General features: G+C 62.9%; 48 protein-coding genes and 1 tRNA gene. 24 read left to right on the top strand and 25 right to left on the bottom strand.

Annotation, left to right across the window (positions count from 1 at the left end):
* The first annotated feature begins 512 nt into the window (after positions 1-512).
* Positions 513-815, top strand: coding sequence for a hypothetical protein (locus ABDZ81_RS12785; RefSeq protein WP_343774381.1), 303 nt, complete (start codon positions 513-515; stop codon positions 813-815).
* Between the two features lies 1 nt (position 816).
* Complete coding sequence (locus ABDZ81_RS12780; protein WP_343774380.1) at positions 817-1,788, top strand: Kiwa anti-phage protein KwaB-like domain-containing protein; 972 nt, start codon at positions 817-819, stop codon at positions 1,786-1,788.
* 187 nt (positions 1,789-1,975) lie between these two features.
* On the opposite strand, the gene ABDZ81_RS12775 is transcribed toward ABDZ81_RS12780, so the two are convergent.
* Complete coding sequence (locus ABDZ81_RS12775) at positions 1,976-2,734, bottom strand: GIY-YIG nuclease family protein (RefSeq protein ID WP_343774379.1); 759 nt, start codon at positions 2,732-2,734, stop codon at positions 1,976-1,978.
* A 672-nt stretch (positions 2,735-3,406) separates the two neighbouring features.
* On the opposite strand from ABDZ81_RS12775, the gene ABDZ81_RS12770 reads away from it, so the two are divergent.
* Genes ABDZ81_RS12770 through ABDZ81_RS12750 form a run of 5 tightly spaced genes read left to right on the top strand, consistent with a single transcriptional unit; the run spans position 3,407 to position 7,566 of the window.
* Positions 3,407-4,216 (top strand): hypothetical protein, encoded by an 810-nt coding sequence (locus ABDZ81_RS12770; protein WP_343774378.1) that lies wholly within the window; start codon positions 3,407-3,409, stop codon positions 4,214-4,216.
* Complete coding sequence (locus ABDZ81_RS12765) at positions 4,213-5,064, top strand: hypothetical protein (RefSeq protein WP_343774377.1); 852 nt, start codon at positions 4,213-4,215, stop codon at positions 5,062-5,064. The genes ABDZ81_RS12770 and ABDZ81_RS12765 overlap by 4 nt, the downstream gene beginning before the upstream one ends.
* A complete protein-coding gene (locus tag ABDZ81_RS12760; protein ID WP_343774376.1) occupies positions 5,057-5,875 on the top strand; it encodes a hypothetical protein in 819 nt (272 codons plus the stop codon). Before ABDZ81_RS12765 ends, ABDZ81_RS12760 begins: the two co-directional genes overlap by 8 nt.
* Positions 5,868-6,728, top strand: coding sequence for a hypothetical protein (locus tag ABDZ81_RS12755; protein WP_343774375.1), 861 nt, complete (start codon positions 5,868-5,870; stop codon positions 6,726-6,728). The genes ABDZ81_RS12760 and ABDZ81_RS12755 overlap by 8 nt, the downstream gene beginning before the upstream one ends.
* Entirely contained in the window at positions 6,721-7,566 is an 846-nt protein-coding gene (locus ABDZ81_RS12750) for a hypothetical protein (RefSeq protein WP_343774374.1), read from the top strand. Before ABDZ81_RS12755 ends, ABDZ81_RS12750 begins: the two co-directional genes overlap by 8 nt.
* Positions 7,567-7,872: 306 nt before the next feature.
* Here ABDZ81_RS12750 and ABDZ81_RS12745 read toward each other — a convergent pair whose 3' ends face one another.
* A complete protein-coding gene (locus tag ABDZ81_RS12745) occupies positions 7,873-8,751 on the bottom strand; it encodes a hypothetical protein (RefSeq protein ID WP_343774373.1) in 879 nt (292 codons plus the stop codon).
* A 288-nt stretch (positions 8,752-9,039) separates the two neighbouring features.
* Positions 9,040-9,840, bottom strand: a complete 801-nt coding sequence (locus ABDZ81_RS12740) for a hypothetical protein (RefSeq protein WP_343774372.1) — start codon at positions 9,838-9,840, stop codon at positions 9,040-9,042.
* A 1,298-nt stretch (positions 9,841-11,138) separates the two neighbouring features.
* On the opposite strand from ABDZ81_RS12740, the gene ABDZ81_RS12735 reads away from it, so the two are divergent.
* Both ABDZ81_RS12735 and ABDZ81_RS12730 read left to right on the top strand, forming a co-directional pair.
* Positions 11,139-11,723: a zinc ribbon domain-containing protein gene (locus ABDZ81_RS12735; protein ID WP_343774371.1), complete on the top strand. Its 585-nt coding sequence runs from the start codon at positions 11,139-11,141 to the stop codon at positions 11,721-11,723.
* 499 nt (positions 11,724-12,222) lie between these two features.
* Positions 12,223-16,056, top strand: a complete 3,834-nt coding sequence (locus ABDZ81_RS12730) for an Eco57I restriction-modification methylase domain-containing protein (RefSeq protein WP_343774370.1) — start codon at positions 12,223-12,225, stop codon at positions 16,054-16,056.
* A 582-nt stretch (positions 16,057-16,638) separates the two neighbouring features.
* Here the strand turns inward: ABDZ81_RS12730 and ABDZ81_RS12725 are convergent.
* Both ABDZ81_RS12725 and ABDZ81_RS12720 read right to left on the bottom strand, forming a co-directional pair.
* Positions 16,639-16,713, bottom strand: a tRNA-Val gene (locus ABDZ81_RS12725).
* Between the two features lie 53 nt (positions 16,714-16,766).
* Entirely contained in the window at positions 16,767-17,021 is a 255-nt protein-coding gene (locus ABDZ81_RS12720) for a DUF7553 family protein (RefSeq protein WP_343774369.1), read from the bottom strand.
* Positions 17,022-17,444: 423 nt separating this feature from the next.
* Between ABDZ81_RS12720 and ABDZ81_RS12715 the strand changes: the two genes are divergently transcribed.
* The gene (locus tag ABDZ81_RS12715) at positions 17,445-18,401 is read left to right on the top strand and encodes an MBL fold metallo-hydrolase (RefSeq protein WP_343774368.1); all 957 of its coding nucleotides are present in this window, start codon (positions 17,445-17,447) and stop codon (positions 18,399-18,401) included.
* Complete coding sequence (locus tag ABDZ81_RS12710; RefSeq protein WP_343774367.1) at positions 18,398-20,131, top strand: adenine deaminase C-terminal domain-containing protein; 1,734 nt, start codon at positions 18,398-18,400, stop codon at positions 20,129-20,131. The genes ABDZ81_RS12715 and ABDZ81_RS12710 overlap by 4 nt, the downstream gene beginning before the upstream one ends.
* Here the strand turns inward: ABDZ81_RS12710 and ABDZ81_RS12705 are convergent.
* Positions 20,128-20,661 carry a cob(I)yrinic acid a,c-diamide adenosyltransferase gene (locus ABDZ81_RS12705; RefSeq protein ID WP_343774366.1) on the bottom strand — a complete coding sequence of 178 codons (534 nt, stop codon included), beginning with the start codon at positions 20,659-20,661 and terminating at the stop codon, positions 20,128-20,130. The genes ABDZ81_RS12710 and ABDZ81_RS12705 overlap by 4 nt on opposite strands.
* Before the next feature lie 66 nt (positions 20,662-20,727).
* Entirely contained in the window at positions 20,728-21,912 is a 1,185-nt protein-coding gene (locus tag ABDZ81_RS12700; RefSeq protein ID WP_343774365.1) for an ABC transporter substrate-binding protein, read from the bottom strand.
* 239 nt (positions 21,913-22,151) lie between these two features.
* Between ABDZ81_RS12700 and ABDZ81_RS12695 the strand changes: the two genes are divergently transcribed.
* Together ABDZ81_RS12695 and ABDZ81_RS12690 are read left to right on the top strand one after the other, a co-directional pair.
* The gene (locus tag ABDZ81_RS12695; RefSeq protein WP_343774364.1) at positions 22,152-22,316 is read left to right on the top strand and encodes a DUF7838 family putative zinc beta-ribbon protein; all 165 of its coding nucleotides are present in this window, start codon (positions 22,152-22,154) and stop codon (positions 22,314-22,316) included.
* A gap of 68 nt (positions 22,317-22,384) precedes the next feature.
* On the top strand, positions 22,385-23,716 hold the full coding sequence (locus tag ABDZ81_RS12690) for a sulfatase family protein (RefSeq protein ID WP_343774386.1): 1,332 nt from the start codon (positions 22,385-22,387) through the stop codon (positions 23,714-23,716).
* Positions 23,717-23,759: 43 nt separating this feature from the next.
* On the opposite strand, the gene nikR is transcribed toward ABDZ81_RS12690, so the two are convergent.
* The 3 genes from nikR to gcvPA all read right to left on the bottom strand — a co-directional run bounded on the left by nikR (position 23,760) and on the right by gcvPA (position 27,196).
* Positions 23,760-24,191 (bottom strand): nickel-responsive transcriptional regulator NikR, encoded by a 432-nt coding sequence (gene nikR, locus ABDZ81_RS12685; protein WP_343774363.1) that lies wholly within the window; start codon positions 24,189-24,191, stop codon positions 23,760-23,762.
* A gap of 114 nt (positions 24,192-24,305) precedes the next feature.
* On the bottom strand, positions 24,306-25,793 hold the full coding sequence (gcvPB, locus tag ABDZ81_RS12680; RefSeq protein ID WP_343774362.1) for an aminomethyl-transferring glycine dehydrogenase subunit GcvPB: 1,488 nt from the start codon (positions 25,791-25,793) through the stop codon (positions 24,306-24,308).
* Positions 25,790-27,196: an aminomethyl-transferring glycine dehydrogenase subunit GcvPA gene (gene gcvPA / locus ABDZ81_RS12675; protein ID WP_343774361.1), complete on the bottom strand. Its 1,407-nt coding sequence runs from the start codon at positions 27,194-27,196 to the stop codon at positions 25,790-25,792. Before gcvPA ends, gcvPB begins: the two co-directional genes overlap by 4 nt.
* Before the next feature lie 117 nt (positions 27,197-27,313).
* On the opposite strand from gcvPA, the gene ABDZ81_RS12670 reads away from it, so the two are divergent.
* The 3 genes from ABDZ81_RS12670 to ABDZ81_RS12660 all read left to right on the top strand — a co-directional run bounded on the left by ABDZ81_RS12670 (position 27,314) and on the right by ABDZ81_RS12660 (position 30,963).
* Complete coding sequence (locus ABDZ81_RS12670) at positions 27,314-27,598, top strand: DUF7967 family protein (protein ID WP_343774360.1); 285 nt, start codon at positions 27,314-27,316, stop codon at positions 27,596-27,598.
* Between the two features lie 84 nt (positions 27,599-27,682).
* Positions 27,683-28,435, top strand: coding sequence for a helix-turn-helix domain-containing protein (locus tag ABDZ81_RS12665; protein ID WP_343774359.1), 753 nt, complete (start codon positions 27,683-27,685; stop codon positions 28,433-28,435).
* A gap of 89 nt (positions 28,436-28,524) precedes the next feature.
* Positions 28,525-30,963 (top strand): heavy metal translocating P-type ATPase, encoded by a 2,439-nt coding sequence (locus ABDZ81_RS12660; RefSeq protein WP_343774358.1) that lies wholly within the window; start codon positions 28,525-28,527, stop codon positions 30,961-30,963.
* A 45-nt stretch (positions 30,964-31,008) separates the two neighbouring features.
* Here ABDZ81_RS12660 and ABDZ81_RS12655 read toward each other — a convergent pair whose 3' ends face one another.
* The 3 genes from ABDZ81_RS12655 to ABDZ81_RS12645 all read right to left on the bottom strand — a co-directional run bounded on the left by ABDZ81_RS12655 (position 31,009) and on the right by ABDZ81_RS12645 (position 33,909).
* Complete coding sequence (locus ABDZ81_RS12655) at positions 31,009-32,034, bottom strand: DUF7972 family membrane protein (protein ID WP_343774357.1); 1,026 nt, start codon at positions 32,032-32,034, stop codon at positions 31,009-31,011.
* Complete coding sequence (gene sp36 / locus ABDZ81_RS12650; RefSeq protein ID WP_343774356.1) at positions 32,031-32,249, bottom strand: Sp36 family protein; 219 nt, start codon at positions 32,247-32,249, stop codon at positions 32,031-32,033. The genes ABDZ81_RS12655 and sp36 overlap by 4 nt, the downstream gene beginning before the upstream one ends.
* Positions 32,250-32,349: 100 nt before the next feature.
* Positions 32,350-33,909 carry a replication factor C large subunit gene (locus ABDZ81_RS12645; protein ID WP_343774355.1) on the bottom strand — a complete coding sequence of 520 codons (1,560 nt, stop codon included), beginning with the start codon at positions 33,907-33,909 and terminating at the stop codon, positions 32,350-32,352.
* A gap of 166 nt (positions 33,910-34,075) precedes the next feature.
* On the opposite strand from ABDZ81_RS12645, the gene ABDZ81_RS12640 reads away from it, so the two are divergent.
* Positions 34,076-35,197: a YihY/virulence factor BrkB family protein gene (locus ABDZ81_RS12640; RefSeq protein ID WP_343774354.1), complete on the top strand. Its 1,122-nt coding sequence runs from the start codon at positions 34,076-34,078 to the stop codon at positions 35,195-35,197.
* A gap of 21 nt (positions 35,198-35,218) precedes the next feature.
* Here ABDZ81_RS12640 and ABDZ81_RS12635 read toward each other — a convergent pair whose 3' ends face one another.
* From ABDZ81_RS12635 to ABDZ81_RS12625, 3 genes are all read right to left on the bottom strand, one after another.
* Positions 35,219-36,637, bottom strand: a complete 1,419-nt coding sequence (locus tag ABDZ81_RS12635) for a hemolysin family protein (protein WP_343774353.1) — start codon at positions 36,635-36,637, stop codon at positions 35,219-35,221.
* 102 nt (positions 36,638-36,739) lie between these two features.
* A complete protein-coding gene (locus ABDZ81_RS12630; RefSeq protein ID WP_343774352.1) occupies positions 36,740-37,417 on the bottom strand; it encodes a class I SAM-dependent methyltransferase in 678 nt (225 codons plus the stop codon).
* Between the two features lie 25 nt (positions 37,418-37,442).
* Positions 37,443-37,904 (bottom strand): universal stress protein, encoded by a 462-nt coding sequence (locus ABDZ81_RS12625; protein ID WP_343774351.1) that lies wholly within the window; start codon positions 37,902-37,904, stop codon positions 37,443-37,445.
* Between the two features lie 154 nt (positions 37,905-38,058).
* On the opposite strand from ABDZ81_RS12625, the gene ABDZ81_RS12620 reads away from it, so the two are divergent.
* Positions 38,059-39,060: an arsenic resistance protein gene (locus ABDZ81_RS12620; protein WP_343774350.1), complete on the top strand. Its 1,002-nt coding sequence runs from the start codon at positions 38,059-38,061 to the stop codon at positions 39,058-39,060.
* 37 nt (positions 39,061-39,097) lie between these two features.
* On the opposite strand, the gene ABDZ81_RS12615 is transcribed toward ABDZ81_RS12620, so the two are convergent.
* The gene (locus tag ABDZ81_RS12615) at positions 39,098-39,748 is read right to left on the bottom strand and encodes a metal-dependent hydrolase (RefSeq protein WP_343774349.1); all 651 of its coding nucleotides are present in this window, start codon (positions 39,746-39,748) and stop codon (positions 39,098-39,100) included.
* 737 nt (positions 39,749-40,485) lie between these two features.
* Between ABDZ81_RS12615 and ABDZ81_RS12610 the strand changes: the two genes are divergently transcribed.
* Positions 40,486-41,199, top strand: coding sequence for a helix-turn-helix domain-containing protein (locus ABDZ81_RS12610; RefSeq protein ID WP_343774348.1), 714 nt, complete (start codon positions 40,486-40,488; stop codon positions 41,197-41,199).
* A 116-nt stretch (positions 41,200-41,315) separates the two neighbouring features.
* On the opposite strand, the gene ABDZ81_RS12605 is transcribed toward ABDZ81_RS12610, so the two are convergent.
* The 5 genes from ABDZ81_RS12605 to ABDZ81_RS12585 all read right to left on the bottom strand — a co-directional run bounded on the left by ABDZ81_RS12605 (position 41,316) and on the right by ABDZ81_RS12585 (position 48,614).
* Positions 41,316-42,026, bottom strand: a complete 711-nt coding sequence (locus tag ABDZ81_RS12605) for a hypothetical protein (RefSeq protein ID WP_343774347.1) — start codon at positions 42,024-42,026, stop codon at positions 41,316-41,318.
* An 88-nt stretch (positions 42,027-42,114) separates the two neighbouring features.
* Positions 42,115-43,452 (bottom strand): hydroxymethylglutaryl-CoA synthase, encoded by a 1,338-nt coding sequence (gene hmgB / locus ABDZ81_RS12600; RefSeq protein ID WP_343774346.1) that lies wholly within the window; start codon positions 43,450-43,452, stop codon positions 42,115-42,117.
* 63 nt (positions 43,453-43,515) lie between these two features.
* Positions 43,516-46,839, bottom strand: coding sequence for a carboxypeptidase regulatory-like domain-containing protein (locus ABDZ81_RS12595; protein ID WP_343774345.1), 3,324 nt, complete (start codon positions 46,837-46,839; stop codon positions 43,516-43,518).
* A gap of 139 nt (positions 46,840-46,978) precedes the next feature.
* Complete coding sequence (locus ABDZ81_RS12590; RefSeq protein ID WP_343774344.1) at positions 46,979-47,575, bottom strand: DUF2150 family protein; 597 nt, start codon at positions 47,573-47,575, stop codon at positions 46,979-46,981.
* Positions 47,576-47,738: 163 nt separating this feature from the next.
* On the bottom strand, positions 47,739-48,614 hold the full coding sequence (locus tag ABDZ81_RS12585) for a TatD family hydrolase (protein WP_343774343.1): 876 nt from the start codon (positions 48,612-48,614) through the stop codon (positions 47,739-47,741).
* Positions 48,615-48,764: 150 nt separating this feature from the next.
* Here ABDZ81_RS12585 and ABDZ81_RS12580 point away from each other — a divergent pair, with 150 nt between their 5' ends.
* A complete protein-coding gene (locus ABDZ81_RS12580; RefSeq protein WP_343774342.1) occupies positions 48,765-49,103 on the top strand; it encodes a DsrE family protein in 339 nt (112 codons plus the stop codon).
* A 55-nt stretch (positions 49,104-49,158) separates the two neighbouring features.
* Here the strand turns inward: ABDZ81_RS12580 and ABDZ81_RS12575 are convergent, their stop codons facing one another.
* Entirely contained in the window at positions 49,159-49,719 is a 561-nt protein-coding gene (locus tag ABDZ81_RS12575; RefSeq protein WP_343774341.1) for an NYN domain-containing protein, read from the bottom strand.
* A 139-nt stretch (positions 49,720-49,858) separates the two neighbouring features.
* Between ABDZ81_RS12575 and gcvT the strand changes: the two genes are divergently transcribed.
* The 3 genes from gcvT (at position 49,859) to ABDZ81_RS12560 (ending at position 53,302) form a co-directional block, all read left to right on the top strand.
* Complete coding sequence (gene gcvT / locus ABDZ81_RS12570; protein WP_343774340.1) at positions 49,859-50,965, top strand: glycine cleavage system aminomethyltransferase GcvT; 1,107 nt, start codon at positions 49,859-49,861, stop codon at positions 50,963-50,965.
* Positions 50,962-51,345 carry a glycine cleavage system protein GcvH gene (gcvH, locus tag ABDZ81_RS12565; protein ID WP_343774339.1) on the top strand — a complete coding sequence of 128 codons (384 nt, stop codon included), beginning with the start codon at positions 50,962-50,964 and terminating at the stop codon, positions 51,343-51,345. The genes gcvT and gcvH overlap by 4 nt, the downstream gene beginning before the upstream one ends.
* A gap of 163 nt (positions 51,346-51,508) precedes the next feature.
* Positions 51,509-53,302, top strand: a complete 1,794-nt coding sequence (locus tag ABDZ81_RS12560) for a histidine kinase N-terminal 7TM domain-containing protein (RefSeq protein WP_343774337.1) — start codon at positions 51,509-51,511, stop codon at positions 53,300-53,302.
* A gap of 6 nt (positions 53,303-53,308) precedes the next feature.
* Here the strand turns inward: ABDZ81_RS12560 and bioD are convergent, their stop codons facing one another.
* Both bioD and ABDZ81_RS12550 read right to left on the bottom strand, forming a co-directional pair.
* On the bottom strand, positions 53,309-53,992 hold the full coding sequence (gene bioD / locus ABDZ81_RS12555) for a dethiobiotin synthase (RefSeq protein WP_343774336.1): 684 nt from the start codon (positions 53,990-53,992) through the stop codon (positions 53,309-53,311).
* A gap of 31 nt (positions 53,993-54,023) precedes the next feature.
* Positions 54,024-55,280: an aminotransferase class I/II-fold pyridoxal phosphate-dependent enzyme gene (locus ABDZ81_RS12550; protein ID WP_343774335.1), complete on the bottom strand. Its 1,257-nt coding sequence runs from the start codon at positions 55,278-55,280 to the stop codon at positions 54,024-54,026.
* Positions 55,281-55,563: 283 nt separating this feature from the next.
* Here ABDZ81_RS12550 and ABDZ81_RS12545 point away from each other — a divergent pair, with 283 nt between their 5' ends.
* On the top strand, positions 55,564-57,051 hold the full coding sequence (locus ABDZ81_RS12545; RefSeq protein WP_343774334.1) for an outer membrane protein assembly factor BamB family protein: 1,488 nt from the start codon (positions 55,564-55,566) through the stop codon (positions 57,049-57,051).
* Positions 57,052-57,062: the final 11 nt, after the last annotated feature.

Genomic DNA, 57,062 nt, shown 5'->3' with positions numbered 1-57,062 from the left:
TCGCCAGAAACATCGGTTGACCAGTTCTGTTGAACTTCTATTTTCATATGCCTATTATCGCGAGATCCTGTTCAACTCCCTGAATCATAACCCAGAGTCTCAGCCCACTACTCCTGCTCAAAGATTCTCGCTCGAGTCGGTACAAGCCTGACGTACAGTATTCCATACAGTTATTTGACTACACGGGAACAACCATACACGAGTACGTAGCCATGCGAGAGTTTCGACGACCAATCAAACTCATCCTCTTCCTCAGTTCCTATGTTCCCTTGTTCATCATTATGGGATTGAAATTCTGGGATATGGGACCCATGCTAATTGATCCCTATTATCTATATCGCTTAGAAATTCACCTTGGACTCTCCTACCTGACTGCAGTCGTTCTCATTCTTTGTATTGTATTGACGAGCCTAGTATATCGTATCATCGGCGTCCATTCCGACCGAGCAACGACTCAACGTTCGGTTGATAAATACCAAAAACGAAACGAATTGTTGTCAACTTACCTACTGGTGTATGTCTTCGTATTTGCGGGGCTTGACTTCACCCAACCACTTGATATCGGAATATTCCTCGTGTTTTTCTGCATTCTAGGGGTCCTCCAAATCAACTCTGGACACCTCCATGTTAATCCAATGCTTGGTCTTCGGGGGTACCAAGTATATGAGCTCACCAGCGATGAGAGGGTTATCTTAGTAATCTCTGATGGGTCAATAGAGGAAAAAGTAATGACACCTGAGTCAAAAGACAGTACAGACGCCAGAGACAAACTCGAAGTTGTTCCACTCGACACTACGACAGCGTTAGCACCATAACATGTCGCTCAACCTGAATCCGATCGAGAAACTCAAAGAGGCCCGCGAATACGCCGAAGGGAATACAGAAGCTGAGTTCCTCCTTGTCCGTGAAAGAAATGGTTCCCCACAAGTCGGGAAACTTCCAATTGGAAAAACAGTCCAACAAGAAATTGCGGATAACTTCGCTCAGGATCTGACGACCCACATCGACAATCTTAGAGAAGGCGACACTCGAACTCGTCCTCTTGATGTGGCGAATACCATTTCAGAAGAATCAATCATTCAATGTGCACCAGTAAGTGATCTCCCGAACTCTGAATTGTTCCAGATTTTGGTTTCGAGAGACCACCATGGTTCCACAACATATACCGAAGATCCGAAGCCAGATTTCCAACTTATCCGTATCAGCGAACCGGATGGGAAAATCCTAGCTGGGGTTCAGTCATATAGCGGAGTCGAATTAGTTGACACTACAAAAAAGCTATCACTTCAATACAGCGGAAAAGAATACGAGCGGTTCAAAGGAGATATGCTCGTGATCAAACCCGGTGTCAACGCTGTTTATTATGACGGCTGGCTATTCGTTATCAGCCCAAAGAGCTTCGAGAGCATGTTCAATATGCGGGAGGAGTATGAGAAGCGGGCAAAAGAAGCAATCGACGGTTTCGAAGATGCCGGAATTCGATTTGCAGATAAAGAAAAGACCACAAATTGGCTATTAGGTCACATCAATATGTTACGGGGGATGTACGAGATTTATGACGCCGAGATCCACCAGCAAGCTACGCCCTCTCAAATTGAAACGATGATTAAAAACTACGAGCTCAACGAGCGTTTCTCGCTAAGCTATGTTCGCCAGAACGGTGAAATTGAACTGGATGTTGCTGAGTATGTCCATACTTGGAAGTTGTTGAAATTATTGAGCGGGAAGTATGCTGAGGACAATATCATGGGAACACAGTGGGAAATTGATAGTGGCCAACGTTTGTAAATCAGGGAGGTCACCTTATCATCTTGTGAGTTGAACAGCTAACTGAAGCTAAGAGCTGAAACTGAGCTTGGCGCTTCGGTAGAAACATCTCTCAAGAACTATGTCAGAGAACAAAAACATTATTTACGGGTAATTTCAGGAGATTCGGTTGAACCGCCTCTATTTGTCCAGAGGGGAGGAATTATGACTAATTCCAGTAGGCGTACCTCTCAATGTTTTCTGGAAGAATTCCATCTTCATATCTTTCCTTATGGAACTTGGTGATTTTTGAAGCCATCTCATCCTCTTTCTCGCTAGTTTTTCTATTAACTTGTGAAAGATAGCTATTGATAGCTGCGAAAGAATATCTATTAGATGTGGAACGGTTTACTTCCCTTTTCCATCTGTTCACATCACTGTATGTGACTGTATTGGAATTTTGTATCTTGCTCGCCATCTCTCTATATTCTTCAATAAGATTCCGCCGATCATGCGTTGTACTTTTTAATTCTGTATGTAGCTCTGACTCAAGTCCTTCTAGTAGGGTTTCAGCATCTACATCAATACTGTACCAACGGATCTTCGATAGGTGAGCACCATCAGTTTCCTCCAGAAAGACGGTTTTTCGCGATGGCTGGAAGTGCTGTTTTATCCTTTGTTTGAGTCCAGACGTTGTACTTCCTACATAATATACCTCTTTAGCTTCAGCAGCAAGCTCAATATACAAGGGGTATGATCGTTGCCCATTTTCGTCAACTACCTTCCAATGCTGGGTTCCTGGATGCTCCTTATCTCCTTTAGGAACCAGGAACTGGTCCGATACTGGATACAAACACGTGAGATCGTCCGATGACTTTGTGGTTAAATATTTCTGGTCAATCTTTGGGCGAGTATCTACAAAGTCACATTGGAGTGCATAAACCACAAAGTCATATGACGGGTTTTCTATCCCTGTCAGATGTGGCATTTGAATCCCCCATGAACACTACGGGTTCTCTACTGTTAAAATTCGCTAAAATACGATTCAAAAAGATTTTCGTTAATCAGGTGCATATTTCCAAATGAGGTAACTCTCCAAAGTAGATCTATTACGTGTGTGAACCACGGTTTAGATAATTATATTTTAGTTTTAGATCAATGATGAGTCAACTGGGGTTCCCGAATCCGTTGATTCCCACGGGGGTGGGGGAATTCGATCGCTCTATCAGTAGTAGACGAAGGGGAGTCAGCATACTGATCGCCATCTGGTGATTCCTCAGTAACTCATTAATAGGAATGAGAAGATCAGCAAAGTTCAATCTCAATCAGAACTCCTCAGACGAAACGCTGGTTTAGTTCTAGCATGAACGATGCCTTTGTGGCATTCCTCTGCACTATAGTATACCCTATTAGCAAATAGAGGGTACAGGACCTGTATCGCCATCCTCGAAACGAATATCGTCCTAGTCTCAACCGGCCGAATTAGCGCCGATTACAGTAATTAGAGCCGTGTCACTGGAGGGTCAGACAGATCTCCGCCTTACTTTTCACGAGGCACCCTGGGCACGCATAATCAAATGCCCTCATAACATGCACCACCACCGCATAGAGCTAACTCTAATAGCATAATTTTATATAGAGTGGCACAGTACACGGTTGTATGAGATCTAAGCTTGAGGAAAAGGCAAACAAGTTCATCACACAGCAGGAGAAGCTGCGAGAAAAGCAGGAGAATCTGAGCGAGCTCCAGACCGACGTGTTCGGAGCAGATTCTGAAGAAACTGAAGAGAAGGCTCGAGAGTTTTTCTCAGATGTGGGCGGTTTGGAACAGAAGTCTAGCAAAACTCAGGAGATCGACGAACTGAGAGATGAATTGGAGGAGCTCAAAGATGCGTTAGAAACTACGCGTGAGGAACTCCAGGAACTCCTAGTTGAGGTCCAATTCCCACTGAACGAAACGGTGAATGTGAGCGATGACGTGGTTGAATTTCCTTATTCTGCTGAAATTCCTCAGTCAGTCATTGACGCAATAGAAGCCGTGTTACAAGTAGATCTCAGCGAGGACGGGGTTGTAATTGATACCGATGCAATCCGGGTCAAAACAACGGACGTTGACGAAGCAATGGATCAAGCTATGAATCGAATTGATGAGCTCCGATCGAAAGCGAACACGATGGTTGATGTCGAACAATATGTAAATGAAATCAATGGCCGTGATGAGAAGTTAGCAAAGACGCTGTACGTTCTCTATCAGACTGAGAACGCGCTCACGAAGAAAGAACTTGAGAAGCGTATTGGTGTTGAGACCGGCGAGTTACGCGGTCAGCTCTATTATGTTCTTGAGAACGACCCCTATTTGAAAAAATCTGACCAGAAGTTCTCGTTAAGCGACACCGGTGAACGGGTTACAGAAGCGTATATTGACCGACATGGACGCCCTGAGGGTCTCCCAGACGAGGTGAAAGCATGAATGGGGAAAATAGTGAGAAATCGATCAAGGAACTGTCTGAAGAATATCTGTCTGCAGTAGAGACAAAAGTAGATCAAGAAGAACTGGCAGACGCTAAAAGTCACTTGACGGAACTTCAAGATAGACATGATCGATTCAAGCAAGAATACGGAGAGTCGGATCCAGCAACTCAAGAACTGGAAGAGCGGGTGAGTGAAGCAAAAAAGAGAGTTAATGACCTTGAGAAGGCCCAACAGATCCCAGAGGAGTTCGAAGAGCAAATCTTGGAACGGGCCACACGGTTCATGCTTACTGAAGAGTGGTTGAATCCCCGTGTGATCGAAGCGTTAAATCAGGCGCTCATTGGAGAGCGAGATTCAGCGCTGCTGATTGAGGAGACAGAGGTCTCTGATCAAGATGACGTAAGTGAACTTGATGAGCTCACTCGGTTCGATTTCATTGACGTCGTCCGGAAGCTCGCGATGGATAAATTAGGTGAGACAGACGACGTGAAGGAGATCTGGGATTCAATTGCTGATACAACTAAAGAGGAACCGTTTAAAATCGTTGCTAGTCTCGGGAGTGCAACGCCGGATGAAGTGCTTGAAAGAATTGAGGATGATGACGTTAAGCGTGAAACCATTCGCGGTCGGTTGAAAAATACCGCTTCTCGAATGGAGATTAACCCCTACTTCCGTGAGAATGGAGTATATGGGCTATCAACTGTTGGGAGATACATTACAGAGGAATACGCAGAGACTTCCGACGAAACCGATTGTGAGACGTCTGAATCTACTGGAGGGAAAGGGGATGGTCAAACAACGCTTGGGCAAAAATCGGTGACTAAAAGAGGTGGTTCCGATGACTGATGAGGTTCCTGGCGATTTGATCGAACTATCTGAAACGTATCTGGATCTCTTCGGTGGTAGTGATGTTGATGAGGTAGAGGTAGAAGAGGATCTGGAATATTGGCAAGAACAAGTCAACGAGTTTGAAGAGGGAACTCCCATGTATGAGATGGCAGTTGGTGAACGGGACAAACTCAAAGAACGCTTTGAAGAATTGTCCACTCAGGAAGAGCGCCATGAGCAATTCCGTACTGAATTACTAACCCGCAGTAGTACAGAATTTGCCCCTCAAAACGACTGGCTCCATGAGTCAGTGATATCTGCATTGTCGCTTGCACTTACTGGAAAGAAGAGTGAGAAGATACTGATCGGAGATCACTCTTTACCAGACGACGCTGATACGCTGTCTAAGAAAGAGATGGTAGCTATCGCGAAGAATATTCACGCTGTCTCCAAACACGCAATAGATTCAAGTGATATCATTGAAGAACTATGGGAAAAGATGAGTACAAATGAACGGGCTCCTATAACAGAAATTCTTGCTCAGGAGGGTTCGTTGATAAGTTCTGGTGATATCAGTGATCAACTTGATAAGGATGCGACGGACAATCCTGGCGCTAATCTCCGCTACGTGCTGAACTCGTCTGAATACTACCCCTATTACAGAGAAGCGGGCGCTTGGACTCTTTCTCTCGTTGGCGAATACGTTTGGCAGAAGTATGGAGACGTCTCTGAAGAGGAAAACGATGAAAACGCTGAATCCGGGGAGAGTGATAAACAAGCTAGCTTAGATAGTCTAAAGAATTCTACCGGAGGTGCTTCCAATGAGTAGAACACGACACGACCCCGGAACCCTTGCCCAAGAGTATTTAGACGCCGTACAATCAGAAATTGATGAAGAACGTCGGCGAGAACTGGATAATAAGCTGGAGGCACTACAGGATCGCCGAAAGCAGTACGTTGACCAGCATGGTGAAGATAGTAGATTCGTCCAACGCGTAGATCAGAAAGTCGAAGATATTGAGCTCGAACTTGATGAACTCGACGAGTCCGCTCAGCAGACCGATGAATACCGGAGACAGTTCCTAGAAGCTGCCGTTGACAGTTTTGAGTTCAATAGTGAATGGCTTTCCACGAATACGCTGGAAGGACTTGCACACGCACTATATGGGGGCTCAGACGCATATCTAGTTCTTCAGCAAAACCGTATTGAAAGTCCAGACGATCTGGTAGAACTCGATGAAATCACCAAACTTGACATGGAGCATACGCTTCTAGTTCTCATCGAAGATCGTCTCGGGCAGACGGATACTGTGAGTTCCCGTTGGGAGCGATTTGCTGATTCAAAATACCACATTCCCTTCCTGGTTGTCGCTCGGGACGGTAGCGCATCACCAGAGGATGTAGTCCCAGAACTAGGTGGTGATGCAGATCGGAAAGATGCGAAAAATTGGTTAGAGAGTCCAATTTACGACTGGGAAGACCTCATTCCCTATTACCGCGCTGGTGACGGAGAATTCGCTCTTTCAACTACCGGAAAGTATCTATATCGCCACTATGCTGAGGATCTTGATGATCTCACGGGTGCTAATAAAGAGAGGCAAAACGAGACAGATAGTGACGATGGTGGACAAACCAGTTTAGATGACTTAAATGGGGAGAGTAGGGGTGATTCGGATGAGTGAGGAAAGATCCGACACCAGCCAAGAAGAGATTACGGATCTCCCAGAAGTTATAACTGAATTATCAAATGAGTACGTTGACTTAGTCATCCAAGCGGACAGCAGTTCTGGATCAGCGGAAGAGGAGATTGAGGACCTGAGAGACGAACTTGAATATTGGGAAGACGAGTTAGATGACCTCAAAGAGGAAGATGAGCTCTACTCAATCGCGATCGAAGAGAGAAACAGTCTTGAGCAACGGATTGATGAACACGATCAGAAAGAAAAGCGTCGAGAACAAGTTCGACGCCAGCTTATCGAACGGATTGCCTCTGACTTCGTGGCAAGAGAGGAATGGATTGAACCCCCAGTTATAAAGGCAGTCACTTGTGAACTTCTTGGAGAGGTTCGAGAGGAGATTTTAGTCGATGAACATCAGGTTCCAACAGATGAGTTAGACAATAAGATACTATTCAGTATTTCAAAGAATATTCGGGCCGTTGCTGGAGATAAGCTCGGTAGAGATGATCGAATTTCTAATCTCTGGGAAAGTATCGAAGGGACCCGCCAGTATCCTATTGTAGAGGTATTGTCGGATTCGACTGAGGCGTTAGGACCGAGTGATATTGCTAAGGCGATTCAAGATGAGGATCGAGATCGGAGACATATCGGAGATGCAATCGGGAAGATGAGAGATAAGCAATATCACCCATATTCTAAGGTGGATGGCGGTTACACATTGTCGTTCATAGGGGAATACGTCTGGCAGGAGTATGGACCTGATAATGATGTTGAGTTAGACGAAGAGCAAACAGGGACTGAGAAGAACCCCTCTGCTGATTCTGACCTGACCAATTTTTGATCTTCAGGGGTTCTGGATTACCAAGAGTCTAATTAGTTTCCCCGATTATTGATTCCCACGGGGGTGGGGGGGGTAGATCGCTCCATCAGTAGTAGACGAGGTATGGGTAGTATCCTTATCCCCGAGCTGCAGATCCTGCAGCAAGACATCTCTTGAGAGTTCAAACTCCATTAGAACTCTTCGGACGAAACGCGGGTTCAATTCTGGAAAGAACTATTCCTCTTCTGGCCATCCGTTTCACTATAATATACCCTATTCGCAAATAGTGGTTAGAGGGCATCTGTCGCCCTTTTCCAGAAACCCCAATTACTTTGTTTGGCTTGGATCGAGATAATGCCCGTCATGGGAAGGCCACCGATTGTCCTCAGTTGAGCTCAACGTATTCCGTCGATAGGAGTCCTTGTCCCATTTGGGATAGGATTTAGACCAATCGGAGAGATCTGGCCGGCGAGTCCGAATCCCATAGAGTCCGGACTCCTCGAACGTCTTAATGACCAACTCTCTATTGTCACAATAGTACCAGAGCCTCGAGACCAATGCGTTATCAGCCTCACTAACGGTATCATAGCCTGCTACCTCCCCATTCCAAAGAGAGCGGAAGTCATCACTAAGCGCGCATCCAGTCGCCCAAACTTGGTCGACCGTAGGTGTCCCTTCTACGCTAACCCATACTCCTGGGATTTCCTCCTTGTTCGTCCCTCCGCACCACTGTTCTGCCGACTTCTTCCCAATACTGGTGATTCCAGAAGAAGAAGCTGTTTGAGCCGAGTTCTGTTCTGTGCTTGGAGGTGCCGTCTTCTGGTTCCCAGCTGTGGACGGAGATAGATACTCCTCAAGGAGGTCTGATACGGTCTGATCAGCCTGATCGAGGGAACTAAACCGCTGATCGGCGGTTGGAGGTGCGAAGAGGTCCCCTGTTACCGTGGTGTAATGGTTCTCTGTGTACACCTCAAGGTGGGGATCTTCATCGAGATTGCCGACTGGATCCAGTCCCAGCTTGTTCTTGTGGTTGTAATCATCAAGCAGGTCTGGAATTCCGTCGCCTACCTCGAGGAGCTGCTTTAAACCAGTTCCTGACGGCGACACCTCCGTATATGTCCCCAATCTCTGCACCCACTCTTGGACCGCTTCTGGGACGCTCCCATCGCCGACTGCCGGGTCGCAAACGTCGTCCCAGTCGATCATCATCAAGGAGTCATCGGTAGATAGCATGAACCCTAATACCAAGGGATCGTCTGGGTTGGCTCGTGCTCTGAGTTCCGCATCACGACCCGGTTCTTTAAGCAGCTGTAGGGCTTCCTCAAACTCCAAACCGTCGTCAGTTGCCGTAGGATCGCTTGGCTTCAACGGAGGCTTCTCTCCAGGGAGAATCTTCGCTATCAGCCACTGGTCACGAGTTCGGAGCTCCGGGGGGAGAAGTTCCACTGACGTCGGAAAGATGTGCTCTCCCCCCCCTCGTGGGAATTATTCCAGTTAGTTCGCATGACGTTCACCTCCGTACTCCTCTTCGACATAGTCGAGTAGCAGACGGAAGTTGCGCCCGGTTGCTCCGATAACGTCCAGGTCATCAGCAATCTCTGTTATTAGAGGCCACCACTCCCTCTCTTTGAGCTCCGCGAACTCAGAGAGGCCAAGAAACTCAGTTAAGGAAAGAACGCTGAATCCAATTATCCCATCATAGAGTCCTCGGTTTCCTCCGAGACTATTGAGATTCTCCGTCACGATCATAGATCGCACCCGAGCGCGAACAGGACCCGGGAGCTCCATGGCTTGTAGAACTGCTTCTGTGAGGCAGAGGTAATCCCGTCCCTGATCATTATCGTACTCGCCAACTCTGTGGTCCTCTGCATAATAGCAGGACTCACGACCGAGATCCCATTTGCCAGGACGGATATCCAGATCATGATGGAGGTACCACATACGTCGGTACAGTCGTTGCCGTTGGCTCGAAACCGCCCTATCTACCTTGTCAGCCATAATTGTTGTCTCAGAAGACGTTACCATCGCATCCGAACGAAGAACCGCTGGAGCACCATCTGGACCGTTTGACGAACGGTTCTCGAGGGGAGTTGACAACGGAAGGTCTCCCCCACCAGGGGAAGTGATAGTAGAATACCGATAGTGCTGTTCTTCGTTATCAACTTCCTTCTCATGAAACCCAGCAGCTTGGGGATCTCTCTTGAGAGTCGGCCCTGTCGTCTCTCTCTTGACCGTCTTAGTATGTTTGGTTAGCTGCTGCCCTTCCCAGTCACGAAACGGTATCTCGTCGTACATAGTGGATCATCGCATGATCCACCTGCCTCTGGGGAGGATCTTCCCGAAGAATGGTTGATCCCATTCTATCGGGTCGTAGCTTTCCTCTCGCAGTTGGCAGGCGGTACATGCGACATCCACAGAGCGACTCTATCCACGCAACCTCTTCACGTCGTCTCTATTCCCAGTTAGGTACTGACCAGTTTAATGCTTTTGGTGAGATCAGTTGTGGAGATAGCATTCTTCGTCCGTGCTTTATCATTATTCGTTTGCTGCAATTAGCGATAATGACATGATCTCCTTCAGAGTCTTATCAGGGTATGGATCGGACCAATGATCACTCAGTGACTTCGAGGACACCAATTACATCCCTTCATGGAGTTGAATGCTGAAATCTGGATGAAATAACGCTGTATTTTTTGAAATGGGGGTGCGGAGTCATTCTATCTGGAAGATTTTCTCTGTTTTAAAAACCGTGGAGTACTGAAAAATATAACTGAATATTGAGTCCACAAGTGAAATTGAATTCCATGCGTTACCTAACGACGCTTGCCCTCATCTAATGGAATTTGCATTTCGTCTCACCGTAAGCACATCCCGCCTCGACGCACCGACTGCATTTGTGTACTCCAGGGTCAACCCTGGTACCACAACACTTGCAAGAGGATTTTTCCCGAGATGTTCCTCCAGGGTTTGCTCCACCATCTGACGAGTGATTGGCCATCCCGTCAACCAGATCCTTGATATCTTCAGACGAGAGGAGCTCGGAGTCGGTAACGTCTCCGGACTTCCGTCCGCTACTGCCCTTATTGGATTTCTGGTTAGCCATAGATGTATGATATCATCTAACAAGATAAATGCTTGGGAGGATTACATTCCATTCTGGAACAATATCTAACATCGTTCGTCGGCCAGACAAGTTCTCAATCGACGCCAACTGCCTGAGATCCTGACCACAATTTCCTCTCGATGTTCTGCTGATATCGCAATATCCTACGAATGATAGCTTCCCATGAACTATGCGCTCTCGTCGACGATGTCGTGACTGTTAAGCTCGAGCGATCACTGTCGCCGGCGTCTTGGAGCACGCGTATAAACTCGAGTCCAAGTCGACTGTTCCCTGCTCAACGTCGAAAAGTTCCCCCTGGGGCCAGCACCTCCCCAGAAATTGGAAAGTACGGAAAACTTGGTACGCTCTCAGTCGCTACAATCCTCTGCTCCACTCTGAGGCCTGATTTCACGATCCACTCTTTCGTTAAGTGGATCTCGAAGGGTAAATTGGCAATATCCTTAAGTATAATCCGAGCTATCATAGCGGTATGAAATCAAATAAATATTGTAGTAAATGCGGAGAACGAGTTCCACCAAACTCTGCATATTGCTCGGATTGTGGTGCAGATCTCTCTACTGAAGCTACAACCGGTTCGACTGGAAAGGCGTCTGGTGGGAACTCAGCCTTGATTCAGGGGTTAGATTTGAGCCCATCACGAGGAACTGCGCTACTTGGAGCAATACTCTTACTGATCGGTTCGTTCCTGCCATGGGTAGATGCAGGTATCGTCTCAGTTTCTGGAGCCCGGACGGACGGGATTGTTGTCCTCATCACTGCAGTGATTTTGTTAGCACTTCTCATGTTTGCTTCGTGGGACTGGAGAGTAAGCAGTCTCACAGCTGCTGCTGGCGGATTCACATGTCTAATTGCGCTCGGGTTTATAAGCAATAATCCCCGTCTGGCGGAGAGCACGCTGGTGTCTGCTGGAAGTGGAGTATATGTTTCGATGATAGCTGGAGCGATACTCTTCTTTGCCGGGATCAGCCCTATTAGTCAGAGCAAACAAATTCGGAATAAGTTCTGGACAACTGCCGATCGTGCCCTTGAGCAGCTCGAGCAACTCATTCGATAGTTGAATCGTAAGCTATCGACACGCCAACTCAGAACGCCAGAATTATTGGTTCTATATCATATACTCTAATTATACGATAAGAGAGTCCGTCCCTTCTTGATCGTTCCTTCGGGATTATCGAAGCCGATTGAAACAACGGCGACGGCTCATCTACAATTCGGGACCACCCCCCGTGGAAATCCAAACTTCCCGACGAACTTCGGAACGAGTTCGAACAAATCGTCGAAGCACTCCATTACGACGACTCGATCGACTTTGAGCGCGACGGTCTCGACTTACGTGTAACCAACAGACAGCCATGATCGTCATCACTTGTTGGTTACACTGGTCCGATGACGCTGCTCATGGGCGGGTGGGAGAGGGCTCCTGTCAGTCTCGATTCTGCCTGCTTCTTCTATCTCCTGTTTCTATTCTCTATTTCTTATCAGATTATATTAATCAGTCTATCGTAACGTGTACTTTCTTAATGCCGTGTTGAGAAGGGTTGCGCATCACTACTATGTCGGTGGGCGACACCCAGACTGAGTTCAATTTCGCAGAATTCGATACTGAGGTTTCTACGGAAGATGAGAACAGGGTGATCGAAGCTATTGCGGAGTCCATCCGCCAACTCCGCGATCAGATTGATGATGACCTCCTTGATACGACGTTTCGTCGCGATCCAGGAAGCTATACCCTCAAGTCGGAATATACTCAGGATCAGCTTGATCCCGAGCCGACGACGAAGAATCGAGTAATCGAGCCACTGCTTGAGGTGCTTGGTTACGATGACTATGGCTACGAGGCGGGTGACTTTTCATCCGAGCGTGGGGAGCAAGCAGACTACTCTGTGTCGCTGAGAGACGTCGACGGCGTCGACTCGAGCCGACTACTGATCGAGGCTGAACCCCTCAACAAGGAGTTGCAGGATCGGGGACACGGATTAGATCAAGTCAAGAGTTGGCTGAGTCAGCGCGAGTTCGATTCAGACTACGGCTACGCTACCGATGGCATCAGGTGGATTTTCGTTCGCTATGAGCCCGATACCTACTCTCACAACATCATCGAGGAACTCGATCTCCGCCCTGTCTTCCTTTCGCTGTTTGAAAATCAAACCACGAGTCAAGTCCCGCCAACGGAAGCAGTTACCGAAGAGGAACGAGAACTCGTTGCGCGATTGATCCGGACGTTCGACTACGACAACTTCCTGTCTATCATTGACGACGCTCGCGAAGTCATCAAGCGAAAGCAGGAAGAGATCACCGATGAGTTCTACGATGACTACATCCAAACAGTATTCGGTGTCACCGATGAGGCAGATTCAGAACGTCGTGCTCGAAGTTTGGTAGGTGACGGGATTATCCCACCGGATGAAGCTGATGGGGATGATGTTCGTCTGTTTTCGGTGGACTTGATGAATCGGCTGATCTTCATCAAGTTCCTTGAGGACAAGCAGATCGTCCGGCCTGATCTCCTCACCACAATCATCGACACGTACGACGATGGTATCTACCCTCAGTCCCTCTACAAGTCGTTCTTCGATCCGCTCTTCTATGACATCCTCAACGTCAAACCAGAAGAGCGAGAGTCGCCGATCGATCTCTATTCGGAGATTCCGTATCTAAACGGTGGGCTGTTCCGCCCCGAATTGGACAGCTCGTCCGACGTCGACGAGCGTGGATTCGATGTTCGGGATAGCGTCTTGGAGTCGATTGTAGACCTTCTTGAACGATACCGGTTCTCTGCTGATGGGGGCCCCACGGATATCGATCCGAGTGTGCTCGGGAGCGTATTTGAGAAGACTATTAATTACCTTACTACTGGTGCAGGCGATCAGAACGCCGATCTTGGAGCATACTACACACCAAAGGAGATTACCCGTTTCAGTGCAGAAGAGACAGTCCGTCCAGCACTTCGAGACAGGTTCGCCAAGATCCTCGTAGAGGAACGTGATTGGCCTGAGCCAGAGGTTGAGCAGTACGAGACACTTTACGAACTGATTGACGGACTGCCGGGATCGAGTGATCTGATCACCCGACTCTTGGCCGAAACTGACGATTTCTACGTCATCGATCCGGGGATGGGAAGCGGGCACTTCCTCACGTCAGCCGTCGAGGAAATTGTCAATGTTCGACAGGCCCTTTGGGATCGGAAAGAGACTCGCCCCCCTCGCCACCGGATGAAGAAGACGACAGTCCAGAACAACATCTACGGCGTCGACATCATGGGGCCCGCCGTAGAGATTGGAAAGCTCCGGCTCTGGTTGTCGATCGTCGCCGAACTCCGCGAAGAAGATGTCGAGGAGTTGGATACTGAGGAACTTGCCCTTCCGAACATCACGTTCAACGTCCGACAGGGCAATTCTCTCATCGGCTACGTCGCGTTCCCTGAGGAAACGGAAGACGGGCTCGCTACCTTTGAGCGGTGGAATGAGAACAGCGTCCGATCGAGGTATGAGGATGTCATCGAAGAAATTGAACTCCACGAGAAGTACAACGCGTTTCCAGAGAAAGCAGAAAAGCACCGTCAGAATGCACAAGAACTGCTCAGAGAGTACCGTAGTGAGCTCGACGAGCAAATCCTTGACGACTTCCGCGACGTTGTCGACGACGTCACAGAAGACGATCTGGAAGAGTATACCCCGTTCCACTGGATGCTCGAGTTTGCGGAGGTATATGCAGACGGTGGGTTCGACGCCATCATAGGTAATCCGCCGTGGGATCGGTTGCGCCCCACTCGTGACGATTACTTCATGCGACATGATGGGGACTTCCACTCGCTCCCACCCGAGGCCAAAGATGCTCGTCAAGAGGAACTGCTTGATGATCCAGATATTGAGCAGGGGTGGGAGGACTACAAGCGAGAAATTGAGATCATCACTCAGTACTTCCACGACTCGGGCGCATATAGGCTACAACAGCCTCTCATCGACGGAACGAGCCAGAGTACTGAAAACGATCTCTCATCGCTCTTTCTGGAACGAGTCTTCAGCCTCTCGAAAGACGGGGGGTATATCGCTCAGGTACTCCCGGGGACAATCTTCAACGGAGGATCGACGAAGGATCTCCGGACGCACCTGATCGAGGAGACGGAGATTCAATCGATTATCACATTCGAGAACCGAGATATCTTCGAGGCCGTCGACGGCCGGTACAACTTCGGCGTCGTCGTCTCGAAAAACTCCGGTTCTACTGATGAACTCAAGGGGATTTTCCAGCAACACGGGTTAGATGTCATCCAAGAGTTTGATGAGAGGGCCCTGACGATCCCCGGCGAAGTACTTCTTAAATATTCACCGGAGGCTCGAATCTTCCCGCAACTCAAGAAGCAACCAGAGGTGGCAGTGCTTGAGACGATTATCCAACATCCACCAATTGGAGACGATACAGGCGAAGAATGGTACGCGACACCCTATCGAGAGTTGGATCGAACCAACGACGCAGATCGATTCCTCGAAGATCCGTCCGAGGGTGACTACCCAGTCTATGGAGGTAGCAACATCTATCAGTTCAGCCATGATCCCGAGTTCGTCGATATCAACCCGCCGGAGTTCTGGAGCGTCGATGAGGACGTTGATCCGGACATAAGCGCAAAGCAACGAATTCGGGAAAAGAATGTTCGGAAACTCAAGCGAGCAATCTACGATGCATTTGACGGGACTGGCTCACAAGTGAGCTTCGTCGATGATCTTCTTGAGAAGAACCGAGGGGAGAAGCTTTCTGAGCAAGACGTGCGATTGGATTGCACCTCACCACGAATCGTCTTCCGGGATGTCACGAAGTTCACGAATGAACGGACGCTTATCGCAGCTGTGATTCCAGATGGGATTGTCTGCCATAATAAGCTGCACACGATCCGTCCTTACGAGATTATACCTGAGAACGACGATCTCACGGAGTCACCACTACACGGAGTCTACGAGAGTATCTTCTCCGATCGAGAACTCTTTGTCGCGCTGGGCCTCCTCAACAGTATCCCATTTGACTATCTAATGCGGACAAAGATTGACACCAGCGTGGTGATGTACAAATTTAAGGAATCACAAGTTCCTCGTCTCACAGAGAGCGACGAGTGGTTCGAGCACATCTGGACTCGAGCTGCCAAGCTCAATTGCTATGGGGAGGTGTTCAAGAAGATGCGGGAACGGTTAGGGATCAACGCAGCAACTGATCCAGACGAGCGTGAGGAGATACAGGCCGAGCTCGATGCTGGTGCCTTCCACGCTTACGGCCTCGATCGAGAGCAAACTGCGTTTGTGCTGGACGATTTCTACCAAGTCCAGAACCCGCGACGGATGACTGACGACTACTTCGATCTGGTGTTGGAGAAATACGACAAGTTAGAGGAGAGATAGTAGTTAATCCAGCCTTCTAAGGAGTAGCTCAAAGCATCGAGTTTTACTTTCACTCTGGCCCTCCCATCATTAGAGACTATTGACAGACAGTTCTCATATAGTGTTACCGAAAACACGTTTCGGTTACCATGTCAATTTCGTAGGAGGGAGAGACTCTTACCAGAGACCCATTTCTGGTGCTTGAGGTGTCTCCGCATGAGCCGATCACGACGCCAGTTTATAGGTGAACTTGAACGGGAAGAATGGTCCTCGTTCCCCCCACCGTGGAAATCATCTTCTCAATAGCAACCGATATTGAATTCTGTACGAGTAGTTGCAAGGGAGGCCTCGCTTTAAGTGAACCCGATGGTCAATCTACTATCCAATTCAGGCAACTCTCGTCAAGCTCATGATCCGAGCAACCGGCGCCAGACTTTTCTGTCTGATCACCGATTCCTTTACGTGAGATCGTGCCACGGCGTCGTGCCCAACAGGGTTCCTGTTGGACTGAATGGTCAGTTTCTGGACCACACAAGGACATATCTGACGTTATAAGGACTGCTGTGGCTGTCTGGTGTCCTTCGGTTAGTGTTAGAAATTTTATGGGTTGGGGCGGAGTCGAACCGCCGACCTGCTCCGTGTGAAGGAGCCGTCATAACCAGGCTAGACCACCAACCCGGTACAAAAATCGGTACTCGGAGCCGAGACTTAAGACTTGCTTCTCGGAGCGATCACGTCCCGCGGTATCGCCGGACGCGACGGCGGGCGTCGGCGGCGAAGTCGGCCGCCTCGTTCTCGGCCCGATCGCTGGCGTCGTCCAGCTTCGCGCGAAGCCGCTCGACGCGGCCCGGTTCCGGTTCCGCCTCTCGCCCGGCGAGTTCGCGGCCCTTCGCCACGACCGGTTCGAGCGTCTCCACGACGCCCTTCTTCGCGTGTGCTCCCGCTCGGGTCAGGTAGTACCGCGCATCGCTGAAGTGCCGGTTCATATCTGACCGTAGGTAGGCAACAGATATAACAGTTGTGGCGTCACCGCGCTGACGTGTCGCACGCCGCTGGGCGATCATCGATGTTCGGGGCGCGCTGTGAGTTCGTGTCGCGGCGGCGGACGCCGACATCCCCGCCTCGCAACACTTGCTTTTAGGCCAGCCGAAACCGGTGGGTTTAACAAATTGTTAGGCATACCTAAAATCGCGGCGTCGGAGGCAACCCGGTGGATGACGCTCCTGCCCTCCGTCCCGTGGTGTGCCAGCAGACTTCGGGGACCGGCGACGGTCCCGACAGACGGTCGAGGCTCCGTGGGCATCGGACCCGACACGTCCCGTAGCATCTCTCTCTTTCGCGACAACGATCGACGGCGAGTCACCGGTTCACAAACGGTTTTACTGTTCGGCCGTCCAAACGGACCACGAATGTTCAGCCGGCTCTCGATCCCGACGCCGTTCCAGGTCGGCCCGGTCAACGCCTACCTCGCGGGGCGCACGATTGTCGATCCGGGCCCCGACAGCGAGGAGTCCTGGGAGGCTCTCGTCGAAGGGCTCGCCGACCGCGGCCTGGAACCGGACGACCTCGACCGCGCGCTGATCACCCATCCCCACCCCGACCACTTCGGGGCCGCGCACCGGCTCCGCGAGGCCGGCGTCGACGTCCTCGCGTCGCCCGCGACCGCCGAGATCATCAGGGCGTTCGGCGACCGCCTCGACTACGAGCAGTCCTTTTTCGAGGACTTCTTCGTCGCCCACGGGATGTCCCGCTCGACCGCGAGCACCGTCGTCGAACTGCCCGAGGCGTACCTTCCCTACGCGCCGGACTGCGAGGTCGACGCGACGCTCGCGGACGGCGACGCGCTGGAAGTGGGCGAGCTGGACGTGACGGTCGAAGCCGTCGAGGGACACGCACCGGGCGAACTGATATTCACTTACGAGTCGGCCGGTCAGGACCGGGCGATCGTCGGCGATCACGTCCTCGGCGACGTGACGCCGAACCCGCTGTTGCAGCCGCCCGCCAAGCCCGAGGGCGAGCGACCGCGGATGCTGCCGGCGTACAACGACTCCCTCACGGCGCTCCGCGAGCGCGGCCTCGACGAGATCCTGCCCGGCCACGGCGAGCGGATCGAGGACCCCGACGGGAGAATCGACGAGACGCTGGCCGCCCACGAGGACCGCACCGACAACGTCCGAGCGCTCGTCGACGAGCCGACCACCGCGATGGACGTGATGGAGGGGCTGTTCGACGACCTGCCCGCGACCGAGTACTTCCCGGCGATGAGCGAGGCGATCGGCCACCTCGACGTGCTCGAAGCGCGGGGCGAAGTGACGCCGACCGAGAGCGACGACGGGCTCGTCCGCTACGAGGCGACAGGAGCATGAAGCGCACGCAAGCTGTCGCGCTCGGCGAGGCGCCCGCGGATCTCGTGATCGCCGGCGGGCGCGTGTTCCTCCCCGAGACCGGCGAGTTCCGCGCGCTCGACGTCGCGGTCTGCGACAACGAGATCGCCGCGCTGCCCGAGAGCGCCGAGGACGTGATCGGCGAGGACACCCGCGTCGTCGACGCTGACGGCCGGGCCGTCCTGCCGGGGTTCATCGACGCCCACACGCACGTCGACACGGTCCAGACGCTCGAAAACGCCTACCACTACGCGCTGGAGGGCGGGACGACGACCGTCGTCACCGAGACATCCGGGCTGGGCGGCGCGTTCGGCGCCGAGGGCGTCGAGGCGCTGCTCGCGGCCACCTCGTACCTGCCGATCACGGTCAAGGCGACCGTCCCACCCCAGCCCCTCGCGGACACGTTCGAGGAGCCCCGCGCCGACGAGGACGAGGCCGAGGCGCTCGCGGACCTGCTCGCGGACGACCGGATCGTCGGCGTCGGCGAGACCGACTGGATCCACGCGGTCGGGCGCGACTCGCCGATCGAACGTCTCTACGAGCGCGCCGAGCGGGAAGGCAAACGCAGCTGCGGCCACGGCGCGGGCTGCGACGGCGCCAAACTGTCGGCGTTCGCGGGCGTCGTCGACAACGACCACGAGGCGATCACCGCCGACGGCGTCGTCGAGCGCGTCGAGCGCGGCGTCCACGCGATCGGCCGGTACGGCTCGATCCGGGACGATATCGAGGCGATTGCGGGCGCGGTCGACCGCGTCGGCGCCGCCGAACTCTCGCTCTCGACCGACGGGATGTGGCCCAGAAAACTGCTCGACGAGGGGCTGATGGACGCCGTCGTCCGGCGGACGATCGAGGAAGGCGTCGACCCCGCGGACGCGATCCGGATGGCGACGCTGAACCCCGCGCGCCACTTCGGGCTCGACGACCGGGGTAGCCTCGCGCCGGGCAACGCCGCGGACGTCCTGATCGTCGACGACCTCCAATCGGTCAACGTCACCACCGTGATCAGCGGCGGCGAGGTCGTCGTCCACAACAACGAGGTCCGCGTGGCGCCCCGCAGCCACGAGTACCCCGAGCGCTTCTACGACGCCGTCGACGTGCGCACCGATCCCGACGCCGTCCGCGTGCCCGCCGACGCCGCCGGCGCCGACGGTCGCGTACGCGCAATCCAGCTCGGCGAGGGGTTGCTCTCCCACGAGGCGACGGTCGAGCCCGCACAGGAGGACGGCGAGCTCCGCGCGGCGCCCGAGCGCGACGTCGCCAAGGTCGCGCTGCTCGATCGCCACCCCGATTCCGACGGCTCCGGCTTCGCCGGCTTTCTGACCGGATACGGCATCGAGCGCGGCGGCGTCGCGACGAGCATGACGATGGAGGCGACGGGCGTGCTCGCCGTCGGCGCTGACGACGCCGATCTCCGCGCGGCGGCCAGGCACGTCAACGAACTCGGTGGCGGCTGGGCGGTCGTCCGCGACGGCGACGTGATCGCGGAACTCCCCTACCGGGTCGGCGGCTGCGCCGCGGATCTCGAGGTCGAAGAGACCGCGAAGCTGCTCGACGCCGCCGAGAACGCGGTGCGCTCGCTGGGCGTCGGCGTCGAGCGCCCGCTCGTCTCGCTGGCGTCGCTGCCGTTCGTCGGCGTCCCGACGATGAAGCTGACGACCTCGGGGTACGCCGACGTCGTGCGCCGGGAGCTGGTCGGGCTCGATCCCGACTAGTATTCCGGATTCTCCTCGCGGACGCCGTCGCGCTTGTTGACGACGCGCGCGAGCACGAACAGCGCGTCCGAGAGCCGATTCAGGTACTGGACGGCCTCGCCGTTGATCGTCTGGTCGGCCGCGAGCGCGACGGTCCGGCGCTCGGCGCGCCGACACACCGTTCTGGCGTGGTGAAGCCGCGACCCCTTCTCGCTGCCCGTCGGCAGGATGAACTGCTCCAGGGGGTCGAGTTCGTCGTCGAAGGAGTCGATCATCGCCTCGAGTTCCTCGGTGTGCTCGTCGCGCACGACGGGATCGTCCTCGTCGGGATCGGGGTTCGCGAGGTCGGCCTGCGCGACGTGGAGGTGGTTCTGGATCGCGGCGAGGTGCTCGTCGACGTCGTCGTGACCGGTCGGCCGAACGGTCCCGAGCAGGGCGTTCAGTTCGTCGACCGTGCCGTACGCTTCGATCCGCGCGCTGGTCTTCGAGACGCGGGACATGTCCCGAAGATCGGTCATCCCCTCGTCGCCGCGGCCGGTGTAGATCTTCATGTCCGGACCCACGCGGCGGACGACCTTAGTTCTCCCCGGGACGATGTTCGCTACGCACTCGGACGCCTACTCGTTCGATCCGGTGATCACGTTCGCCAGCTCCTGACGGTCGAACAACTGCTTGTCCTCGGGAATTTCGGGATAGGAGGCACCGCCGTCGGGCGTGCCGGGCCACTCGCCGAACTGCTCCGGGTAGAGCTGTTTGGCGGTCATCTCCAGCTGGAACAGGTTCATGATCGGGCCCTGGTAGCGCATCCCGGCGGCGTACACGCGGTCGTCCTGGACCGCAGAGAGTTTCTGGCCCGACGGCTCGCTTTCCAGGGTATCGCGGACGTCGTTCATGTCGTGCCAGGGGGTCAGCCCCCAGAGGTGCAGGATGACGTCCGGATCGGCTTCGAGCATCGTCTCGTAGTCGACCGTACCCCAAAGCTGCTCCCAGTCCCGGTCGGCGAACGCGTCGGTCGCGCCGAGCGGGCGCGTGTCGGCCAGCCAGTAGCCGGGCTTGTTCAGGTGGTAGGTGAAGAACTGGTCGTTCTGGGCGTTGTACGTGACCCGCACCGCGGTCGGGCGGTCGTCCTCGGGCGGCAGGTTCTCCTCGATCGTCGCGACGGCGTCGTCGCGGATCGCCTTGATCGCCTCGTAGCGCTCGACCTCGTCGAACACCGCGGCGACCTTGCCGAACAGCTCCCAGAGCCCGTAGTACTCGTAGCTGTCGCGGTACGCCTCGGGCGGCTCGGCGTGCGTGCCGCTGTAGAAGTTGCCGAACCACGGGCCCTGTTGGTTGCGAACCTCGTCGATCTCGGACTCGCCCCAGTTGCTCTGGGTGCTCACCCAGGCCGGGTCCGCGAGGTGGACGTCGGCGTCCGTCGAGTACACCGTCTCCCGGCTGAAGTCCCCGTCCAGCGGGTTCACGAGATCGCCCCACTCGTAGTCGACGCCCTCCAGGTGGGCGTAGTAGTGGCTCATCGTCGTCTCGGCCATATTGGTGGCGAACATCGACTCGATCGCCTCGCTGTGGCCGAGCGCGACGGCCATGTCGGCGTACTGCGGATAGATCGTGAACGCGCTCTCGGGCGGCCCGTCGAACTCGACCTCCCCCACCGGCGCCATCGACACCGAGTAGGATCCTCCGTCCGAATCGGATCCCGGATTTTCGCCGATACAGCCCGCCAACGCGGCGCCGCCGGCCAGAGCGCCGACCGACCCGAGGTAGTTCCGTCGCGTTCGTTTTGGCGTCGTCTCGTCGTGCATGCCTTTAGGCAGGCCTAAAACGAGTAAAAGACTTCCGTCTCGTCACGACCCCGGGACGCGACAGATCGGTGTCGCTTCGGCGGTCGAACGGTCGGATGCCGACCCCCTTTTCGTATATCGATATGCCATTTACTCCGGTCCGCTAGCCCGCCAGAGCGTCCCTCGGCGATCGACGCGAGCCGTTCGATCGGCTGCGGGAAACAGTAGTGTTAAATCCCGAGGACCGGGTACGTGCAAGCATGGAACTGGATCAGTACTGTCCGCAGTGTGAGGCCGAACACACGTTCTGGCTCGCGGCCAGCACGGAACTCCACCTCGGGACGAAGACGAAGTGGCGCTGCCCCGAGTGCAACTACGGCTTCGTGAAGATCGACGACACCGTCGACACGGGCGCGACGGCCTGAGACAGCCGACCGCTTTCCCGTTTCGCTGAAGCGTTTATCCTCCGTCCCGACGATAGTACCGTGTGCCACTGGTCGGTTCGGAGCCGAACGTCGTCCTGATCCACTGCCACGATCTGGGTAGGCGAATCGGCTGTTACGACCGCGACGTCGACACGCCGGCGCTGGAGTCGCTCGCGGACGACGGTGCCGTGTTCGAGAACCACTTCGTGACCGCCCCGCAGTGCTCGCCGAGCCGCAGCAGCATCCACACCGGCGAGTTTCCCCACGTCAACGGGCTGATGGGGCTGGCCCACGGCCGCTGGGAGATCGACGATCGGTTCGCGACACTGCCCGCGGCCCTCGCGGAACGCGAGTACGAAACGTACCTGTTCGGGCTCCAGCACGCCGCGACGGATCCCCAGTCGCTCGGCTTCGAACACGTCTTTCCCGGCGGCGCCCGCACGTCGCCGGTTTCGCCGACGGATCACGCGGTCAACCGCGCCCGGGACGTCGCGCGGGCGTTCCGGTCGTTCCTCGACAACGATCCGCCCACGGAGCCATTTTTCGCCTCGCTCGGCTTCTTCGAGGCCCATCGCGTCCGACTGGACGACCGGTACGGGTTCGACGACGACAACTACGAGATGGCCGACCCCGCCGGCGTCGAGGCGCTACCGTACCTCCCCGACCGGGAGAGGATCCGCCGGGATCTCGCCGAGATGGAGGGGATGATCGAGGCGATCGACGAGGCCGTCGACGCCGTCCTCGACGCCCTCGACGCCGCCGACCTCGCGGACGACACGCTCGTTGTGTTCACGACGGAGCACGGCATCGCGTTCCCCCGCGCCAAGGGCTGTTGCTACGATCCCGGCATCGAGGCGGCGCTGCTGTTGCGATATCCCGGCGAGATCGACGGCGGCGAGCGCTACGACGAACTGGTGAGCAACGTCGACCTGTTCCCGACGATCCTCGAGATGGCCGACGGGACGGTGCTCGACGAGGTGTCCGGCCAGAGCTTCCTCCCGCTGTTCACCGATCAGGAACACTACCAGAGAGAGCTCGTGTTCGCCGAGATGACCTGGCACGACCGGTACAATCCGATACGAGCCGTCCGGACGGAGCGGTACAAGTACATCCGGAGCTTCTGGCACCTCCCGGACGTGTACATGACCGACGACATCCTGATGAGCGAGGCGGGACGAGCGGTCCGCGAGGAGTTCCAGTCGAATCCGCGTCCGTACGCCGAGCTGTACGATCTGGAGGCGGATCCGTACGAGCGTGACAATCTCGCCGAGGACGACCAGTACCGGCACGTCCGGGACGAACTCGAACGGCGGCTCGTCGCGTGGATGCGCAGAACCGAGGATCCGCTGCTGAGCGGCCCGATACCGCCGGCCGACTACGACGAGATCGTTCCCTGGTGAGAAATCGACAGCCGGTCGTGGAGTTCGGACGGCGCTGCGGTCGTCAGCTCGCGTCGGAGAGCGCCTGCGAGAACTCGTCGACGGGCAGCACCGAGTAATCGACCGACAGCGTGTCCTGGGTCGCGCGGATCTTGCCGACGAACGACGAGATATCCTCCAGCCCGCCCTCCAGGATGAACAGCTCCATGCAGTAGTGATCGCCGACGTGGCTGTGGAAGTTCGAGGCCACGAGGTCCTCGTGCTCGTGGCGCAGGTGCATCATCCGCTCCTCGACGCTTGTGGTCTCGTAGTCGAAGACGACGGTGACGACGCCCATCAGCTCCTTGTCCTCCAGGCGCCTGTCCTCGAACTCGCCGAGCAGGTTCCGCGAGGCCTCCCGGATCACCTCGCTGCGGCCGGTGTACCCGTGGTCCTCGGAGAACTCGTCGATCCGCTCCAGCAGCTCCTCCGGCATCGAGACGCTCACGACGGTCATGTATTAACTGACTGCGCTAGATCTATTAAGGATTGCTAACCGACGCGCGACGGCGCGACGAAGCGGCGGTGTGACGACACCGCTGCAGCGTGACGACGCCGCTGCGGAACGCCGTCACTCCCCGTCCAGCGACTGCCAGGAGAGCCGCAGATTCCGGGCGGCGGAAGTCTGGTCGATCCGCCGGGCTGCGGTCCGCTGCGGGGCGTCGGCCGCGGCGTCCGCATCCTCGCTCATCACGGCGTCGAACGCGGCCGCGAGCTGGTCGAGCGAGTCCTTGCTCTCGACCTCGGTGGGCTCGGTCATCAGCGCCTCGGGGACGATCTCGGGCCACTTCGTCGTCGGCGGGTGGACGCCGAAATCGAGCATCCGCTTCGCCACTTCGGCCGCGTCGCGGTCGCCCGCACTGGCGACGAACTCGTGGTGGAACGGCCCGTACGGAACATCCAGGTCGATCTGCTCGGCGAGGTAGTTCGCGTTGAGCACGGCCTTCGCGCTGGCGTCGGCGAGCCCGTCGTCGCCGAGGCGGGCGATGTAGGCGTAGGCCTTGACGAGCACGAGCCAGTTGCCGTCGAACCCGTGGACCTTGCCGACCGAGTGGTCGGGCTCGAAGCGCTCGTACCCCATCTCGTCCGGCCGGATTCGGGGCGCGGGGAGAAACGGCGCGAGCTTCTCGGCGACGCCGATGGGGCCCGCGCCCGGCCCGCCGCCGCCGTGTGGCGTCGCGAACGTCTTGTGGACGTTGTAGTGCATGATGTCGAAGCCCATGTCGCCGGGGCGAGCGCGTCCGAGCAGGGCGTTGAGGTTCGCGCCGTCGTAGTACAGCAGCCCGCCGACGTCGTGGACCGCCTCGGCGATCGCCTCGATGTCGCGCTCGAACAGCCCGAGCGTGTTGGGGTTCGTGAGCATCAGCGCCGCCGTGTTTTCGGACAGCGCCCCCTCCAGGGCGTCGAGGTCGACGCGGCCGTCCTCGCCGCCCGGCAGCTCGACGACGTCGTAGCCCGCCAGCGCCGCGCTGGCGAAGTTGGTCCCGTGGGCGCTCTCGGGGACGATCACCTCGTCGCGATGGCCCTCGTCGTTGTGCTCGTGGTAGGCGCGCGCGACGAGGATGCCGGCGAACTCGCCGGCGGCGCCGGCGGGCGGCTGCAGCGAGACGGCGTCCATTCCGCCGATCCGGCCGAGATAGTCCTGCAGCCGGTAGAGCAGCTCCAGCGTGCCCTGCTGCCGGCGCTCGGGACGGTCGGGGTGGACCGCGGCGTCGGCCAGCGCGGCGACGTCCTCGGTGAACTTGGGGTTGTACTTCATCGTGCAGCTCCCCAGGGGGTAGGGCCCGCTGTCGACGCCGTAGGTCATCTGCGAGAGCCGCGTGTAGTGGCGCGCGAGCTCAGGCTCGGAGAGCTCGGGGAGCGTCAGTTCGTCTCGCGTGAGGTCGTCGGGGAGCGGGGAGCCGGAGTCGGCCTCGCTCGACGCCGCATCGGCGCCGCCGGTCCCACCGTCGTCGCTCCCTCCGCCGCCGATCTCGACGGTCGTCTCGTCCTTCTCGGAGAGCAGCGGCTCGTAGACGTCCTCGTCGTCGCGGGACCAGCGTGCTTGATTGTACTTCATGCCGTCACCTCCTCGAACGCGGCGACGAACTCGTCGAGCGTCGCATCGTCGTGGTCGGTCGCACAGATCTGCACCAGATCGTCGTCAAGGGCGTGGACCGCGAACCCGCGGTCGGCCAGGTCGGCGGCGATTTCGTCAGCCGACGAGTCGGTGCGCGCGACGAACTCGCGGAAGTGGTGCCGGTCGTGGACCGGCGCCTCGACGCCCGGAACGGCGTCGAGACGGGCTGCGAGCTCCTGGGCCTGTTCGACTGCGCGCTCGGCTTCCTCGACCAGCCCCGAAGGCCCGAGCCAGGCGGCGTGGATCGCGGTCCGGAGAGCGACCCACGCCTGATTCGTGCAGATGTTGCTCGTCGCTCGCTCCTTGCGGATGTGCTGCTCGCGGGTCTGTAAGGTGAGCGTGTAGGCGCGGCGTCCGCCGGCGTCGTCGCTGGCGCCCACGAGTCGACCGGGGACCTGTCGGACGTAGTCCTCGCGCGTCGCGAACAGTCCCAGACCCATCCCGTAGCTCGCGGGGAGCCCGAGTACGCTCGCGTCGCCGACCACGACGTCGGCGCCGACGCTCGCCGGTTCTTCGAGCAGCGAGAGCGCGATCGGGTCCGAGCCGAGACAGAACAGCGCGTCGTTGTCGTGGGTCAGATCGGCGACGTCACCGAGACCTTCCTCGATCGCGCCGCGAACCGTCGGCGTCTCGGCGTACACCATGACGGCGTCGTCGTCGAGCAGGTCGTCGAGAGCCGCCAGATCGACGTTTCCGTCGGCCATCGAGTAGCTTTCGACGGTCAGGTCCGTTCCCGAGACGTAGTTCGCCAGCACGTCCCGGCGCTCGGCGCGCAGGTGTTCGGGAACGAGCACCCTGTGGCCGCTCGCGCTGCGAACCCGATCGGCCAGCGTCGCCGCCTCGCCCAGCGCCGTCGCGGCGTCGTACATCGAGCAGTTCACGATCTCTAACCCCGTGAGCTCGACGAACAGCGACTGGTACTCGAACAGAACCTGCAGGAACCCCTGTGCGATCTCGGGCTGGTACTGCGTGTAGGAGGTCAGAAACTCCGAGCGCTGCGAGATATGGTCGACCAGCGACGGCACGTAGTGGTCGTAGTGCCCCCGGCCGAGCAGTTCGACGAGATCGTCGTTCCGGCCGAGCATCGACCGGAGCTCCTCACGAATCTCGCGCTCGCCGCGCGCGTCGATGCCGAACTCGCCGTCGAAGCGCACCGATTCGGGCACGTCGAACAGCTCCTCGGCCGAGTCGACGCCGACCGCCGACAGCATCGCCGCGGTCTCGGACTCGCCGTGGGGAGCGTACGGGCTCCCGCCTGCCGATTCGCGCGTCACGGGCGCCCCCTCGTCGCCCGCCGCTTGCTGACTGCGTCTATCACGTCCGTTCGTTGCCGCCAGGGGCATATCAGGACCCCGGTTTTTCCGGCACTTCGTACGCGATAAATCCCATAGTGCGATAGCAAATCCACTTCAGCGCCGATCGGCGCCACCGACTTCCGTCCGGTCCTCGAACGAATAGGTATGGAAGGCGATACCGACGGTGGCGTCCGCGTCTGGCTCGTCGAGCGGACGTATTCGGACGACGAGCAGAACCTGATCATTCTCACGTACGCGACTCCCGACGGCGAGCGGTACTTCCGGAAGGAGCGGGCGCTGACCTCCTTTACCGACGTCCGCGACACGACGGCGGCGGTCGACGCCGAGCCGGGAAATCTCGGGGCCGTCGACGACGCCGATCTTCGGGAGCAGTACGCCGCCGAAGCCCAGCGAATGGCGGAGGTTCACGAGCCCGACGACGTGATCTGAGGCGGAGCGGCGCGAGCTTGCCGGGGGCGGCACCGCAACCGCGCTCGCAGCACGGTTTTAGGCCGCCGACCCGTACCCCCAGCTATGCGCGAACTCGCCTTCGCCCTAGAGTACGAGCCGGGCTGCAACAGGGTTGCCGACACGCTCGCGGAGCACCCGGACGCCCGGATCCGGTCGCTCTCCTTGCACGCGACCGACGAGAAGCTCTGGCGAGTCGACCACGCGACGGGGTCGCCCGACGCGCTCGACGCGATCGAGGACGCCTTTCTGACGGCCGATTACTACGCCGACTGCCTGGCGACCGAGCACTGCGGGGCAACCCAGTCGACGGAAGTGCTCGAACACACCGACGACGCGCTCGTGCTGTACTCGTACTGGGAGCGCACTCCCAACTGCGACTCGGTGCCCCACATCGCTCGCGACCATCTCGGCGACGGCGTGCTGTTCGAGACGCGCCACGAGGGGCGCCACTACACCTGGCGGCTGGTCCACTCCGGCGAGGGCGACGTGGGCGAGTTCTTCGACGACCTGAAGGAGGCGGTCGGCGACTGCGCGCGCACGGAGATGCTCCGGACCGGCGAGAGCGCGGCGTCGCCGGGCGAGGCCGGCAGTCGCGAGGCGAACGAGCTGACGCCGCAGCAGGAGGCCGCGCTCAGGGCTGCGGTCGAGCACGGCTACTACGAATCGCCGCGGGCGGTCGACGTCGGCGAACTCGCCGACCACCTAGACGTTCCCCGGTCGACGCTGACCTACAGGCTCCGGCGGGCCGAGGAGCAACTGGCGAAGCGACACGTCGCCGAGGAACCGGGCGTCGAGGGCCCATCGGCGTCGCTCTGATCGGTGGCTCCGGGTGGGTGACGCGGCTCGAATCCGAGTTGGAATATTCCAACTAAGGCTTATCGACGTACCGCCCCAACCCTGATCTGATGACAGAGAAGTCGGACCAGGGTGCGGAGGCGGGGGGCGGAGAGCGGCGCGAGCTGACCGCTCGCTTCTCCGTCCCCGAGATGGACTGCCCGTCCTGTGCCGGGAAAGTCGACAAGAGCCTCAAGCGGGTCGACGGCGTCGTCGACGCCACCGAGCAGCCGACGACGGGAACGGCGACGGTGACCTACGACCCCGATCGGACCGATCGGTCCGCTCTCGTCGCGGCGATCGAGGGCGCGGGTTACGAGGTCGTCGGTGGCGACGGCGAAGAGACGGACGGCGAGGACGCCAGCGCCGGCGGCGTCGACGTCGCGCCGCCCGCCGAGATCTGGACGAGCACGCGCGCGATCAAGACCTGGATCGGGGCCGTCCTCGTGGCGTTCGGGCTCCTGTTCGAGTTCGTCCTGACGGGGCTCAATCCGGAGGTCGCGAGCGTGCTCGACTACCCGCTCTCGCTCGCGGACGTGCTGTTCGTCGGCGCCGTCGTCGCAAGCGGACTCCCCGTGATCCGTGGCGGCTACTACTCGGCGCGCCAGCGCAGCCTGGACATCGACCTGCTGATGGGGACCGCGATCGTCGCGGCGACGGGGATCGGCTACTTCGTCGAGGCGGCGACGCTCGCGGTGCTGTTTAGCGTCGCCGAGCTGCTGGAGGACTTCGCGATGGACCGGGCCCGGGACTCGCTGCGCGAGCTGATGGAGCTGTCGCCCGACGAGGCGACGGTCCGGCGCGGTGGAGAGGAGATCACGGTTCCGGCTGAAGAGGTCGAAGTGGGCGAGACGGTCGTCGTTCGGCCGGGCGAGAAGATCCCCCTCGACGGCGTCGTGCGGGAGGGCGAGAGCGCGGTCGACGAGTCGCCGATCACCGGCGAGAGCGTCCCGGTCGACAAGACGCCGGGCGACGAGGCGTTCGCGGGGTCGATCGCCGCCGAGGGATACCTCGAAATCGAGGTCACGTCGACCGCGGGCGACTCGACGCTCTCGCGGATCATCGAGATGGTTCAGGGCGCCCAGGCCGAGCAGACCGAAACCGAGCAGTTCGTCGACCGGTTCGCGGGCTACTACACGCCGGTTATCGTCGCGCTGGCGATTCTCACCGCCGCCGTGCCGCCGCTGCTGATCGACGGCTCGACGACGGTCGGGGCGGCCGGGTTCGCGCTCTCGCTCCCGGGCGACTGGGGCACCTGGTTCGTCCGCGGGCTCACCCTGCTGGTGATCGCCTGCCCCTGCGCGTTCGTGATCTCGACGCCCGTCTCGGTCGTCTCGGGGATCACCAGCGCCGCGAAGAACGGCGTCCTCATCAAGGGCGGCAACTACCTCGAAGCGATGGGCGAGGTGGACACCGTCGCCCTCGACAAGACGGGGACGCTCACGAAGGGGGAGTTGGCGGTCACCGACGTCGTCCCGACGGACGGCGGCGACGCCGACGACCTGCTGCGGCGCGCCGCCGCGCTGGAGCGCCGGAGCGAGCACCCGATCGCGCGGGCGATCCTCGACCGGGCCGACGAGACGGGCGTCGACGACCTGCCCGAGCCCTCGGAGTTCGAGAGCCTGACGGGGAAGGGCGTCCGCGCCGACCTCGACGGTCGGACGTTCTACGCGGGCAAGCCCGCGCTGTTCGAGGAACTCGGCGTCGACCTCTCGAACGCGGGCGTCGGAGCCGCGGGGAGCCGGCGGACCGACGGCGGGTCGGTCGCGACGGCGTCCGACGCCGATAGAGAGCCCGACGCAGGCGCCGAAGACGAGCCGGACGCCGACGTCGGGTCGGTCGCCGACCGAATCCGGGCGCTCGAACGCGAGGGCAAAACGGTCGTGCTCGTCGGGACCGAGTCCGAACTGCTCGGCGTCGTCGCGGTCGCCGACGAGGTCCGACCCGCCTCGAAACGCGCCGTCGAGCGCCTGCGCGACCTCGGCGTCGGCCGAGTCGTGATGCTCACCGGCGACAACGAGGGGACCGCGCGGGCGATCGCCGAGGAGGTCGGCGTCGACGAGTACCGTGCCGAGCTGCTGCCCGACGAGAAGGTCGACGCGATCGAGGCGCTGCAATCGGAGTACGGGAGCGTCGCGATGGTCGGCGACGGCGTCAACGACGCGCCGGCGCTGGCGACCGCGAACGTCGGCGTCGCGATGGGCGCGGCGGGCACCGACACGGCCCTGGAGACGGCCGACATCGCGCTGATGGGTGACGACGTCGGGAAGCTGCCGTACCTGTACGACCTGTCCCACCGGGGCAACGCCGTCATCCGGCAGAACATCTGGTCGAGCCTCGGCGTCAAGGCGCTGCTGGCGTTCGGCGTCCCGCTGGGCTACGTCTCGGTCGCGCTGGCGGTGGTCGTCGGCGACATGGGGATGAGCCTCGGCGTGACGGGCAACGCGATGCGGCTCTCGCGCGTGACGCCCGACCGGTTCGAGGGCGATGCGGTGGCGGGAGACCAGTAACGGGAGCGGGGAACGACGGGCGCGACGCCGAAACTCGGCGTCCGTCTACCGCTGTGACTCCCGGAGGATCAGCGGGCCGATCGCCAGCGTCCGCTTGGCGACCGGCGCGATCCGGAGGATGTAGGCGACAAAGAGGAGGAACGGGATCAGCGAGATCGTGAAGGCCGCCGCGAACACCCAGGTGACGGTCGGGATCGACAGGAAGGCGCCCGTGAACGTCGCCGAGCCGACGAACGTGAGCATGCCGCCGGCGACGACCAGCGCGGGGATCGCCGCGTAGAGGATGTACACCGAGAGGTCGACGAGCGCCCACTGGAAGTACAGCGTCTTGATGTGCTCGCGGGCCGGACCGAACATCGCCAGGGCCGACTGGAGTTCGTCGAACGCCTCCCGCTGGTCCTCGTCGAGCTCGTCGCCGAACTCGTCGACGATGCGCTCGACCTGGTAGATCTTCCAGCCGTAGTTGAAGTTCAGCGCGGCGAACAGCACGTCGAACGTGCCGAACTGGGCGCCGTCGAGCTCGTCCTGAACCTCCTCGGCGTTGCCGTGAAGGCTGTCGACGAACTCGCCGGTCTGGCTTTTCAGCTCCTCGTTGTCGCTTCCGCTGACGACGCGATCGACCACCTCCGCGCGTCGTTCGGTCTCCTCGGCGAGGTACCCGAGGAACGCCGAGGGGTCGGCCGGGACGACGGTGCCGAACAGGTCCTTCGTGTAGGTCCGGAAGTCCATCGCGTCGCTCATCCGCTTTCGCTGGTCGCCCAGCGGGCCGTTCTCCTGGGAAAGCACGAGCTGGCTGATCGTGACGACCAGCGTGGTCCCCGTGATGATCGCGCTGACCATCGTCGAGAACGTCGTCTCGATGGTGTCGTCGGTGGTGAGCTGAGCGGACAGGGGCGGCTCCAGGAGTACGCTCAGTCCCAGAAACGACAGGAACACGAGCGCGGCAAATCCGCCCGTCAGGACGAACCGATTCGTCCGGAACAGCAGCCAGATCTTGACCCGACTCTCGTCGGCCCGACCGCGCATCGTGTCCGCGGTGCCGATGTCGCCGTTGCTGTCGCCCGCGCTCATCCGTCGTCCCGCGGCCGCTCGCCGGCGTCGGCCGGGCGCTTGAGCAGCAGGTACTTCGTCCCGCCGCCGGTGTACTCGATCGTCTCGACGAGTTCCCAGCCCTCCGCGCCGAGCTCGTTGAGCTCCTCGATCGGATCCCGGGCTTCCTTCTGGGTCGGCTCCCGGGGCGGTCTGAGGCTACGGTACTCCCATTCCGATGGACGGTTGTCGCTCACGAGAACACGTTCGACCGTTCGGCATAAGCACATTTCCCCGTTCGCCGGGGCGCGGCGTCGTTTCGATGCGGGGTGGTCGCCGCGCGAACGCCGTGACCGCCTAAAAGAAGTCGTCGAGGCCGGACTGGTCGTCGTCTTCCTCGGCGGCTTCGGCGTCCGCGTTGCCGTCGGACGACGCGGCGTCCGCGTCGCCCCCCTCGGCAGCGCTCGCATCGCCGTCCTTCGAATCGACGTCACCCGCGCTGGCCGCGAGCGTCGCCTGGCCGTCGGCGTCGCCATCGTCACCCTCCTCTCCGTCACGGTCCTCGTCACCGTCTGCGTTCTCGGGCGCGTCGTCCGTCGAGCGCGTCGCGCCCTCGAACGCGCCGCCGGAGTGCTCGACGGCGGCGTCCTCCCGCAGTTCCTCGGCGTCCTCGACGATCGACTGGATCTTGTTGGTGTCCTCGCCGCTGCCGGTGACGAACGACAGTTCCTTCGCGTCGAGGTCGTAGGCGGCGGCCATCCGCACGGTGAGCTCGCGGTTCTTGCAGTGGTGGGTCATCACCGAGAGGAAGGGAAGCACCCGGCGTCGGGCCGTCCCGATGCTGGTCCCGCTGGTCTCGGCGATCCGCCGCGCGATGCCGTCCCGCGTCTGGCGGGTCCCCTTCGAGCGCCCGAGCTTCGACCAGTAGCTCGGCGGGCCGTAGCGGGTCCAGCCGCCCTTCGAACCCTGGCGGGCCGCGGCGACGCCGGCGGTCATGTTGTCGCCGGCGTAGCGCCAGTAGGAGTAGTTCTGGGTCGCCCGCACGCGGCCGAGCCAGCGGTCGGCGTTCGCCAGGTAGCCGTAGGCGTCGGCGAGTTCGCGGCCCTCGTAGTCCTTGGGCATGTTGTCCTCGATCCAGTTGATCATGTCGTCGGGCGTCTCGTCGACGTCGTAGGACGCCTTCAGCGCCTCCTCGGCGTCTAACTTCTTGATCACGTCGTCAAGGTAGTCGAAGATGCCCTCCGTCGTGTCGCGCTCGCCGGTCATCACGTCGTCGACGGTCAGCGTCTCGGTCTGCTCGGCGACGGCCTGCAGGTCGTTGATCGCCGACCGCAGGTCGCCGCTGGTCTGCTCGGCGATCTTCTGCAGCGCATCGTCCTCGAACTCCACGCCCTCCTGCCGACAGATATCCCGCAGCACGGGAACGATCGAGCGCGTCGAGACGTCGCGGAACTCGATCTCCTCGCAGGCGTTGCGCAGGCTCTGGGACATGTCGTAGAACTCGTTGGCGATCAGCACGATCGGCTGATTCGCGTCCTTGACGACGCCGGTGACCGCTCGCGAGCCGCCGTAGTCGGCGTTGCCGTGGAAGTTGTCCGCCTCGTCCATGATGACGAGTCGTCGCCCGGCGCCCCCGGCGGTCAGCGTCCCGCTCTTGGAGGCTTCGCCCGCGATCCGGTCGATCACGTCGCCCTGGCGCTGGTCGCTGGCGTTGAGTTCCATCACCGGCCAGCCCATGTCGTTGGCCAGCGCGTGGGCCGCGGAGGTCTTGCCGATCCCCGGGCTCCCGTGGACGATCGCCGCCTTCCGGTGGTCCTCCCAGGACTCGGCCCACTCCTTGAGCGCGTCGCGGGCCTTGTCGTTCCCCCGGACCTCGGCGAGGGTGTCGGGGCGGTACTTCTCCGTCCAGTCGGTCATTGCACGGTGGTAGGGACGAACCGCGTTTAGTGGTTGCGGAGCGGCGCGCCGTCACCACGAGGTCGGAGACGTCTCGGCCTGCATCGCAGTTCCTCCCGCGGACGTTGACGCCGCGACCAATCTCTTTCACCCCCTCGGTTTTGGCCCGCTAGGTGGCATCTCACGTATGCCCAGCCTCTCAGAAGCGACCGACCTCGCGAAGCGCGTGTTCGGCGAGTTCTCCGAAAAGAACGTCTCGTTCATGGCCGGCGGGATCGCGTACAACGCCTTCATCTCGCTGGCGCCGCTACTGATCTTGCTGTTTCTGGTCGTCTCGACGCTCGGCGGCGGCCTCGAACAGCGCGTCGTCGACTCGGCGGGCACCTGGCTGCCCGGCCCGATCGCCGACGTCGTCGCCCAGCTGTTCCAGGGCGACGGGTCGTCCGGCGGCGCCTCCGCAATCGGCCTGATCGTGCTGATCTGGGGGACGCTCAAGATCTTCCGCGGGCTCGACACGGCGTTCTCGGAGATCTACGAAACCGTCGACGAGAACTCCTTTAGCGACAAGCTGAAAGACGGCGTCGTCGTGCTCGGGGCGCTCGTCGTCGCCATCGTGGCGACGGTCGGCGTCAGCGCCGCCTTCGCCGTGCTCTCGGACACGATCCCCTTTATCGGGCTGTTGACACCGCTCGTGTTGTTGGCGGGGCTCGCGATCGCCTTCTTCCCGATGTACTACGTGTTCCCCGACGCCGACCTCGAACCGCGCGAGGTGTTACCGGGCGTCGCGTTCGCGGCGGTCGGCTGGGCGGCGCTGCAGGGGCTCTTTCAGGTGTATCTCGCGTTTTCCGATCCAGGCGCGGGGAGCTTCTTCGGCGGCGTCATCGTGCTCGTGACGTACCTGTACTTCTCGGGGCTGGTGCTCCTGCTGGGCGCGGTGATCAACGCGGTGGTCGGCGACCACTCCACCGGGAAGCCGGGCGGCGTCGGCCGGGGGGCGGCGAGCAACGCAGAGGAGGGGAGCGAACGCACGCTCGACCGCAGCCAGGTCGCCGCGTACCTCTGGACGCTGCGGGAGGATCTGACCGGCTACTACGGCGAGACGCGGCCCGCCGACGAGGACGAGCACCCGCGTCCGGACGGCGACGTTCGGGTGATCGAGCATTCGGAACCGGAGGGCGACGAGGAAACGTGGACGGTCACGCTCCAGTGGGAGTCGGACGGCGAGTCGCTCGATCGCGTACCGTCGGACGACCGCGTGCCCTCGGACGACCACACGCACTCGGGCGACGGGCGGCCGGCCGACGACTGATCGCCGCTGCCGTGAGCGGCGTCACTCCCCGCCGGATCCGGTCGCGTCGGTGCCGTCTCCGGCGTCCGCGCCGGCGGAATCGTCGAGCACGTCGTCGGATCCGTCGCCGGCGTCGGTTTCTCTAAGGACGACCGTCGAGATCCGGGTCCCGTCGACGGCCTCGACCGTCGCGGCGTAGCCGTCGAGTTCGACGCGATCGCCCGTCGCGGGATCGCTGCCGAGCGCGCCCAGCACGACGCCGCCGATCGTGTCGTACTCGTCGTTCGCGAACGCGGCCCCGAGGCGCTCGTTGACCCGGTCGATCGGGACGCCGCCGTCGAGCTCCCAGGCGCCATCTTCGAGTTGTACCATCGAGGGCTCGTGATCGTCGAGGTCGAACTCGTCGGTGATCTCGCCGACCAGCTCCTCGAGAACGTCCTCGATCGTGAGGATCCCCTCGAGGGCGCCCCACTCGTCGATCACGACCGCCATCTGGACGTTGCGCGCCTGAAACTCCGAAAGGATGTCGTCGATCCGGCGCGTCTCGGGGACGACCAGCACCTCGCGCACCAGGTCGCGGGCGAGCGGTTCGCTCTCGCCGTCGTCCGCCGCGGCGCTCATCTCCTCGATCGCGCGCAGCACGTCTTTGGCGTGGACGAACCCCTCGACGGGCTCGTCGGTCTCCTCGTCGACGACGACGTACCGGGTGTAGGGCCCGGTGGCGGCGATCGACCGCAGCTCCGACAGCGGCGTTCGCGCGGCGACGGTCGCGACGTCGGGCCGGGGCGTCATCACCTCGCGGGCGATCGTGTCGCCCAAGTCGAACACTGACTCGATCATCTCGACTTCCTCGACGTCGATCGCGCCGTGCTCGCCCGACCGGCCGACGATCGTCAGGAGCTCCTCCTCGCTGTGGGTCTCCTCGGACTCGGAAGCCGGCGAGACGCCGATGAGACCGGTGAAGTAGTTCGCCGTGCCATTAAAGACGACGAGGCCGGGGATGAACAGGTAGTAGAACACCTTCATCGGCGCCGAGACCAGCAGGGCGATCCGCTCGGCCTCCTGGATCGCCAGCGTCTTCGGCGCCAGTTCGCCGAACACGACGTGCAGGAACGTGATGATCGAGAAGCCGATCGCGACCGCGACGATGTGGACAACACCCTCGGGAAGCACGGCGCCGAGCACCGGTTCGATCACGGCGGCGACGGCGGGCTCGCCGGCCCACCCCAGCCCCAGCGAGGACAGCGTGATGCCCAGCTGGGTGACCGCCAGGTAGTCGTCGAGGTTGTCCATCGCCTCCTGGACCCGCAGGGCGGCCTTCCCGCCCTCCTCGACCATCGCGTCGACGCGCGTCGCCCGGACCTTGACGAACGCGAACTCGGAGGCCACGAAGAAGCCGTTCAGTGCGACGAGGGCCAGCGCCAGCAGCAGTCTGGCGGCGGAAAAGACGAAATCGACCATAGTTTCTGGTACTACCCCTGGCCGACACAAAACGGTGCCGAACGGGGTCGTTCCGACGCTCGCGACGCGGAGCGACGTCGCGGGCGCTCGTCGGCGCCGCCGTTACCGACGCTCCGCGAGGAAAAACGGCTTCCCCACAGGATCGCCGCCCTCGTAGGCATCCGGATCGTCCGGATCGAGCACCTCGCCATCCTCGTCGTGTCCGAGCCGATCCGTGACGATCCACCAGTCCAGCACGTCGAATCCGGCGTCGACGATCATCTCGCGGGTCTCCTCGGGATCGGGGAAGCTCCACGCCATCTCGACGCCGCTGTCGAGCCAGTCGGGGTGCGAGCCCGCCCAGTCGGTGCCGCCCGAGGAGAGCAACAGGACGCCGCCGGGCCGGAGCACGCGGGCGAACTCCCCGATCACCGCGGCGTGGTCCGGGACGGGAACGTGGATGATCGAGTGGTACGCGCAGACGGCCTCGAACGCGTCGTCGTCGAACCCGAGATCGGTCATGTCGCCCCGTACGAGGTCGGCCCGCGGGACGACGTCGGCCGCCAGACCGAGCTGCTCGATCGAAAAGTCCAGCCCGATCACGTCGTGGATCGGCGTCAACCCGCTGGCGACGGGCGTCCCCTGCCCGCAACCCGCGTCGAGCACCCGCGCGCCGGCGGCGATTCGATCGCGGACCTCGTCGAGCAGCGACGCCTCCGCCGGCTCCTCGGATCGCTCCGCGAAGTGCGTCTCCGCGAGGTCGTCGTACGCTTCGCGGACGCGCTCGCGCTGGTCGGTCATGGTAACGTACAGCGCGATGCTGCGACTAAGCCTTTCTGCTCCCGGCGCCTGCGACGTCCTCGTCGTCGCCGACCACCAGCACCGGCACGGGGCTCGTCCGCACGAGCGCGTCGGTCGTGCTTCCCAGCAGTGCGCGCCTGAGGCCGGAGCGGCCGCGTCGCCCGAGGACGATCACGTCGGCGCCGCGCTCGTCCGCGTACGTCTCGATCACCTCGTCCGGGACGCCCTCCTCGATGGCGGTTTCGGCGTCGACGCCGGCCGCCGCGGCCCGCTCGGCGACGGCGTCGAGGATCTCGCTCCCCTCCGAACGCAGATTCGCCTCGACTTCCTCCGGGTCGACGATCGCGTTGTCGTAGGCGGTCCGGGTCTCGATCACGTAGATCGCGTGCAGCGCGGCGCCGTAGGTCGCCGCCAGATCGATCGCGCGCTCGGCCGCCCGATCGGCGGCGTCGCTGCCGTCGGTCGCCAGCAGGACGGTGTCGTACATGCGCGGGGGTACGCGCTCGACCGGCTTCATCCCCCGCCACGGGCCAGCGCCGTCGCTCCGGCCCGGCGACTGATTCGACGACGGTTTCCTGCTGGCGCCCCGAGCGTGCCGCACGAAGACCGATGAACGGACTGCGACCGCGGGTAACTCCGTCGTGATCTCGAAAGACCGCCTCCAGCGCCGGCAGGTCAGCGTGTACGCGATCGCCGTGCTGGCGGCGGTCGGGCTCGGCCTGGGCCGGCCGGCAGCGGCGCCGACGCTCGAACGGCTCGTCAACCCGGTTCTGGCGGTCCTGCTGTACGTCACCTTTCTCGAAATCCCGTTCGTCCGGATCCGGCGAGCGTTCGCGAACGGCCGGTTCGTGGCGGCCGCGCTCGGGATGAACTTTCTCGTCGTGCCGGCGATCGCCTGGGCGCTCACGCGCCCGCTCGCGGGGAACGCGGTCGTGCTCGTCGGCGCCTTCATGGTGTTGCTGACGCCGTGTATCGACTACGTCGTCCCGTTCACGAAGCTGGCCGGCGGCGACGCCGAGCAAGTTACGGCGGTGACGCCGGTGTTGATGCTCGTCCAGCTGCTCCTGTTGCCGCTGTACCTGTGGCTGTTCATGGGCCGGCGGGTCGCCGCGGCGATCGAGCCCGGCCCGTTCGTCGAGGCGTTCCTGATCATCATCGCGCTCCCGCTGGCGCTGGCGTGGCTCACCGAGCTCTGGGCCGAGCGCTCGCCGACCGGCGAGCGCTGGCAGGCGCGACTGGGCTGGCTGCCGGTGCCGATGATGGGCGCGACGCTGTTCGTCGTCATCGGCTCGCAGCTCCCCCGCGTGTACGACTCGATCGGGCGGGTCGCCGCGGCGGTCCCGGTGTACGTCGCCTTTCTCGTCGCGATGCCGCTGCTCGCCCGGCTGGCCGCGGGCTATCTCGGCATGGGCGTCGGCGAGGCCCGCGCGCTCGTGTTCACCTCGGTGACGCGGAACTCGCTGGTCGTCCTGCCGCTCGCGCTGGCGCTGCCGGCGGGCTACGAGCTGGTGCCCGCGGTCGTCGTGACCCAGACGCTCGTCGAACTGACGGGGATGGTCGCACTCACACGGCTGGTGCCGTCGCGGCTCGTTCCGGAGGCTCCGGGGCGGCTCTCGCTTCCAGAACTGGTTCAAGGCGACTGAGCCAGGGCGTCGGGACGGTTGAGCCGTTTACGGCGGATCAGCTCTGTCGCCGGTCCTCGAACAGTCGCCAGCCGACGACGCCGTAGCCCGACAGCAGGAGGACGAACCGCTCGCCGGTCATCGCAACCGGGAAGATCCGCTCGGCGTCGCTCCCGTCGGCGGTCGGTTTCACGCCGGTCCGGTAGTGCGTCTCGCCGACCGACCCCTCGGCGGTGGCGTTCGAGATGGTTCGAGAGCCGTCGGCCGCCCGGTCGAACTCGACGAACGTCTGGACGAACCCCCGCTCGTCGGAGTACAGCATCTGCCCCGAGAGGTCGTAGAACCGGTCGTGGAGCGGCCAGAACAGGTTGACGCCGTTGAAGAAGGCGTCGAGCAGGACGTGGGAGAACACGACCGCGACGAGCGCGACCGACGCCACACGGGCGCCGCGGGCACCCCAGCGCTCCAGCACGTACGACTCCTCGCGGCGCAGGTCCCACCACAGCGCCAGCCCCGCCAGCGTCGGCCAGACGAGGTTGTGCAGCACCGCGCGGTGGGTGCCGATCAGCCAGAGATCGAGGAACGTGTCGAGGTCGACCAGCGCCGAGGCGCCCATCACGAAGAGGATCACTCGCGCGTCGAACCGGTCGGCGAGCATCGCCGTCCCGATCAGGCCCGCGAGCGCGACGTGGACGAGCGTCGATGGCATACCACACGGTTGAGTTCTCGGCGCGCTTAGGGGTTTCGCGGGCTGGACTCGTTACGGTTCGGCGAGCGGGACGGGCCGTACGTTCGTCTCGTAGAGCAGTCGGTGTGACTACCCCGAAAGCCCTCGGTCCGCTCCTAGCAGCACCTGTGACTACAGCCGATGGAACTACCGCGAAAGCCCTCGGCCCGCTCGACGATGCTCTTCCGGATATCCTCACTGCGTTCGGATAGTGCCGGAGGAGCATCGTCGACCGAGCCTCGCCCTTTCAGTCCACCAGGGAAACCGCAACCGCTTGCGCGGGTCGCCTAACGGCGACCGCGCGCATCCCGACCCTCCCCCATGGGCGCGCCATAGACGGCGCGCCCGGCCACGCGGTTGCGGTGGCGCGCGCTGTCGAGCCTTCCATGGCGAGACAGCAGCGTGCGAGGGACGAGCGAAGAAGCAACGCGACTGAGCGAGTCGGTTGGGGAGGACGGGGATACCGTGGGAGGAATGAAAGGGGCCGCCGCGCTCGGTCCGGTGAGACGACGCAAGCACCGCAGGCCGAAGGCCGAGGAGCTCAGCGAGTCGCAACCGGTCGAGCGCGGCGGGGGCTTTCAGGGCGTTGGTAATCGTTGCTGGTGTTCCCAGGAACTCAATGCAGGCAACGCACCCGGATCGCCAACCTCCTGCTAGTTCGACGGGCGTCGAATTGTCCTTTCGATGCGCTTTTGGAACACTCCGACACACGGTAAGCCATGACCGAGCGTCAGGACCCCCGGCGGGACCTCGCCGAGAAGATCGCGGGCGAGATCACGCTCAGCGACGACCCCGGGGCGACGCTGCGCAAGTGGCGGACCGATTTCGACGTCTCCCAGACCGAACTCGCCGAGCACCTCGACGTCTCCTCGTCGGTCGTCAGCGACTACGAGAGCGGGCGCCGATCGAGCCCCGGCATCGGCGTCGTCGGGCGGATCGTCGACGGCCTGCTCGACATCGACGAGCGCCGCGGCGGCGACCGCATCCGCCAGTACGCCCGCGTCGTGTCGGCGGGCTTCGAGAGCGACGTCGTGCTCGACCTGCGGGAGTACTCCGCGACGATCCCCCTCTCCCGGTTCTACGACGCCATCGACGCGACCGAGATCACCGAGGGGAGCCAGGACTCGATCACCGGCCACACCGTGATCGACAGCATCCGGGCGATCACCCGGCTCTCCAGCGAGGAGTTCTACCGGATGTACGGTCAGAGCACGAACCGCGCGCTCGTCTTCACGGGCGTCACGCGCGGGGAGTCTCCGCTGGTCGCGCTGCGCGTGGTCAACCCGACGCCCAACGCCGTCGTGCTCCACGGACTCGAACCCGACGAACTCTGGGAGCACGCCCCGAAGCTGGCGACGATCGACGACTACTCGCTGGCGGTCTCGAACGCCGACCTCGACGAGATGCTCGAGTCGATGCGCGAGCTCCCCTGACGACAGGGCGTTCAATACGCATCTCTACCAATGGTTCAGTATTCAAAGTAACGTTACTTTGATTTTCAAAGTATAGTAGAACAGCTTGGCCGGGGAGTGCAATCGCCTGAAAAGCCTCACAGCACGCCGAGCACGAAGCCCAGCCCCATCGCCACGAGCACCGTCGCGGTGATCGCCGAGATGGTGTCCTCGTGGTCCTGCAGTCGGGACTCGTAGCGCTCGAACCCCGCGACCAGCAGCAGCGTCATCGCCACGACGGCGGCCAGCACCGACAGCGCGTACACCGTCATCAGTTCGAGGCAGGCCGTCGAGCCCGTACAGAGCGCGAGAATCTCGATCTCCTCGTTGTGCGCGAACCCGAGGGCGAACGAGAACGCCACGATGCCCCAGAGCCCGCGCTCGTCGACGCCGTCGGCCCCGCGGTCGTGGTCGTGTTCCCCGGTGTGGTCGTTATCGTCCCCGTGGTCGTGCGAGTGAGCATCGGCGTCGTGGTCGTGCGAGTGAGCATCGGCGCCGTGATCGTGCGAGTGCCCGTGAACGTACTCGCGGACGCCCAGCGCGATCAGGAGCCCCCCGGCGACGTAGTCCAGCCAGCCCAGGTCGGTGAGCCCGAGCGCCGACTGGGCCCAGAAGAACGCGACGACGACCGCGATGGAGCTCACGAGATGCCCGATGCCGAGGATTCCCCCGGAGAGCGCCCCGTACAGCCACTTGTTGCGCTGATCGAGCGCCCACATCGCCGCGACCGGCCAGCCGTGGTCCGGCAGGACGCCGTGGACCAACCCGAGCACGCTCGCGCCGACGAACACGCCGAGCGACTCTACCATTCGTCCGTGAAACGAGCCCGAACGGCGATAAAGCTACTGTCGAAACAGACCGGCGCGAAAACGAGAGGAAGAACGGTCGAAGACGACGTTACTCTACGTATCGGTACTGGCGCTCGCCCATGCGGCCCCAGCCGTCGAAGACGAACTCGCTGTCGGGCGTCGTCAGTTCCTCGACGTCCGAATCGACGTCGTGGTTGTGCGCGTCGTGGATCTCCTCGTACTCCTCGAAGGATAGCTCGTAGCGCCGGTCGAGCTGCTCGTCGACGTTCATCGCCTCGACCTCCTCGCGCCAGCCCTCGCGGACCGTCTCGGCGTGCACCTCGGCCTGCGCGCCCGAGCCGTAGGAGCCGACCAGCATGCGCTGGCCCTCCAGATCGACGTCCTTCTCGTAGGCGTCCCGGAGCGCGCTGGCCCGCGCGATGTGGACCGAGCCGGTGTACCAGTTGCCGACCTCGCGGGAGATTTCGAGCGTCGGCTCGACGGTCGCCGCGTACCACTCCTGGTAGTGTTCGGTCTCGGCGAGCGCGTCGACGTACTCGCGAATCGCCTCCTCGTAGGCCTCGTCGTCGTCGAACGCCTCGCGGCGGGGCTGGCGACCGATCTCGTCGGCCAGGTCGTCCTCGACCGACGTGTCGCGGATCATGTGCCGGTAGCCCAGCAGGCCCGCCTTGCGGACCATCCCCGGGAACGGCGTGTGGTAGGGGATGTACGCGTAGTCGTCGGGGTGGGTCGCGCCCGCGACGCTCTCGAAGTCCTCGACGGCCTCGCGCATCCGCGCGAGGTACACCTGCATCGAGCGCTTCCCGTCGACGCTGGGGAACTGCTGTTGTGGCTTGAGGAAGTCCGTCTCGTCGGCGCTGCCGTACCCCTGCTCGGCGCTGATCTCGACGAGGTTGGGGTCCTCGGTGATCAGCATGGCGACGGCGCCGGCGCCCTGCGTGGCCTCGCCGGGGTCGTCGCGGGCGTACAGCGCGGTGTCGGTCGCGATCACGATCGCCGCCTTGCCGCGACTACGGCCCGCGCGGATCCAGTTGTACGCGTCGTCGACGGCCTGGGTCGCCGCGACGCAGGCGAACTTGCGCTCGCCCTTGTTGGCGTGGTGGAAGTCGCCGTCGAACACCTGCTCCAGGCAGCCCGCGACGTACGTCGAGACGGGCTTGGAGTTGTCGAACGCGCTCTCGGTCGCGACGTCGATCCGGCCGACGTCCTCGGGTGTCAGGCCCTTGCGCTCCATCAGCCGATGGGCGGCGTTGGCGCCCATCGTCACGATGTCCTCGTAGCTGTCGGGGAACGAACTGGCGTTCAGTCCCAGCCCCTTCGTGTACTTCTCGGGATCCTCGCCCTGCGCGGGCGCGAACGTTCCCGGGAGGTCGAGTTTGAGCCGACCGGTCCTGATCTCGATGGCGTCGATGCCGACGGCTGTCATAGCCGTGTATGGGTGCAGGCGATATATGGGCCTGTCGATGGGGAGTTCGACGATCGTCGACAATCAACGCTTCTGTTCGATCGAGACGCTGAGCTCGACGTCGCCGTGGTTGTTGACTGTGTAGGAGGCGCCCTGCGGCACGGCGCCGTTGTACTGGTCGAGATCGCCGTTGAGCAGGTTCTCGTAGTTCGACTCGTCGATCAGGTCGACCTTCTCGCTGTTGGCCATCCTGTCCGCGGCGTCGGTCGTGAGCGTGTAGGTCTGGCCGTCGATGGTGACGGTTTTCGCGTTGTAGCCGTTGTTGTTCCCCGAAGTATCCTCGATGTAGACGTCGAGTTCCAGCGTCGACCCGTCGGTGCGCGTGACGCCGATTTCGGCGTTGTAAGTGTCCTTGTTGCCGAGGTCGTTGGCGCCGTAGGCGAACACCGAGTAGGCGTCCAGTTGAGCGTCGACCTGCGCGTCCTCGCCGGCCGTCAGAGAGACGTCCGTCTGCTGCTGGTCGTAGCCGACCGGGACGCCGTCGAAGCGGACCGTGTAGTCGCCCCGCGGGGTCTGGAACGCGTAGGCGCCGGTCGAATCCGTCGTGTCGCTCTCGACCACCGCGCCGTCGCCGTCGACGAGTTCGACGTCGACGCCCCGGATCGGGTCGTCGTTCGCGCTCTCGCGGTCCGTCACCGTCCCGCTGACGCGGGCCAATTCGAGTATTTCGACCGTGCTGTTGTCGACCGCGTCCTCGCTGCGAACCGCGATCGGGACCGCGTCGCCGGCGTCGCCGTCCTGGGTGTCGTGAGTGAGCGTCACCGTTTTGGTGCTGTCGGCGGGGATCGTGAGCTGTCGGGAGTCGACGCCGCTCCGCCCGTCGAAGTCGAGGAACACGTCCTTGGTCCCCTCGACTTGTCCGGTGTTGTAGATCTCCGCGGTCACCTCCAGCGTTTCAGTCTCGGTCGGCCGGTTGGTCTCGGTGATCGTGACGTCGTAGTACGGCGCGTCCAGAATGTCGAGGGACTTGCGCTGCTCTTTGTCTTCGGTCCGGACGTAGAGGTCGTAGCCACTCCCGGCGTCGCCGTCCTGGGTGTCGTAGGTCAGCGTGACCGTCTTCGACTCGCCCGCGTCGAGCGTCAGGTCGGTCGACGAGCTCCCGACGGTGGGGATATCGAGATCGACGGCCTTCGTCCCGGGGCCGCCCGTGTTCTCGACCGTTGCGGTCGCCTCCACCGTCTCGCCCTCGACGACCTCGGTCGGGACGTCGACCGATTTCACGTCGAAGTACGGCGGGTCCTCAACGTCGACGGTCCCGCTGTCGCTGCTGTCGGGACTCGCAACCTCGATCGGGACGTCGGTGGCCTGGTCGTCGCTTTGGGTCTCGTACTCGAGGTGAATCGTCTTGGTTTCGCCGGCGTCGAGCGTAACCGACCGGACGTCCTCCTCGATCCCATCGAAGTCCAGCGTGACGTCCTCGGTGCTCGCGGTCGAGCCGCGGTTTTTCACGCGCGTCGTGACGTTGAGCGTTTGGCCCGCGCCGATCGGGCTGTTGGTGTCCCGGATAGTCACGTCGAAGTACCGATCCGGCTTTTCGATCGTGACGGTCTGGCTGTCGGACGTGTCCTCTCCCTCGACGACCACGTCGACCTCGCCCGCGTCGCCGAACTCGGTGTCGTAGGCCACCGTGAACCGCTGGCTCTCTCCGGGATCGAGCGTGACCGACCGGGAGCCGGCGGTAGTGTCGCCGCCGACGTCCCAGCTGATCGTCTGCGTGTCGGCGGCGTCGCCGACGTTCTCCACGGCGACGTCGACCTCCAACTGGTCGCCTTCGGTCACGGGGTCGTTGGTGCCGGTGATGCCGACGTCGAAGTACGGGCCGCTCGTCTCCTCGATCGTCACGTCCTTGGTCCAGTCGTCGTCCTCCGTCCGGACCGTGTATCCGTACTCGCCGGCGCTCTTTTCGGTCTCCGAGGTCCGGAGTCGGACGGTCTGTGACTCGTTCGGGGCGAGCGATACGCTCTCCCTGTCGAGGTCGGTCGCGCCCGCGAAGTCGAGCTTGACGGTCTGGCCGTCCGACGATCCGCCGTTGTTGGTGATCTTCGCGTCGATCTTGAGCGTCTCGCCCCGCTTTATCGGGTCGCTCACGGGCGACATCGCCGTGACTTCAAGATCGGCGGGGGCCGAGGACCCGCCACCGCCGCCACCGCCGCCTGCCGCGACGTCCATCGTGAACTCCACTTCCTCGCTCGCGGTCGGCGTCGCATCGATGTCCGCGGTGACCGTGTCGGTCGTCTCGCTACCGGGGGCCTCGTAGGTGACCGTCACGCGGCCGGCGCTGTCGCTCGTCCCGGTGACGAACTGCGCGGTCGTCGTCCCGTTGTCGAGTTCGCCGTCGCCGTCGACCGTGAGGTTCACCTGCTCGCCGCTGACCGGGTTGTTGTACCTGTCGCGCACCTCGACGGTGACCCGCTTGGTGCCGTCGGTGTCGACGCTGCCGCCGCCCTCGACGTCTGTGAGATACAGGTCCTCGGCCCCCTCCGAGACGTCCGACCCGACACCGACCTTCGCCATCCGAAGCTCGTACGTCTTCGACCCGTCGAGTTCGATCGTCAGGAGCGCGTACGACTCGCCGGGGATGTCCTCGTAGTACTGCCCGACGATGTTGCCACCGTTGCTCGCGTACTCCGCTTCGAGCGCGTCGCTCCAGGTCGCGTTATCAAGCCGCGTCGGCACCGTGACGTTGATCGGATCGCTCCCGTCACCCTCGACGGCGACGGCGTTGCGCGAGGTGCTGACCGGCCGAACCGAAACCGACGTGCTGTCGGTGCCCGACTCCGAGAGGCTCCCGTTCAAGGCGACGAGGTTGATCTGTCGGCCGTCGACCATCGACTGCTCGGAGATCGTGATGTTGGCGTCGTCGAACCGGTTGTACAGGAGGGACTGCTCGTAGATCGTCGTCGGCGCGTCGTCGTACTCGCTGTACTTCGGTTCGTAGGCGAGCGCGCCGGTGTTGAACGAGCGTGCGTCGCCGTCCCAGAACTGGCCGGTCTCACCGGACGCGGCGGCGTTGTCGACGGTGATGTTCACGTTTCCGTCGGTCGTACCGACGGTCCGCAACGTTCCGGTCGCGGGACTCGGGTTGACGAAGAAGGTTCGCGAGGGGTATCGAACGCCGAGATCGACTCGTACCGACGCGCCGGAGCCGCCGCCCGGCGCCGACACGATGCCGTTCCGGAGCTCCTGCATCTGGCCCTGGACGTCCTGATTGTGGTTGAACTCGATCTCGTTGTTCTGGTCCGGGACGACGGTGGCCTGGTAGCCCGACATCGCGATGACCAGCGCGGCCAGCAACAGCACCGCTCCGATCTGGATGACCACCGCGCGCTCGTCGCCCCGAAACTCCATGCTTGCCCAGTTACAGGGTACGGGCAACAAAAAGGGTGTTGGCGTAACTACCGGGCAAACGAACGTAGCGAAGGACAAACGGCAGACGCAAAGAATCTCGCTCGGCGTCGCCGAACGGGCGACGGCGAACCGTCCGGAGTTACTCCTCGTCGTCGGCGTCTTCGTCTTCCTCGACGACCTCCGGATCGCTCATCGCGCTCTGGAGGCTGTCGAGCCCGTTGACCCACGTCGAGACGAGGCCGTACTCCAGTTCCTCGGCGACGGTCAGATCGAGTTCCTCGCCGTCGATGATCAGCGTCCCCGCCTGAACGACGTAGCCCAGCGCGGCGTCGAGGTCCTCCTCGGCCTCGGCGTCGGCCGCGGCGCGGACGTACTCCTCGACGCCCGCCTCCTCGGCCGGGCCGCCGGTGACGTACTCCTCGGCGGCGTAGAACACGCAGACGAGGCTGGTCTGGACGTCGTCGACGAGCAGCTCCTTCTCTTCGTCGTCGAACTCGACCTCGCCGAGGACGATCTCGCGGATGTCGTCGACCTCCTCGACGGCCTGATCGGCGTCGATCTCGCCGTCGTCGTGGGCGCGGACGACCTTCGCGACCGCGATCGCGGCGTCGTCCTGCAGGTTCAGGAGTAGTCGGGCGGAGTCCTCGTCTTCGGGGTCGAGATCCTCGTCCGATATCCGATCGAGCCAGTTCTGCCAGCGTTCTTCCGAGTAGAACTCGTTCGGCGGCGCGCTCATACTTTTACCGTACGCTGGCGCCCTGAAAACCCTTTCTCTCCGCCAGCCGGGGCGGTTTCGGCTATAGATCGCCCACGGGCGCCGAAATCGAACGAATTCGGGGCGTTTTAGAGCGCGGCGACAAGCTTGAACCCCGCGCCGATCAGCGGCGGCGAGCGGCAGGTCACTCCCCGAGCGTCCCGACCGTGTCGATGCCGTACACCGCGCGCGGCGTCTCGACGTGTGCCCGCCGGACGGCGTCCTCGTGGCCCTCGTCGAGCAGCCAGCGGACGCGCCGGGGGACGGTTTTGGGGCCCAGCACCGCGCCCGGGCGGTCGGGATCGTCGACGAAGTCGGTCTCCATCAGGAACGGCTCGCCGGACTCGGCCGCGACGCGCAGCCGATCCTTCTCGCTCATCACGCTCGGGATCGGCCCGGCGAGGCGCCCGCCCGCGTAGTGCTTGACCACTCGGTCCGCCGGGAGACCGGCGTCCTCGGCCCACTCGGCAACCTCGGTCATGTCCTCGCTCGCCTCGGCGTGGAGCTGAACGGCACACCCGAGTTCGGCGCCGCACTCGAACGCCCGGCGCATCACGGCGTTCGAGGCGTCCCAGACGGCGTCCGACACCTCGTAGTGGGGCCGACCGGACTTGAGCGCGAGCGCCGACCCGTCGGCGACGTACTCGGCCGCGACGTCGATCCCGGCCCGCATCACGTCCCGCGCGTCCTCGGGCGCGAACCCGCGCTCGTCGACGAGCCGGCTGATCAGCCCGGGGTGGACGCCGAGCACCGGCCACGCCCGGCCGTCGAGGACGTCGCTCGCGCGCTCGACGACCTCGATCGTGCGCTCGAACACTTCGCGGAACTCCTCGCCCGCCGCTTCGGGGTCGACCGCGTCGGGATCGCCGGGCTCGACGCCGAGGTGCCAGGACGGCTTGTTGACCACCAGCAGGTGCGTCCCGCCGAGGCGCGCGAAGTCCTCGACGGCGTCGATCCCCCGCCCGTGGTCGGGGTCGAGGTGCATGTGGTCGTCCAGCACCGGCGTGTCCAGATCCTCCATGGGCGAGAGGTGGGCCGTACGGGCGGGAAAGCGCTTCGCTTCGGGGCGTCGACGGGCGTCGCGATCGCTCCGAAACCGTATCGGCCGTTCCGAAAGTTCCCGCTCGCGTACGCACCACGACTATTGACCGACCCGTGGAACCTGCAGTGCATGCAGACAGTGTTCCACCTCATCCAGAGCGACCCAGAGAACCGGAAAACAGCGCTCACGATCGCCGAGAACCTCACGGAGGACGACTCGGTCGACATGGACGCGATCGAGGTCATCGCGCAGGCCGACGGCATCGAGCCCCTCAAATCCGACGGCGAGGGGAGCGACCACGTCCGATCGCTGCTCGACGACGGCGTCGCGTTCAAGGCCTGCGGCAACACGCTCGACATGGAGGATCTCGACGAAACTGATCTCGTCGACGGCGTCGAGGCGGTACCGTCGGGCGCGGGCGAACTCACTCGACTGCAGGACGAGGGCTACTCCTACATTCGGCCGTAGAATTCTCGGGGCGGCGTCGCGACGCGGATCCGAGCGCAGCCCCGAAAAGCCGGTCTCACTCCCCGAGCAGCACGTCGTCGTTCGCCGCGTTGCGCAGCGCGTCCGAGCGACCGTGGGTGCCCGGCGCGATGGCGACGGTCCGGACGCCGTTGCGGCCCGCGGTCTCGATGACGGGCTTGAAGTCCGTGTCGCGCGAGGCGATCGCCAGCACGTCGATCTCGTCCCGTACCGCGGACTCGCTGGCGTCGATGGCGAGCTTGACGTCGACGTCGCCGCTCGTGATCACGACCTCGTAGCCGCGGGCCTCGGCGGCCTGGATCAGCCCCGGCGTGGCGTGCTCGTCGAGGTAGAGCCGCGCGATGCCGAGCTGGCCGAACTCCTCCGCGGAGTCGCGCACGTCGTCGAGGTCGACGTCGAACTCGTCGCGGAGGACGTTCGGGCCGTCGACGAACAGGCCGACGCGCGGGCGCTCGTCGGCGTCGGTCGCGGCCGCAGCGTCAGCATCGCCTGCACCGTCTTCGTCGTCGCCAGCCCCGTTCTCGGCGCGGGTCGCCGACGCGGCGTCGCCGCCCCCGCCGCCCAGCCGATCGCGGAGGGCCAGCAGTTGCTCGATCATGGTCTCCGTTTCCGGCGTCGCTGGATAGGTGTGACGGTCGGCGGCGGGACGCCGCGGCGGAGCGGCGCGGAGCGGCCGAGCGAGAGACGCAGCGCGGCGACGCGCAAAGCATTACTCACGGGCGCGCGACCGGTCGAGTATGTCGCTACGACAGCCGCCGCTCGCGGCGGTCCACGAGGCGGCCGGCGCCGACGCCACCGAGTTCGGCGGGTGGGAGATGCCGGTCGAGTTCGAGTCGATCACGACCGAGCACCGGGCGGTCCGCGAGGCGGCGGGGATCTTCGACGTCTCGCACATGAGCGAGATCGAGGTCGGCGGGCCCGACGCCGAAGCGTTGATGCAGCGGCTCACCTCGAACGACGTCGCCGCGCTCGACCCGGGCGACGTCCAGTACTCGATGATCACCGACGACGAGGGGATCATCCTCGACGACACGGTCGTCTACCGGCTGCCGAGCGAGACGCCCGAGTACCTGTTCGTCCCGAACGCGGGCCACGATCAACAGATGCTAGATCGGTGGACGCGCCGCCGCGACGAGTGGGGGCTCGACGCCACCGTCGAGAACCGCACCGAGACGTACGCGATGTTCGCCGTGCAGGGCCCCGACGCGCCGGGGCTCGTCGCCGACGCCGTCGACGCTGCGGACGCCGACGACGAGGCGGTCGACGATCTCGGGCGATTCGAGGCCGACTACCGGTCGATCGCGGGCGTCGAGTGCCTGCTCTCGAACACCGGCTACACGGGCGAGGACGGCTTCGAGGTGCTCGCGCCGTGGGAGGACGCCGAAACGGTCTGGGACGCCTTCGACTGCCAGCCCTGCGGGCTCGGCGCGCGCGACACCCTCCGGATCGAGGCCGGGTTCCTGCTGGCGGGTCAGGACTTCGATCCGGAAGAGAACCCGCGCAATCCCTACGAGGCCGGCGTCGGCTTCGCCGTCGACCTCGACACCGAGTTCGTCGGGCGCGACGCCCTGGCGAGCGCGAAGGAGGCGGGGCCCGCCCAGCGCTTCGTCGGCATCCGGCTGCTCGATCGGGGCGTCCCGCGCCACGGCTACCCGGTGACGACCGCCGACGGCGAGCGGATCGGCGAGGTCACCAGCGGGACGATGAGCCCGACGCTCTCGGAACCGATCGGGCTGGGCTACGTCGACGTCGAGCGCGCCGACGCCGGCACGGACGTCCGCGTCGAGGTCCGCGGCCAGGCGAAAAAGGCAAGGGTCGAGTCCCCGAACTTCCTCGATAGATGAGCTTCGAGATCCCCGACGACCGCCGGTATCTGGAATCACACGAGTGGGCGCACCGCGACGGAGACGCCGTCCGCGTAGGCATCTCGGACTTCGCGCAGGACGAACTCGGCGACGTGGTGTTCGTCGAACTGCCCGATGAGGGCGACGAGATCACGGCGGGCGAGGAGTTCGGCGTGGTCGAGAGCATCAAGGCCGTCTCGGACCTGTACGCCCCGGTCGGCGGCGAGGTCACCGCGATCAACGAGGAGCTGTTCGACACGCCGGAACTCGTCAACGACGACCCCTACGGCGAGGGGTGGATGCTGGAGGTCGAGTTGGAGGACGAGAGCGACCTCGACGACCTGCTGTCGGCCGAGGAGTACGAGGATCAGATCGCCTGAGAGACGGTGCGGCGAGCGGATCGTCTGCGTCGCGGCGCCGCTACGAGGGATCACGCCGCGCCTCGGGGCGGAAGCGATACCCCTGGCGGCCACTCTTTTTAATAGGACTCGCTAGTAACAGGGAGTCGATAGATATATCCCTTCCGTCCGGGGACGCCTCGCAATGATCGGACCACCGCTCTACACGTCGCTCCTCGGAATCGGCGTCGCGCTGTGCCTCGCGATAGCCGCGCTGGCCTGGCGCCACCGACCCAGCCCCGGAGCGACGCCGCTGGTCGGCCTGTCGCTCGGGGCCGGGATCTGGGCGTTCGCGACGCTGGCACAGGTTCTGGTGGAAGGGTACGACGCCTCCGTGTTCTGGGGTAAGTTGGCCTACCTCGGCATCGTGGTCGGCGGGACCTTCTGGTTCGTCCTGACGCTGGAGTACTCGGGGCGGGAACGGTATCTCAAGCTGCCGACCGTCGGCCTGCTGGCGATCGAACCGGTGGCGATCAACGCGCTCGTCTGGACGAACGGGGCTCACCACCTGGTGTGGGCGAGCGTCGAACCGGTGGCGTCGCTCTACGGATACGAAGTCACGTACGGCCCTGCGTTCTGGGCGCACGCCAGCTACTCGTACGCGTTGCTCGCCGCCGGGTCGCTGCTCGTCCTCGGACAGCTCTACCGCAGCCGGTCGATCTACCGCGGACAGGCGTTCGCGATGTTTCTGAGCGCGCTGGCGCCGTGGGTCGGGAACGCTCTGTTCCTCTCCCAGTCGACGGCGGCGGACTGGGCACCCATCGGCTTCGTCGTGAGCTGTGTCGCGCTGTTCTGGGCGATGCGGACGCGGGATCTCGTCGACGTCACGCCGGTCGCCCGGAACACGGTGCTCGATCGGATCCCCAGCGGCGTCGCCGTGGTCGACCGCAACGATCGAGTCCTCGACGCGAACGCGGAACTGGAGCGGCTCGTCGGCGCGGAGTACGATCGGCTCGTCGGCGCCACCGTCGACGAGGCGTTCGCCGACCATCCCCCGCTCGCGTCGGCGATCGGAGACGGGAACGGGACCAGCCAGATCACGTTCGCCGCCGACGGCGAGCCGCGCCACTTCGACGTCGAGATCGAACCGCTGATCGACGATCTCGATCGGCGAATCGGCCGAATAGCGCTCGTCCACGACGTCACCGAGCAGCGCCGCCGGGAACGCGAGCTGGAACGGAAAAACGAGCAGCTCGACAGATTTGCGGAAGTGCTCGCGCACGACCTCCGAAATCCCCTGAACGTCGCCGACGGCTATCTCGACGTCGTCGCGGAGACGGGCGACCTGGAACACGTCGGGCGAATCCGCTCGGCTCACGAACGAATGAACGACCTGATCGAGGACGTCCGGACGCTGGTCACCCAGGGCCAGACGGTCACGGAGACCGAACGCCTCGATCTCGCGGCGGTGGCCCGTGCGGCGGCGTCGAACGTCGACACCCGCGACGCCGCGGTGCGTGTCGACGACGACCTCGGCGTCGTCGAGGCCGACGAGAACCGGCTGTTGCAGGCGTTCGAGAACCTCTTTCGGAACGCGGTGGAGCACGGCGTCGAATCGCCGGCGACGCGCGACGCTCCTGCAGCAGCCCCCGCCGACGGCGCCGGCGGGGCGGACGAGTCGGCGTCGGACGGCGGTGTCGGCGGACGCGATGCGGACGATGTCGACGAGCCGGCAGTGACGATCACGGTCGGTCGACTTGACGACGCCGCCGCGGGGCGGAACGGCTTCTACGTCGCCGACGACGGGCCGGGGATTCCGCCGGACGCCCGCGAGAAGATCTTCGAGTCGGGATACACGACCGGCGACGACGGCACGGGGCTCGGGCTGGCGATCGTACAGAACGCGATCGAAGCCCACGGCTGGCGGATCGAGGCCGCCGAGAGCGAATCGGGGGGTGCCAGTTTCGAGGTTACCGGCGTGGCGTTCACGGCGGAGTAGCTCCGCTCAATCCTCGATAGCGTCGACCGGCGACCACTCGCCGGCGGCGTCCCGGAGCCCGTCGATCGCCCCGGACGGATCCGACAGATCCAGCGGCGGCACCGTCTCGACGCGGACGCCGGTCATGCGCTCGATCTCGGCGGGATTCGTCCGCTCGGCGACGCTCGCACCCTCGTACTCGTTGAGGAAGATCGCCGCCACGTCGACGCCGCGACGCTCCAGCGCTTCGACGGTCAGCGCGGTGTGATTCAGCGTTCCGAGCCCCGAGCGCGCGACGACCACGGTCGGAAGGCCGAGGTCGGCGACGAGGTCGATCACCTCGCGCTCGCCCGCAAGCGGGACCCGGAGGCCGCCGATCCCCTCGACGATGCCGGCGTCGACCGCCGGATCCGAGAGCACGCGCTCGCAGCCCTCGCGAACGGCGTCGTAGGAGAGGTCGACATCTTCGCGCTCCGCGGCGACCCGGGGCGCGAGCGGCGGTTCGAGCCGTTCGAGGCAGGTCGCCGCGTCGGCGTCGCCGCAGGCGTCGGCCACGAACGCCGCGTCGTCGTCCGGCGGATAGCCGGTCTGGGCCGGTTTGACCGCGTGCGCTTCGACGCCGGCGTCGCGCAGCCAGCCCGTCAGCCCGGCGGTGACGACGGTCTTTCCGACGCCGGTGTCGGTGCCGGCGACGAACAGGCCGCGAGTCATGGATCGCTTCGGGGGACGGGCACGGCGTCGCTCACAGCACGCCCACCTCCCGGCCGGCTTCGCGGAACGCGTCGAGACAGCGTTCCAGATCGTGCGCCGCGTGGGTCGCCATCGGCGCGACGCGGATCCGGCTGGTGCCCTCGGGCACCGTCGGCGGGCGGATCGCCGGCGCGACGACGCCGCGGTCGTACAGCGCGTCGGCCAGGGCCAGCGCGTCACCTCGGTCGCCGACGAGGACGGGGAGGATCTGCGTCTCGCCGGGCACCTCGTAGCCCAAGTCGGTCAGCCCCTCGCGCAGGAACTCGACGCTCCGCCAGAGCCGGTCGCGCCGGTCCGTCGTTCGGGCGAGGTGGAGCGCCTCCGAGGCCGCGGCGGCGGCCGGCGGGGTCAGTCCGGTCGAGAAGACGAACGAGCGGGCCGCGTTGACGAGGTACTCGATCAGATCGTCGTCGCCGGCGACGAACCCGCCCTGGCTCGCCAGCGCCTTCGAGAGCGTCCCCAGCTGGACGTCGACGCGATCGGAGAGGCCCTCGCGCTGGACGATGCCGCCGCCGCCCTCGTAGAGGCCGGTGGCGTGGGCCTCGTCGACCATCACCCACGCGCCGGCCTGCTCGGCCAGGTCGCAGACGTCCGACAGCGGCGCCACGTCGCCGTCCATGCTGAACACCGAATCGGTGACGATCAGCCACGAGCCGTCGGTCGTCCCCGGATCTCGCGCCGCGTCGCCGAGCTTCGCCGCCAGATCCTCGGCGTCGCAGTGGTCGTAGACGATCACCTCGGCGCCCGAGAGCCTGCAGGCGTCGACGATGCTGGCGTGGTTGTACTCGTCCGAGAAGATCACGTCCGGGTCCAGCGCCGCGATCGTGCCGACGTTGGCGGCGTAGCCCGACGAGAACGCCAGCGCCCGGTCGGTCTGTTTGCTCTCGGCGAGGCGATCCTCCAGGTCGCGATGGACCAGCGTGTCGCCGGTGAGGAGTCGGCTCGCGCCCGCGCCGGTGCCGACGACCTCGGCGGCGTCGGCGGCCGCCTCGACGACCCGGTCGTCGTTCGTCAGCCCGAGGTAGTTGTTCGACGCGAACACGAGGCGCTCCTCGCCGTCGAGCACCGGGAGGTCGCCGCCCGAGGCCGGCGCGAACTGCGCGCGCTCGGCGACGCGGTCCGCGGGCGAGAGTTCACGACGGAGATCGCGGCGTTCGCGGTCCGCGAGGCGTCCCGCGAGATCGAACCCGCGGTCGCCGTCGAGCGGGCCGGGCGGACGAGCGCCGCCGGATTCGTACTCGTCGCTCACCGCTCGGTCCCCCGTGGCTCGTCTCGACCGATCGACTCGTGTTCGCCCGTCATAGCTCAGTTGCGACGCGCCGGAACACTGGATCCCGGCGCTATCCTTCGATGAGTGGCTCCTGCGGCTCCTGTGATAAAGCCTTTCTCACTTCCGGTTGCCGGCATCCGGCTGCGCCTGTCGACGACAACTGACCGCTGACCCGCAGTCACGTCGCCGGACGATCCCGTCGACCGCGGTCAAACGTGCGGGACTCCAAAGGCTTATCAGATTACTGTCTGTTCGGTGAAATATGAGACGTCGATCCTTTCTGACGCGGTGTTGCGGCGTCGGACTCGGGCTCGCCGGCCTCGGGACGACGAGCGCCATCGGCGGCGCGATCGCTCCCGACGATAGCGAGTGGTCGGTCGAGACGAACGGGTCGATCGGCGGTCCGCCGACGATCGTCGACGGGACGGTGTACGCGGGCGGCGGTAGCCGGCTGTACGCGCTCGACGCCCGGACCGCCGACGAGCAGTGGACGACGGACATGGGTTCGATCGACACGTCGCCGACCGTCGTCGACGGAACGGTCTACGTCGACGATAGATCCGGAATCCGCGCGCTCGACGCCGAAACCGGCGATACGATGTGGGAGCAGCCGCTCGGCGGGGCCGTCGAGACGTCGCCGACGGTCGTCGCCGGCGGCGAGGACTCGGAGGCGGGCGCAACGGTCTACGTGGGGAACGCGAACACGGTCGTCGCGCTCGACGCCGAGACCGGCGACCAGCGCTGGGAGTTCCGAACCGCCGAGATGGGCGCGAGTTCGCCGACGGTCGCCGGCGGGACCGTGTTCGTCGGCAGCAATCCGAGCGTGCTAGACAGCGACGATCGGGGCGTCTTCGCGATCGACGCCGAAACCGGCGAGGAGGTGTGGCAGACGACGACGTCGGGCTACGTCCAGAGTGCGCCGACGGTCGCCGCCGGCTCGGTGTTCGTCGGCGACAGCGAGGCCAGAGTCTACCGGATCGACGCCGAGAGCGGGCGGACGTCGTGGAGCGCCGACGCGAGCGCCGGCGTGTTCGACGTGATGACCGTCGCGGACGGGACGGCCTTCGCGACGACGTGGGAGGGAACGCTCCACGCCTTCGCGGTGGAGGGCGGCGACCAGCGGTGGGCGGTCGACCACGACGGCAACTTCGGCGCCCCGCCGACGGTCGCCGGGGGGACCGTGTACACCACCCCGACCTCGGGAAGGCTGCACGCGATCGACGCCGAGAGCGGCGACCGGCTGTGGACCGTCGAAACGGCCAACGAGTCGCCGACGGGCGCGACGGTCGCCGACGGCGTCGTCTACGTCGGCGGCGAAGAGGGGTACCTCGAAGCGTTCGAGGCCGAGGGCGACGCTGGAAGCGACGGCTCCCGCGTCCGTCTAGGCACGCTCGGACACAACGACGCGTGGGACGGCGGCCCGGCGGCGCTCGGCGGCGACGACTCCGGCGGAGACGATGAGCGCGAGCCGGTGGGCCCGGACGATCTCGAGGGCGGGGACGAGCTGGAAAGCGGCGGCGACCCGAACGCGGACGGCGACGCCGATTCGGGTGGCGGATCCGACGAGGAGACGGCCGCGAGCGGTTCCGGCGACGGTTCCACCGAGGATTCCGGTAACAGCTCCGACGGGAACTCGAGCGACGGCTCGCCCGGGTTCGGCGTCCTGGCCGCCGCCGCGGGCGTCGGCGGCGCCGCTCGCGTCCTCGGGAGTTCCGTCGGCGACGCAGGTGACGCGGACGGCGAGAACTGATTCGGGAGAAA

The sequence above is a fragment of the Natronoarchaeum mannanilyticum genome, assembly GCF_039522665.1.
GTDB classification, from domain to species: Archaea; Halobacteriota; Halobacteria; order Halobacteriales; family Natronoarchaeaceae; genus Natronoarchaeum; species Natronoarchaeum mannanilyticum.
The sequence above is the reverse complement of the archived record's forward strand: the minus strand, read 5'-3'. Positions and strand labels throughout refer to the sequence as shown.

What these genes read in the sequence shown, in the direction of transcription:
- ABDZ81_RS12780 (WP_343774380.1), top strand. Translation starts at nt 817, where the DNA reads ATGTCGCTCAACCTGAATCCGATCGAGAAACTCAAAGAGGCCCGCGAA.
- ABDZ81_RS12775 (WP_343774379.1), bottom strand. Translation starts at nt 2,734, where the DNA reads ATGCCACATCTGACAGGGATAGAAAACCCGTCATATGACTTTGTGGTT.
- ABDZ81_RS12770 (WP_343774378.1), top strand. Translation starts at nt 3,407, where the DNA reads ATGAGATCTAAGCTTGAGGAAAAGGCAAACAAGTTCATCACACAGCAG.
- ABDZ81_RS12765 (WP_343774377.1), top strand. Translation starts at nt 4,213, where the DNA reads ATGAATGGGGAAAATAGTGAGAAATCGATCAAGGAACTGTCTGAAGAA.
- ABDZ81_RS12760 (WP_343774376.1), top strand. Translation starts at nt 5,057, where the DNA reads ATGACTGATGAGGTTCCTGGCGATTTGATCGAACTATCTGAAACGTAT.
- ABDZ81_RS12755 (WP_343774375.1), top strand. Translation starts at nt 5,868, where the DNA reads ATGAGTAGAACACGACACGACCCCGGAACCCTTGCCCAAGAGTATTTA.
- ABDZ81_RS12750 (WP_343774374.1), top strand. Translation starts at nt 6,721, where the DNA reads ATGAGTGAGGAAAGATCCGACACCAGCCAAGAAGAGATTACGGATCTC.
- ABDZ81_RS12745 (WP_343774373.1), bottom strand. Translation starts at nt 8,751, where the DNA reads ATGATCGACTGGGACGACGTTTGCGACCCGGCAGTCGGCGATGGGAGC.
- ABDZ81_RS12740 (WP_343774372.1), bottom strand. Translation starts at nt 9,840, where the DNA reads ATGTACGACGAGATACCGTTTCGTGACTGGGAAGGGCAGCAGCTAACC.
- ABDZ81_RS12735 (WP_343774371.1), top strand. Translation starts at nt 11,139, where the DNA reads ATGAAATCAAATAAATATTGTAGTAAATGCGGAGAACGAGTTCCACCA.
- ABDZ81_RS12730 (WP_343774370.1), top strand. Translation starts at nt 12,223, where the DNA reads ATGTCGGTGGGCGACACCCAGACTGAGTTCAATTTCGCAGAATTCGAT.
- ABDZ81_RS12720 (WP_343774369.1), bottom strand. Translation starts at nt 17,021, where the DNA reads ATGAACCGGCACTTCAGCGATGCGCGGTACTACCTGACCCGAGCGGGA.
- ABDZ81_RS12715 (WP_343774368.1), top strand. Translation starts at nt 17,445, where the DNA reads ATGTTCAGCCGGCTCTCGATCCCGACGCCGTTCCAGGTCGGCCCGGTC.
- ABDZ81_RS12710 (WP_343774367.1), top strand. Translation starts at nt 18,398, where the DNA reads ATGAAGCGCACGCAAGCTGTCGCGCTCGGCGAGGCGCCCGCGGATCTC.
- ABDZ81_RS12705 (WP_343774366.1), bottom strand. Translation starts at nt 20,661, where the DNA reads ATGAAGATCTACACCGGCCGCGGCGACGAGGGGATGACCGATCTTCGG.
- ABDZ81_RS12700 (WP_343774365.1), bottom strand. Translation starts at nt 21,912, where the DNA reads ATGCACGACGAGACGACGCCAAAACGAACGCGACGGAACTACCTCGGG.
- ABDZ81_RS12695 (WP_343774364.1), top strand. Translation starts at nt 22,152, where the DNA reads ATGGAACTGGATCAGTACTGTCCGCAGTGTGAGGCCGAACACACGTTC.
- nikR (WP_343774363.1), bottom strand. Translation starts at nt 24,191, where the DNA reads ATGACCGTCGTGAGCGTCTCGATGCCGGAGGAGCTGCTGGAGCGGATC.
- gcvPB (WP_343774362.1), bottom strand. Translation starts at nt 25,793, where the DNA reads ATGAAGTACAATCAAGCACGCTGGTCCCGCGACGACGAGGACGTCTAC.
- gcvPA (WP_343774361.1), bottom strand. Translation starts at nt 27,196, where the DNA reads ATGCCCCTGGCGGCAACGAACGGACGTGATAGACGCAGTCAGCAAGCG.
- ABDZ81_RS12670 (WP_343774360.1), top strand. Translation starts at nt 27,314, where the DNA reads ATGGAAGGCGATACCGACGGTGGCGTCCGCGTCTGGCTCGTCGAGCGG.
- ABDZ81_RS12665 (WP_343774359.1), top strand. Translation starts at nt 27,683, where the DNA reads ATGCGCGAACTCGCCTTCGCCCTAGAGTACGAGCCGGGCTGCAACAGG.
- ABDZ81_RS12660 (WP_343774358.1), top strand. Translation starts at nt 28,525, where the DNA reads ATGACAGAGAAGTCGGACCAGGGTGCGGAGGCGGGGGGCGGAGAGCGG.
- ABDZ81_RS12655 (WP_343774357.1), bottom strand. Translation starts at nt 32,034, where the DNA reads ATGAGCGCGGGCGACAGCAACGGCGACATCGGCACCGCGGACACGATG.
- ABDZ81_RS12645 (WP_343774355.1), bottom strand. Translation starts at nt 33,909, where the DNA reads ATGACCGACTGGACGGAGAAGTACCGCCCCGACACCCTCGCCGAGGTC.
- ABDZ81_RS12640 (WP_343774354.1), top strand. Translation starts at nt 34,076, where the DNA reads ATGCCCAGCCTCTCAGAAGCGACCGACCTCGCGAAGCGCGTGTTCGGC.
- ABDZ81_RS12635 (WP_343774353.1), bottom strand. Translation starts at nt 36,637, where the DNA reads ATGGTCGATTTCGTCTTTTCCGCCGCCAGACTGCTGCTGGCGCTGGCC.
- ABDZ81_RS12630 (WP_343774352.1), bottom strand. Translation starts at nt 37,417, where the DNA reads ATGACCGACCAGCGCGAGCGCGTCCGCGAAGCGTACGACGACCTCGCG.
- ABDZ81_RS12625 (WP_343774351.1), bottom strand. Translation starts at nt 37,904, where the DNA reads ATGTACGACACCGTCCTGCTGGCGACCGACGGCAGCGACGCCGCCGAT.
- ABDZ81_RS12615 (WP_343774349.1), bottom strand. Translation starts at nt 39,748, where the DNA reads ATGCCATCGACGCTCGTCCACGTCGCGCTCGCGGGCCTGATCGGGACG.
- ABDZ81_RS12610 (WP_343774348.1), top strand. Translation starts at nt 40,486, where the DNA reads ATGACCGAGCGTCAGGACCCCCGGCGGGACCTCGCCGAGAAGATCGCG.
- ABDZ81_RS12605 (WP_343774347.1), bottom strand. Translation starts at nt 42,026, where the DNA reads ATGGTAGAGTCGCTCGGCGTGTTCGTCGGCGCGAGCGTGCTCGGGTTG.
- hmgB (WP_343774346.1), bottom strand. Translation starts at nt 43,452, where the DNA reads ATGACAGCCGTCGGCATCGACGCCATCGAGATCAGGACCGGTCGGCTC.
- ABDZ81_RS12595 (WP_343774345.1), bottom strand. Translation starts at nt 46,839, where the DNA reads ATGGAGTTTCGGGGCGACGAGCGCGCGGTGGTCATCCAGATCGGAGCG.
- ABDZ81_RS12590 (WP_343774344.1), bottom strand. Translation starts at nt 47,575, where the DNA reads ATGAGCGCGCCGCCGAACGAGTTCTACTCGGAAGAACGCTGGCAGAAC.
- ABDZ81_RS12585 (WP_343774343.1), bottom strand. Translation starts at nt 48,614, where the DNA reads ATGGAGGATCTGGACACGCCGGTGCTGGACGACCACATGCACCTCGAC.
- ABDZ81_RS12580 (WP_343774342.1), top strand. Translation starts at nt 48,765, where the DNA reads ATGCAGACAGTGTTCCACCTCATCCAGAGCGACCCAGAGAACCGGAAA.
- ABDZ81_RS12575 (WP_343774341.1), bottom strand. Translation starts at nt 49,719, where the DNA reads ATGATCGAGCAACTGCTGGCCCTCCGCGATCGGCTGGGCGGCGGGGGC.
- gcvT (WP_343774340.1), top strand. Translation starts at nt 49,859, where the DNA reads ATGTCGCTACGACAGCCGCCGCTCGCGGCGGTCCACGAGGCGGCCGGC.
- gcvH (WP_343774339.1), top strand. Translation starts at nt 50,962, where the DNA reads ATGAGCTTCGAGATCCCCGACGACCGCCGGTATCTGGAATCACACGAG.
- ABDZ81_RS12560 (WP_343774337.1), top strand. Translation starts at nt 51,509, where the DNA reads ATGATCGGACCACCGCTCTACACGTCGCTCCTCGGAATCGGCGTCGCG.
- bioD (WP_343774336.1), bottom strand. Translation starts at nt 53,992, where the DNA reads ATGACTCGCGGCCTGTTCGTCGCCGGCACCGACACCGGCGTCGGAAAG.
- ABDZ81_RS12545 (WP_343774334.1), top strand. Translation starts at nt 55,564, where the DNA reads ATGAGACGTCGATCCTTTCTGACGCGGTGTTGCGGCGTCGGACTCGGG.